Consider the following 42507-nt stretch of genomic DNA (forward strand, 5'->3'; position numbering starts at 1 on the left):
TCAACCATCCTTATGACTTGCGACACGTTTTCCAATCCTTCAATTTCCTTCATGACCTCGCTCTTGATTTTCTGATCGACTTCAATCACCATGAGGGCCATTTGACCTTTTTCTTTCCGGGAAACTTCCATATGTCCAATGTTAATTTCATGATTCGCCAATACTGTCGAAACCGAAGATATGATTCCAAATACATCGTTATGCACGACTAAAATGGCTGGGTTTTCACCCGACAATTTAAGCTTGAACGTATTCAACTCCGTTATTTCTATCGTTCCCCCGCCAATGGAGATCCCAACTAGTTCCAATTCTTTATCTTCGTCGAACAGTCTGATTTTGACTGTATTGGGATGATCCATCACAGTATCTTCGATTGTAAAGGTAACTTCCATACCGGCTTCTTCCGCTATCGTTAAAGAGGCAGGGATTCGTTCATCATCCGTATCGAAATCCAATATCCCGCCTACGACAGCAACATCCGTACCGTGTCCCCTGTATGTTTTTGCAAAAGAACCATATAAAGAAATAATGGCTTTCTTCGGTTGCTTTCCGAATAATGTCCTTGCTACTCTGCCAATTCTGGCAGCTCCTGCTGTATGTGAACTTGAAGGTCCAATCATGACGGGACCGATTATATCGAATGCAGATCTGTATTTCATCGTGTAATGCCCCATTTCTGGCAATCTATTTTTTAACCGTCTTTTAAGGGTGAATGAAGATCAAAAAGCGGCTAATTACTATTTTAAAATATTTTTATCATTCCTGCAATGAAAACCCTTTCATTTCATATCCCATATTAACATATATTACATAACATACCTACCCAAAATATTTATTATTTAACGTGAAATCAATATTTGATTTTTCAGTATATTGGGATAATTAACTTTCAATCATTAAATTTGTAGAAAAGCTTGAAAAAAGCAGCCATCAGGCTGCTTCCCCTTCTATCTCCGATTTAACTCGCCTTTTTCTCATCGATGGATTTAGCAGCACCCCAAATTTCGGATGCCCATTCAGGATGGTCAATGAATGGATTGCGGTTATTTTGCCAGTCATGAATGACATCATTGCGATGGCTCTCGAAATCATCGACTGGATCGAGTTCATTCCATATCAAAAGTGTCGATAGCTTTCCATGAAGCGGCTTCGGATACGTATTGACTGTATCGGATAGTTCAAGATCCAACTCGCCGTCTCCTTCATATCGGACGGCCATGTAAAATAACATCCTTGCTATATCGCCTTTAACATGATCTGGCGGCTCCCATGAATCTGAATCAAACTTACATTCACATCCACTATATGTTTGACCGCCCTCGTCGAAATCAAGGTGGCCCCGTTTACCATTCACTGATACATCAGCGGGACGGAGGTGGTGAAGGTCTGTCCCGGGACCTTTGCTTGTCCCAAAATCACCGTGGGACTTTGCCCAAACATGTTCGCGGTTCCATTGTCCGGTATTGCCCCCATTCGCGTTCTTCGAGATGGATTTTCCAGAGTAAAGCAAGATGACATTCTGTTTATTCACCGGATCTTCATCCGTTTCTTTAAGGGCATTCCACACTTGATCATAAGATAACATCGTATGCCCTTTAATAATCGAGTGCAGAACCGATTTCAATTCAGTTCCCGTTTTTCCTGCCGCCGTTTCGTAATAAGCTTCAAGCGGCTTATCATCCGATACGGTCAGCGTGAAACGGGCAACCGTTTCCGATAGCTGGTCCTCGGCCTTGACTGCGACAAGGTATGTTCCAGCTTCGTTTGCAGGAAGGGATAATGCCTGGCCGGTGACTGTACCGATAGTGGATGAAAAGGTCAGCTTATCTCCATCTGTATCTGAGAAGTGCTCACTCAAATCGATGGTGACCCTGGAACCGGCTTTCACTTCAAGATTTTCCAGTTTTTTCGTTACGACGGGCGGATGATTTTCTTTAGGGTCGAAAGGGGAAGCAATTGCTTCCCCTTTCGAATTGACAAACTTGACATTCGATATGTCGACACCTTCTGTTACCGACCATTTCTGAACGTTTTCAGCGCCCCTGATTTCTTTTACATTGGCGTTGTCAATGATGACTTCCTTCACCGCCATGCCTCCAAAATCAATGATTGCGCCTTCCTTATCCGGTTTTATCGTCACAGATGCATTCTTCAGCCCAAGGCCTTTGAGTACAGCATATGAACCTTTTAACCAGATACCTTCTTCGATGTTGGATGTTTCGTCAAGATCGATCAAAACACTAGGTGAAGCAATCGTAAGTCTTTTTGTTTTAACGTTTGTTACATGATACGTTTTTTCTGGAGCAGGAGGCTCAACACTACCTGATTCAGATAACGAGGTTGAAATCAGTACAGGGTCATGATCGCTTGCCCTTCCATGAACTTCCATGAAGGATGAGTTAATATGGACAATATCGACTTTCGTTGCCGCGGCCATATTATTCGATACAAGGATATGGTCCAGTACTTGTGAATTGCCTTGATATGTGTAAGAATAACGTTTTTCAAAAGGGACTTTCTCGATCATATTGGTTAGATCTTTGCCCTTTAATGTTTTAAGCGGTGCCGAAAATTCAAAATCATTAAAGTCTCCAAGCAAGACGATATTCGCTTTGGCATCCTGTGACTTGATATCACTGACAAACCGATTGACGATGGAGGCAATTTGAAGCCTTTGCGTTTCACTTGAAAGGAAAGGAGGCTGGTTTTTGCCGAATATAGGCTGGTCACCGCCCTTGGAATTAAAATGATTGGCCACCACAACTACGCTTTCGCCTCTAAATTCGAATTGAGCGGCTAAAGGCTTCCTGCTTGAAGTGAAGGCGGGATCGCTAGGCTCGATTCGGCCAGGGTTCAAGGTAAGTTTTCCATCCTTGAAGGCCACGGACTGTGTTGCCGTTCCTTTCGTTCCTTCAGTCAATTTGACACGATCGACATTATATAAAAAGCCTACGCGGATATTCCCGCCGGGTGCCCCGCCATCAAGTTTATCTTCTGGAGCGATATCGATGTATTGATATTGCGGTCCGCCCAGCTCTTTTATTTTGTCGGTTAACTTCTTGGCACTTTGAGCAGAATCCGTTGTCCCGCTATCCGTTGCCCCATCATTATCTTGCATTTCCGTTACGCCGATGATATCGGGTTGTTTAAGATTGGTAATGATGGATTTTGCGATCGTTTCGACTTTAGAATTAGCTGTTTGAGTGGAAAAATTCTCGATATTATAGGAAGCGATCGATAGCTTATCAGCATCCTTCTCTAAGGAGGTCACTTCCCGGGCCGTACCGCCATCCTTTAACGCAGGCAGCTGGGCTTTATCCGTCACTACCCTATAGTTGCTATATCCATAGCTGATGACACCCGTGACCGAACCTTCAAAGAAATCACCCGTTTTCGCTGCAAATGATTCATCATTTATATCCAGGGTAATTCTTTCAGGATTGAAATCCGTTTCCGTTATTTTGACGCCCCCAACTGCAGTCGTTGTTTCCATATTCCCTGGAATCACGACCAATTCACCATAGTCTTGAGGAGCGACCACTTTCGGGTTATATACTTGCACGAGCATTCCTTCCAGACTCTCGTAGAAATCAATGCCGTCTTCGCCCGGATTATAATCTGTCAATCTATCATCATCGATGTTCTCGGACGGCGGAATGACATCTTTTCCGATGACGATCGGTTCTGGCATCGCTGCAGTGCCAAGCTTTTCAATCGTCGTATTGGTCAATTCAGTTGTTGGCAGATCCGTCGTTTTCATTTCAGCGTATCCTTCGATATACCTCTCAGCGACTTTACCTGCCACTTTGACATGATCCCCCGCTTTCAGACCATGTGCTTTGTTGTACACAAGTATTCCCTCGGAAGTCGTTAAGTCCTTATCCGGGTTGGGATCTTGCATATAAAAATTATTCGCATCCTTTACATTAGTGACGACACCTTCCACACCTGAGACGAGTTGATTTTCATATGGTGAAAAATGATTCATCCCCTGAATGTCACGAATCTTCACTTCATTGGTTTTGGTAACGGTATAGGCAAAAGTGAAAACTTCCGATGTCTTGTCGTTGACAGCGATTGCCTTGATGACAGTATCTTTCGTTAAAATGATCGGTTCTGTGTACAAGGCACTTGAAGACGTCGGTGCGGATCCATCCAGCGTATAATGGATTTTCGCTTCTTCCCAGCCAGATTCAAGTGATACTTTTGTATTTTCACTAACCGTACCAGGGAAAATATCCGTGTAAACGGCTGGTTTGTTCACCAGTTCATAATCTTCAATGCCACGCGGCTTCAACTGATACGTGTCATTGAACCTCGATCCGATCCCGGTTACGGAAATGACATCCCCCACTTTAAAGTTCCTCACGAAATCTTCATAACTCGACCCGGTCCGGTTATCATGGCGAACGATAACAGATTTCCCTTCAGTATCTTCCGCCTTGAATTCGAATGTTCCGTATGTTCCCGATGCCGCCAATTCTGTAATGGTCGCTTTTTCAATGGTGACCAGCTCACCTTGTGTTTCCTCATTGACTCCAGTTGCATCAATTTTTTGGATTTCAGGAAGTTCATTCCCGGAAGAAACCACTTCAAGGGAGGTTGGTTGAATTTGCAATTCCTTATTATAAGCGGATACTTGTCCGATTAAAGTAACCTTATCCCCTTGCTTTACATCCTCAGGCCACGAAGAACCATAAACATATAGTCCAGCCGTTTCATCTTGGATATAAAAGCCTTTTCCTCCCCAATAACCAAGCCCCGTGGTGACCACTCCATCGACCTGCACTACATCTTCGGTATTCGTGCGCGCCTCGGCAATGGAGTCCAGAACCTTCACATCAGGCTGTTCAGGAGTTGTTCCTCCATCAGTGATGATCGTGTAATCCGTTGCGGATTTCAGGCCGGGTACTGAAAAGTACTTTTCCAACTTCCCCGTAATCGTCACCTGCGCTTTGAGTAAATCCGGATGTTCGACCAAATTCAATGCCGTTCTGATATTTCCGGCTGGAAGCTGGACAGGCATGATTTTCTTAACATCCGTTTCACCCGGACTATCCGCAATACCTATGTTCGTACTTTCAGTAAAAGGCGATGTTTGCTGATAGCTTGTACCGCTTTTAGCTGTACCGACGATATATCCCTTCACCGTCGCCGCTCCGCTGTTATTATTAATCGCTTCCATTACCGATATTGTCCCTTCCGCTTTTGCAGCGGCTGCATTTGGCAAAACCGTCGACAGCACGATCAGCATGGCAAAGAAAAGCTTGCTTATCCCGTTCTTCTTCAAGATCTCAACCCCTCCAACTTTTTTTCGCAGGCTCAGGAATCATTTGAATACCGCTTAAAGAATGGTTTCGCCATTCACCGTGACACCGCTCATGCTCACGGTCTTACCGTTAAGTCCTGATAAATCCAAATTACCCTCGACCGTAACCTGTGAAAAAGTAAAGTTATCCGGAGGAGTTCCTGTTAATGTAAGATTCCCTTTAACGACTGCATTTTCCAATGAAGCGATATCCGTGATGTCCACAACTACATGACCTTCATGTGTTTTTGGGGCATCAGCCGTTCCGCCAAAGTCTTTGGCCAATACGACAGTCGGGTCTGTATTGCTTCCGGCGACATCCTTGATGCGTCCTTCGATGCTTGGATCGACAGTTTTCAGCCCGCTTACATAATCCCGTAAATTCTCCCAATCAGCGAGTCCGATATCCGTCATCCTTCCTTCTTCATATGCCTTCTTGAAAACGGTGAATCCATCTCCGCCCTTGGCTGTAAAAGCATTGGTCGCCACGACATATTCCTTCGCTGCATCCAATTCGGAATAGGTTCCATCTTGTCCAAGGACTTCAACCTTTGTGACACGATTGCCTGCTTCCTTCGAACTGTCGTAGCTGAATTTCATTCCGGAAACATGCAGGAAGCCGCCATTTTCCTTAGGAGCGAGGCTCACACTATGCTCTAATGCTTCATTGATTTCTGCACCGGTAAGCTTCATCGTCGCTAACGTATTCCCAAACGGTAAAACGGTTAGGATTTCCCCTAAAGTGATCTCACCTTGATCGATGCCAGCGCGGATGCCCCCGCCATTTTGGAAGGCTATGACCGTATCCTTATTGAATTCTTTCGCTTTACTAAGCATTCCATCCGTAATTAAATTGCCCAGTTCCGTTTCATTTTTACGAACACTCGGCTTCGTTACATCTCCTGCATCACGCGGTGTTTCCAAAGCTTTCACAGCTGTTGCACCAGTCTTCGTTTCCTTCAGCTCCTTAATCTTCGAGGAGTATGTTTCGAGCACTTTCGCCGCTTCGGCATCATCCTGTTTTTCAGAAAGCTTAATCAGCTGACCGGCTTGTCCGACAATCTTGCCATCCTTATCGAAATTCACATCGATCGTTCCTAAATAGTCGCTATACTGATACCCTTGAACGATGACAGTCGGCTCTTTCGTTTTCCCTTTATCATCTTTGTCAACAACAACGGGGGCGTCTAACTGCGTATGGCTATGTCCGCCCACGATCACGTCGATGCCCTTGACCTTGGCAGCCAATGTTAAATCATTGTCATAAGCCGCATTGTCATCGTAACCGATATGGGATACGGCAACTATCTTATTGACTCCCATGCCTTTGAACGCCTTGACCGCTTTTTCGGCTTCTTCAAGATAGTTTTCGAATTCTATACTTCCAGGACTTGAAATATCTTTCGTCTCTTCAGTTGTAAGCCCGAAGAACCCTACCTTTTGGCCATCCACTTGTTTTACGATCCCATTGTATATCTTCCCTTGCTCTGGCTTACTTGAAATCAAGTCCGAGAATAGTCCCTTGAACTTATCATCTTTGGAGAAGTCCACATTCGAACTGACAAATGGGAACTGTGCCCCTTTAATGAAGTCAGCCAAAGCTTGATGCCCTTCGGCGCTTGATCCCAAATCAAACTCATGATTCCCGAATGTCATGACGTCATATTTCATTAAATTCATGAAGCGAAGATCGGCTTGCCCTTTGAATTCATTAAAATAGAGAGTTCCCGAGAATACGTCACCAGCATCCACCAAAAGAGCTTGCGGCTTACTCTTACGCACTTCCTTAACAGCCGTTACCCTTTTGGCCACGTTGTCCAAGTGGGCATGCGTATCATTCGTATGCATCAAGGAAAGGGTGATCGCCTTCGCTGGATTTTTCAAGGCCTCTTCAGCGGCAGCGACTTTCTTATCCGCCAATGCCATTTTCGCCAGGAATTCCTTTCGGTCCGACTCCTTGATTCCATTTAGATTAATGGCTGCTTTCGCCTTTTTAGCCGCGTTTATCTGTTCTTTCGTTTTAAGTTCCCCATTGGCAAGGGCTACATAGGCATTGACCCGTTTTGCCACTTCTTTTTTCTTTTCTGCATATACCGCATCATCATACTTACCTTTCACTTCTTTAACATAGGCGTGTATGGCTTTTCCGAGCTTGGATGTATTGCTGACCTTTTTCAACTGCGAAGAAACGGTTTGCATCCGCTTGTCCGCGGTCTTTAAATCACCCTTCTTCACCCAGTAAGCAGCTTTTTCATAGTAGTACGGAACTTTCAGGTCACCGTTCAAAGCTGTTTTGGTCGATTTAGTGAATTTATCGTATAAAAGCTTTTCGATTTTCGCACCGTAAACGGTATCTTTAATATCCTTATCTGCCTTTTTCACGGCTTTATCCAGTGCCTCGTATTGATTCCTGATATCAATTGATTTCTTGGAAAGGATGGCATTCGTAAGTGCGCCAATTGATTTGCCATGTGCAGCTTTTGCTTTCTCAGCCGCTTTATATCCTTTTACATATCCTTCTGAACGAGTGATGTACTTATCATAAGCCTCGATTTCTTTGTATTTGGCATCTTTTTCTTTTTTGCTTAACATTGATTTTTTAATGGTAGAGTTGATGTCTTTTTTTGCTTGTTTTGCAGATTTGATTTGTTTTTCAATAGTGGACACTGAAGCGAGTTTAGAAGTGTAGAAATAGGTATCGAATGGTTTTTTGATGGCGGCCTTGGCCGTTTTGATTTTACTATTCAGGCTAGTGGCAGCATCAGAAGGTGCCGGCGCTACCGCTACGATCGTTGTCGCAGCCATTATGGTAGCTGATGCAATTTTTACGATTTTCTTTTTCCCCATTATAGTTAATCCCCCCATAAGTTATATACTGACATAACATTCTGCTAACTTATCCATAGAATTGACACGTCTTTCCAAAAATTGAATCCCGACAAATTTACTTACCTATACACAAATCCACCCTACTTTTTTCCTCTAAAGATCCGTGTATCTCTTATATTACAGCAAAATAATCCAATTTTAAAACAAATTTACAATACAACATGGAATATTAACAGAATATTTTCATTATACTCACCCCAAAATACCCATTATCGGAAAGATGATATATCGATAAAACGATTGAATGGTAAAATAGTTCTAATTTACCTCGTGACCACTCATGGTCTTTATACCTGATTTGTCCAAAAGCAAAAAAAAAGAGAGATTTAAATCTCTCCCAGACTGTAGACAAATTCGAAGAAAGCCGTTTTTTTCTTTAAAAAAGGTTCCGGTTGTTTTCAGAAATCCACTCCCTTTTCAGCCGACCGTCTGCCAAGCCTCATCAAAGCAAGCGCCTGTGTGGTCTCGGCAAGCCAGTTATTCGGCAGGAGTGTCGCAAATTTCTTCAAGCTAATGTCTCATTTAAAAAAGTAATAAAACATGAATCTCTATCTCAGTCCACCAATATTGCCGTTATATCAACTTCACTTTGCCAAGATATAATAAGCAGAAACAACATTACTCCCTTTTTTTAGGTTGGATAATATAGGATCATGCTTAATCGAGTTATTGCTTCCCCTGAATTATGGTAGGTATGCGGTCTGTCAGCCTTGAATCTGATAGAATCACCATTCCTTACTGTATATTCTTCGTTATTTACACGTACAGTCAGTTCCCCTTCAAAAACAGTTATGTACTCTTCCGTTCCTTCCCTATGCGAATCGGAACTTAGGAATCCACCTTTTTCTATCTCGACTGAATATACTTCAAAGCGCTTCTCATCTTCAAAGGGGAAGTGGGGATAAACTCGATATTTTCCGTTATCTTCAGATAAAGATTGAATTTCACTTTTTAAAATGATTTTTGTATCCGGCTGCGGGCTATTTATCAGTGAAGAAAAAGAAATCTTCAATCCATTGGCTATTTTCCAAATTGTTGTAATCGTAGGGCTCGATCCTCCCCTTTCTATTTGTCCGATCATCGTTTTACTTACTCCAGTTAATTCTGCAACCTTTTCAAGACTTAATTTCTTACTTTCCCTGATGGCTTTTAAATTGTTAGCAATAATAAAATTTATTTCTTCCATAAAAATGCTCCTTATTTACAATATAACGTCGGCATTGTACAATAAAAAGGAAGTCGTTATAATGTCACTTTCGGTCATTATAGCATACAAAGGAGAGTCAACCATGCATTTACTATCTTTTTTGCTATTTGTTTTCGTTACAAGTTTCACTCCAGGTCCAAATAACATCATGGCAATGTTATTTGCGAACAAGTACGGGTTAAAAAAGACGATTAAATTTTGTTTCGGTGTAGGTGCCGGTTTTTTTGTAATCATGTTATTGTGTAGTTATTTTAATGTTTTGCTTGAAAATTTCATACCGAAGATTGAATTTATCATGACTATCCTAGGTGCAATCTATATGCTATATCTGGCCATAAAAATCATTTCAAGTTCAAATAAAGCTAAGGACGATAATGATGACAGGAACAACAGTTTTATAGCGGGCATGCTTTTACAATTCATAAACCCAAAAGGCATTCTATATGGCATCACGGCAATATCGACCTTCATCCTACCTTATCACTCTTCAAATTTCAGCTTACTATTCTTTTCATTATTTCTGGCTTTTGTCGGTTTTATGAGTACGTTCTGTTGGAGTATGTTCGGTTCGGTTTTTCAAACGTTTTTATCAAAGTATAGGAGTCAGTTTAATGTAGTCATGGCTTTGTTATTAGTGTATAGTGCCATTTCGATTCTTGTACACTAAAAGGGTAACGGGTGCGATCCTTCATTAAGAAGGATTGCACCATGCCTCCCTCCCCCTGCATTAAATGTTTAAGCTCCCTTCGAATATGGTCACGGCATGGCCGGAAAGTTTAACTGTGTCTTCCGTTACTTCAACCTTCAGTAGTCCTCCTCTTTCCGATGCCTGATAGGCTATAGTGATACTTTTGTTCAGCTTGCTTTTCCAATATGGCCCCAGACAGCAATGGGCAGAGCCCGTTACATGATCTTCGTCAAGGCCTTGGGCAGGGGAAAAGAAACGTGAAACGAAATCATATTCACTGCTATCCGATTGACTCGTTACAATGACACCCCGAATAGGCAATTGGGCAATGTAATCTATATCCGGCTTTATATTCCTTACGATTTCCTCTGATTGAACTTCGACTAGATAATCCCATTTGTTTTGTCCAACATACACAGGTACAACACCTAAAGCTTTTATCAGTAATTCAGGGGCAGCGATCTCCTGCTCGATTAATGACGGGAACTCCAATTGAACCATTCCATCCACGAATTTTGCAGTGAGAAGTCCGCTTTTCGTCTGATAGACAATTGGTTGATCCCTTGGCACGTATCCTTTAACCCACAAAAAGAAAGAGCTTGCCAGCGTCCCGTGTCCGCAAATCGGGATTTCAACGGAAGGTGTGAACCAACGCAGCTGCCATTCGCCATTATGAAGGTGATTGAATGCAGTGACAGGCATATTAATCTCTTTAGCTATTCGCTGCATCCACTCGCTGTCACTTTCCCCGGTAAGAAGGCAGACAGCAGCAGGATTTCCTTTAAAAGGTTGATCTGTAAACGTATTAATGATGGTTAATTCCAAAAAAAATGCCTCCTTAAATGGATTGTCCGTAATACATTTCCACAAGGAAGAACACATTTCCTTTATGGTAATTACCCATACCTGTTTTTAAGGAGTTCTCTTTATCTCATAAACTGAAAAAGACCACCATATGGCGGTTTTTCTGATTTTTATATTTCTTCATCCATATTCCAAACGATTGTTAACATTGTTATAAAACTGCATTTCGAAATCTAAAAGGTTTTCACTAAAATGGACAGCTTTATAAAAAAAGCTGCCCATCACTATATTAATTATGTGTGATCCACCTTGAAAAAACACCCTACAGTTTCCGTACAATAAATGTATCCCCAAGCAGTTCCCAATTCTGGGGATAAGGATAACCAAGTACCCAATAACTGAGACCCCTTGACCTATAAATCTTCACCAGGTCGAATTTAGCTTTAGCACTGCGTGCGTCCTCAAACCAAACTTCATGTGTGCGTCCCTGATTATCTTTGTACCTATAATAAGGTGATTGGGCTGTCTCGTCATATTTTATTTCTACATTATATTGGACGGCGCGTCTGATGGCTTCCTGCATGTCGAAAGTCTCTGCTTCCTGCCCCTCTTCATGAGGAACAAGCCAGTCCCGTGCATAAATTTGAAATCCTATGAAGATTTTGTTTGTTGGTATAGCCGTTACGGCATAGTCAAGGACACGCTTTATTTCATTAATGGGAGAGATTGCCTGGGGCGGTCCCTTTCGGTAACCCCATTCATATGTCATCAGCACTACGAAGTCGAGCAGCCGTCCGTGAACTGGATAATCATGTGCCTCAACTAATGTTCCCTTTTGATTGGCGCTAGTTTTTGGGGCAAGGGAGGATGACACAAAGTAGCCCTCAGGATGCAATCGATCCACTGCTCTTTGGAGAAAGCGATTGTAGAACTCACGGTCCTCTGGTGCTACACTTTCAAAATCGATATTCAATCCACGGTACCCTTTATTTTTCATCGTTTTTATGACGTTGGTTAATAATTTTTCCACTAAACTTAAATCGGAAAGTAACGTATGTGCAAGCTGTGTTCCCGCTTCCGTGGCGGAAAAATTCGTTATGCACATCATGGGTATGACGCCAGTTGACTGTGCCGCCCGTATCGTCGGGGTGTCATCTATGACTTCTAAGCTGCCATCTTTCCTCATTCTATAACCAAATGGACTTACGTAGGTCAAATCGTAGGCTACTTCACGTACCTGCTCCGCACCGGTTTGCCCGTAAACGTTTGTAAAGCCATTTACATCAATGATGGGTTTTGGTTTCTGGGGAATCCTTATTATCCGTCCGATATGGATATTGGACGGATCTGTAATCCGATTCATCTGCATAATCGCTTGAACTGTCGTTCCATAACGTCTTGCTATATCATAAAGAGTATCTCGTTCCCTTACGGTATGATAAATAACCGGAATGGTTAGTCTCTGCCCTGGATAGATAGCAGAAGGATTTGTGATGCGATTCGATTGCATGATTTCCTGTACCGTAGTTCCAAACTGATTTGCGATTTTATCTAGAGTATCCCCTTGCTGAACCCTGTACTGAAGATAAGGTTCAGGAATCAAAAGTGCTAGGCCAATCACTAGCTTATCTGGATTTTCAAGACCATTGATCCGAACAATTCGGTTGGTACTGACACCATATTGCTGGGAAATTCCCCACAAAGAATCCCCCCTATTCACCACATGGATTTTCACATGCACTGCCCCACTTTCCTTCAAAATATTCCATTCATTTTATTCCCTAGATAGCCCTAATATGTTTTTTTACGTTCAACATTCCAGTATTCTTAGTTTTTTCGCTCTTATTGCGTATAATTTTTGTAACCCAATGTGAGCCCGGATTCTTTACGTAAGAAAAACAAGGGAGTGATTTCAGTAGAGGAAAAGAGGTAAGCAAATCCCCCAAAGACAAGGACATTGCCAAAACCGTACCTATAAAGGTGACCGTGCAGAAACTGATCCATTCTATCAGCACGACAAAGGGATGTTACATGCAAAGCTGGTGATCATTGATGGGGAAATTGCAGAGGTAGGCGCAGCAAACTATGCGAAATACCGGGGAGCAACTTCAAACTTTTATCTTCCTGACTTTCATGCTTAATTTATTTTGGAATCTTCTTAGACCTATTACAATGAGTTGAAGCGTTTTGAGCCCCCTATTTCCACAGCTGAAAATCATTATAGAACGAGAAATTAAAAAAAGAGCGATTGCTAACTAAATGCAGCCGCTCTTTGTATATTATTTATACTTGTTTCAGTTATCTTAAAATGCAGTCATCTAAAGAATTTCCTGCCCTGTTTAAGTCAATGTTAACAGTTTGGCAGAAGTATAATTATACTTCTCGATTGATAAATCAAAAACGGCTCCCGCTTTTAAAAAGACCGTACTTTCAACTATTAAGGTCGGATCTCCTGGCTGCAAGTCCAAAAGCTTGGCATCATCATCATTTAGTTTTTCACACGAAATGATTTTATCTGCAAACCCGATATTCAACTTCAAATCCTCTACTATATATTCATAAATGGAACCATTTGCGATTTCTTTATTTAAGATGGGGATGATGTCTTTATTGAAAAAGGACTCTTCTATTACAATGGGTGCACCATTTAAGTATCTAACCCGTTTGAGGTTATAGATTTTGGTTTTCACCTGGCATTTCATTTGTTTGGCCAACTTTTCATCAGCTTCTATTAATTCTAACTTCAACACTTTACTTTTCATTTCATCATTCGGAAACACTTTGGTCAAGCCGCTCATATCCCTCATCGAAATGCATCCCGGTCTGGAAAATTCCCTTAGGAATATGCCGCTTCCTTGCACTTGATAGATATAACCCTGCTCAACCAATATATTGATTGCTTTTCTAATGGTATTCCTGCTGACATCGAACTTCTTCATCAACTCTTCTTCAGTAGGTAACTTAGTATTTAATGTATATTTTCCTTCTACTATTTCTTTCTCCAGTTGTTCTACGACCATTCTATACTTTACATCCATATTTCCATATACCTTCCTCTATACATAATGATTTAGAACACTACTTTAGACTGAATGATAGGTTTTCTTTACAATAGTTTATTTTATAACGATTGTAAAGAAACCTCTGTTTCTTTCAGACTGTAGACAAATTCGAAGAAAAGCCAGTTTGCCTCCTGTTTTTTATTTTGGCTTTGTTAAAGGATGCTGTTAATCGAAACAATCTGGGTTAATTTGGTAAAATTATTTTAGATTTAATAAAAAAACTGGGGGAAATCTTTTGAAAAAAAACTATTTCACTTTTAGCTTAATATTAATTTTGTCCTTGATAATAATTTCTGGTTGCACTAATTCTAAAGACAGCATAGCTACTATTTCAGTTAATTCCGATTCTGAACATGCGAATACTTTTAAAAAATTAAATTTAGGGGAACTGTATGATTTTGATTTTAAATTAAATAAAGCAGATAAAACTTGGGTAAATGTTTGGATAGAAAGTTATAAAGATGGAAAACAAGAACCTCAACCGTTAGCTGAACTATCTTATGGAAAAAACCCTAACAAAGTGGTGGAAGGAAATTTAGGATTTGGAATAATAAATACTGATGATACTCGTTTAGGTATTCTTTATGCACCCAATGTAACCGCAACCCCACAAAAAATAGACAAAATACATTCTGTTGGTGTGTTTAGCGGATGGGACTATGCCATAGGGGAAGATAAAGTAGAATTAAAATTAGGAGAAACGTATTTATTAGGTGCATACAGAGAATCCAAAGGAAACTCTATAAGGACATATAATTTACAAGACGAAAATGAAGTGAAGAAAATGATAAAGGATGATAGTGTTATATTTTTACTTAAAATTAAAATAGAAGAAAAATGAATAATTTTTGATTATATTACAGCTGAAGATCAAAGCTGTCTTTAAGGCAGCTTCTTCTTTATGCACCCATAGGGTCAGAATCGTTTAGGAATAAAGGATAATCTAATGTTCCAGTTGATTTTCAGAAATCCGCTCCCTTTCCGCCGACTGTCTGCCAAGCCTCCTCGGCGCGAGCGCCTGTGGGGTCCCGGCTATCCAGTTATTCGGCAGGAGTGTCGCATATTTCTTCAATCCAAGAAGGATTACAGGAAAAAACTTAAATGATAAACTAGTCTAAAACATAATGCGGTGTGAGATCAGCCTACAGTTTTTATTAAAAAAAACATTGGAAATCAACGATCAGATTACAAACCCTCAAAAAAAACGTTCCAGTTGATTTCAGAAATCTAAAAAACTATTAAGAAAACCATAGTCTTGTAATCTGGATCGGGATGAGCCACTCCGCCCCCTCCAGACTATAGCCAAATTGGAAGAAAAGTCAGTTTGCCAATAGTTTTTTATTTAAAAAACGTTCCAGTTGATTGGAACGGAGGGTACGAGACTCCTGCGGGAAAAGCGCGTCTAGGGGAGAACCCCGCAGGCGACGCCGAGGAGGCTCCACGACCGCCCGCGGAAAGCGAGTGCCTGGAGTGGAAATCAACGATCAGATTACTAACCCTTAAAAAAAACGTTCCAGTTGATTTCAGAAATCTAAAAACTATTAAGAAAACCATAGTCTTGTAATCTGGATCAGGATGAGCCATTCCGCCCCCTCCAGAATATAGCCAAATTGGAAGAAAAGTCAGTTTGCCAATAGTTTTTTATTTAAAAAACGTTCCAGTTGATTGGAACGGAGGGTACGAGACTCCTGCGGGAAAAGCGCGTCTAGGGGAGACCCCGCAGGCGACGCCGAGGAGGCTCCACGACCGCCCGCGGAAAGCGAGTGCCTGGAGTGGAAATCAACGATCAGATTTACTAACCCTTAAAAAAAAGGTTCCAGTTGATTTCAGAAATCTAAAAAACTATTAAGAAAACCATAGTCTTGTAATCTGGATCGGGATGAGCCATTCCTCCCCCTCCAGACTATAGCCAAATTGGAAGAAAAGTCAGTTTGCCAATAGTTTTTATTTAAAAAACGTTCCAGTTGATTGGAACGGAGGGTGCGAGACTCCTGCGGGAAAAGCGCGTCTAGGGGAGACCCCGCAGGCGCAAGCCGAGGAGGCTCCACGACCGCCCGCGGAAAGCGAGTGCCTGGAGTGGAAATCAACGATCAGATTTACCAACCATGAAAAAAGAGACATCCAATCGATTAACGATAGGATGTCTCCAAATCTATTGAATTTCAACTGTCCCCAGCCATGCAGTTGTTTATAAATCCTTCATTCTCTTTAATGTGTAAACAAAATATTCCCAGTTGTTTATGGTCGAAGGGATGCTTAAGTGTTCTTCAGGTGTATGTACGGAAAACATATCCGGTCCGATTGAAACAGTATCCAACCCTAGTATCTTATCTATGAATACCCCACACTCGATCCCTGCATGCACAGCGATGATTTCAATATCTTCATGATATTTTTCTTTGTATGTCTCTTCAAATAATTTCTTGAGTTTCGAATCAGGATTATAGGGCCATTCCGGATAATCCGCGTCGACCAATAGATTGCACCCAAGCATATCGGCAATCGCCTTCGCTTGCATGACCATATTATATTTGATGCTTTTGACCGAACTTCTGATTTCACTTTCGAATATCATTTCCGCTTCATTCGTTGTAACGACCCCTAGATTCGTGGAACTTTCGACTAACCCTTCTATTCCCATGCTCATTCCTTGAACGCCATGCGGGATTACCAGTAAGGAGGTAATGGCTTTTGTCACCGTCTCTTTGGAAAAAACGGTTGAAGAAATCGTTTCGATCTTTTCAAACCTGATCGATACCTCAGGGTCGGAAGATTGCAGTTCATTTTTAAAAGTATTTTCCCATTGCTGGAGTCTCTCCGTTATCTTCTGAACATCTTCTCCATGAATCAGTACAGTTGCCTCTGCTTCACGAGGAATTGCATTCCCTTTCAGACCGCCGTTCATTTGCTGTATGCAGCAAGGGAAGTCTGTCGTTAATTCATGTAATACTCTGCCCAAAAGTTTATTGGAGTTCCCTCTTTCCTTATGGATGGACATACCGGAGTGTCCGCCCTTCAACCCTTTAATCCTGATGTTATAAGATACAGCATCAACAATAGAAGCCGATTCCCATCCGATTGGCAGGACCTGCCGCACGCGTATTCCTCCTGCAGAGCTGACCAGCAGCTTTCCATCTTCCTCCGAATCGATATTGATCATCATTTTCCCCTTGAAGTGAGCCGGATCCACGGCAAGTGCACCGTTCATTGTCGTTTCTTCTTCAGTCGTTATGATTATTTCAAGGGAGGGATGCGGAATATCATTTGCATCCAATAATGCCAAAGCATACGCAACAGCAATTCCATTATCAGCCCCCAATGTTGTATCCGTCGCATACAACATGTCTCCCACAATCCTTAATTGAAGCGGATCTTTCTCGAAATCATGAAGCGTACCCTTGTTCTTTTCGCAAACCATATCCATATGCCCCTGGATAATGATGGTAGGGGCACTTTCATATCCAATTGTGGCAGGCTTTTTGATGATGACATTCAGCGCTTCATCCTGGATCACCTCCAGGTCCCTATCCTTAGCGAAGTGAACCAGATAGTCACTGATCGCTTTTTCATTAGCCGATCCTCTCGGTATTTTGGAAATGGCTGCAAAATAATGAAACACCGGATGGCTCGATAATTCTTCTAAAGTGCTATACATGAAAAACATCCTTTCATTTAAAATATTTTTACTGCCTCTCATCCTTTTACTTTACCAGAACGGAACACTGCCACCCTCGTGAACAATGGATACAGAACGTACCCCAGATAAACACCAATCATATTCAGGATAAGGTCATCGACATCCAAACTTCCGCGTCGAAAAACGAACTGACAGATTTCGATGCCCGAAATCGAAAGTAATGGATAAAGAAATTTCCTTTTATCGGAGGGCTCTTTCCCTTCCCTGGACAACAAATACAGCCCGAATGGAATGAACAGCCCCACATTGGCGCTAAGGTTATAAAATGACACAAGCCCGTTCATATCGTTCGATAAATATGAAAGAATCGTAGAAAAAGGAAGCAAATTATACGAATATACCTGCCCTTCTGGTCGAAAGAACAGCAAAACCAATAATGATAAACTGTAGCCAAACAATAATGCCTGCCACAAAAGGCGCGGTATTCGGACCGTTTCACCTCGAAAAAAAAGTACCGCAAACGAAACGAAAAGAAGTATACAAAACCAGACAACGATGATCACCAAAGGATTCAAATATAATCGGAGCTGAAGGAAAAAAGGCAAACCGCACAAAAACAATGCTTGCGACAGCAAAAGGGAAAGCATGACCGATTTTAGAGACATACAACTCCCCCTTCTATTTCTTTCCAAATCATTGCATACGCTTATATCCTAGGACAACTTTAAGAACCCGTCAACAAACTGCATTAACCTATCAGCAGAAAACCGTCGAGGGGATGCTTTTTCGAATAAATCAACCGATGGGAAGGATAATTCGGCCTTCCTCCGATAAAACAAAAAAGCCGGTTCCCCAAGTTCCAGGAATCCTGCTTTTTTGTTTAATGATAAGTTCATTTTATAGGGCACGGTACTTTTTTAAACTAATAATATTGATGGTGATAAAAACGGCTGCAAATGCAAGGAGAATGAGAAGATCCAGTAATACCTCATTGATCGTGAAGCCTTTGTACATAATGCCGTTCATGGCATCCGATGCGTAATAGAGAGGCATGATCTTCCCGAATTTTTGCAGCCAGTCTGACATGCCATCCAATGGGAAAATCCCTGTAAAGAAGACTTGCGGCACTATGACCAGCGGAATGAATTGTACCATTTGGAATTCAGATGTCGCGAAACTCGATAGTAATGTACCAAGCGATAATGCAACGAGCGCGACCAGTATATTCGTCAGTAAAACGAGCCAAATCGAGCCAACAAGGACGATATCCAATACATTGACAGCATATAGTACGACAATTATGGTTTGAACGAGAGCAAATAATCCATATCCGATCACATAGCCCGCCACAATTTCGTATCTTTTAATCGGGGTGGCAAGCAGCCGTTCCAATGTACCACTTGTACGCTCTTTCAAAAGCGCGATCCCCGCTATTAAAAATACAAAGAAGAACACGAAAAAGCTGACGAGCATCGGACTGAAAGTATCAAAACCCTTTGTGTTGGCATCCCCGTATACATATTGCTCCTCAATTGAAGGAGTGTTTTTTTCATTCCCTTGCAAAGCCTGCATCATTTGCATTTGAACGGCCTTTGCACGTGACGGTTCGTCGTTCAATAGTGTCAGTTTCATTTTGCCGTTTTCAACATGCAGCCAGCCATCCGAATCATTTTCTATCATTTTTTCCTGTGAAAATTCCTCAGCAGCCGTTACTTGAAAATCCGCTTGTTTCAATGCTTTGACCATGGTTTCATCACTGCCTGTAACAACGAGTTTCAAATCACTTGCTTCTGTATCGAAAATAAAATACATGAGCGTTAAAATGAGCAATGGAGCCAGGAAAAATAAAGCGAGTGTCCTTCGATCCCGTCGCAGCTGCTGGGTAATTCGAGTAACTAGAGAGGCAATTCTCATTTTAGGCCACCCCCAATCCTTAAAAAAACATCATCAAGCGTTTCCGCGGCAAATTGTGTTTTTAAAGCTGCCGGGGTTCCTGTCGCGATGATTTCACCTTCACGCAGCATCGCCAGTTTATCGCATCGTTCCGCTTCATCCATCACATGCGTCGTGATGATGATCGTCTTATGATCTTCTTTTCTTAAACGCTCAAGTTCCTGCCAAATCGATTGCTTCAGCAAAGGGTCTATTCCTACTGTCGGTTCATCCAAAATAAGAATCGCCGGATTTTGGATAAGTGCAACCGCCAATGACAGACGGCGTTTCATTCCCCCGGAATAATGCGCAACCCGAACATTCAAATCATTCGTCAACTGTACGATTTCAGCTGCATATTGAATGCGTTCCCTTCGTTCCTTTTTGGAAAAACGGTAAAGCTTCGCAAAAAATTCGAGATTTGCAGCTCCCGTCAGTTCTGTATATAAAGCATCGGACTGTGCCATATAGCCGACATCCATTAACAGTGCTTCATTTGGCACTTCATGATCCAGAACCGTGACTTTACCCGCATCGGGCTTAATCAATCCGACAATCATTTTAATCAAGGTCGTCTTTCCGCATCCGGATGGACCTAACAAGCCAAAAATTCCGCTTTTTTCAATATTCAGGCTCAATGGCTGAATGACCTTTTTCTGATGAAAACCTTTGGCAATTCCTTCAATGGAAATCGCGTTTTTCAATGTACACACATCCTCCCTCTTTAATTAACACGGTGTTGAGTGTATCATCATTCTAAGGTAGGATTTGGTCTAATACAATCAACACATTTGGAAAAATGTTCAGTGAAGGAGACATTCCATGGCATCGATTCATGAGGATATGGTACAAAAGACGAAGATGCAGATACAACATCATTTTATTGCACTCGTTGAAACAGAAGGATTCTCACATGTATCAGTGAAGAAAATTGCAGAGCGCGCCAACATTAATCGGGGCACATTCTATTTGCATTACACAGATAAATATGAATTGATGGATCACTTACAGCAGGAATTGTTAAATGAACTTCAAACTCGAATTACTGCCATTTTGCCGAAAGAGGCTTTTATGGCTCTTCATCAAAAACAGCTTTACCCGCCCTTCGTAGCGATTTTTCAATTCATCAGTGAACATGCCCACGCTTTGAGGGCCATTCTTGGTGATCAGGGCGATCCTTCTTTTGCAAAAAAAATAAAGCGCGTATTCGGTGAAGTACTATTGGAGCGTTTGATCAGCCAGCATCCAGCAGCTAAAAATGAAGCGTTCCGCAAGTATATGCACGCCTTCCTGACATCGGCGATTTTAGGGGTGATACAGGAGTGGCTGGAGAATCTTGAAGAGCAAACGGTGGAAGAAATGGCGAAAATCCATTTTCAAATCTTGAACTTCATCAGCCAATTGCATACATTCATCCAATGAACGATTCATTAGGCATGTTCCATCAACATGCCTTTAAATCTGATTACATTTTGTCCTCCGCTCCTATATTACCAACGGAATAATACCTGCCCTTAGAGATGCTCATAGCAAAAAAACTCATTTAAAATAAATGAGTTTAAAAGCAAAACAAGATATGGATTTTTCGCTCAGCGTTCCCGGATAGCACACAGGGATTACATAATTGAATACCGCTAATGAATGTTGGATTCAGTTAATTTACCTTAGGGAAAACAATTTTAAAAACGGATTCTTTTTCTTATCCGTTATCCTTAACTCATCCATGATGATTTGATCCTCATGATCGGCTATCCATTTCCTTAGTGCATCTTTATCCTGGCATTGTGTTAAATATGTCTGGCCACCCTTGCCTGTAGCATTAATAACATATCTATTGAACGTCTTCTCCATAATTGCCCGCCTTTTTAATAAAATGTATTGAATTTTTTAAATACGAATGCAATGCTTTTTTTCTTTATCATTTACAAAAGAAACATAATATATATAGTACAAATCTTGATTGGCAATAGCGTGTTCTGCTTGAAAGTATTGAATAAAGTACATCAATGCTGGTTATCATAATCAGATTAATCGAACCTATCATAATGTGCTAACTAATATTTGTCAATACGTTTTTAAAATGTAAATAAACCGTAAATTTTCAGTCTTATTAAAGAAATATTTTTTTACGATTTAGGGGTTTACAACTGCTAAAACATGGGAGTAGAATACGTTTATCAATTTAATGCATTTCGGCCTAAACTCAAGGGAATTGAGTACGGAGGACCCAATCAATGGGGGTTAATTCTGCCTTGCAGAAGGGATGAGATCAGCTCTTTCGCCATCCTACCCGTCAGCTAACTTCGTCGGCTAAAGCGAAGGAGGTCATAAGACCGCCTATTTCGGGAGCTTTTTTGCACGCTTTTTGTGGCAATAAAGCCATTCGATGTTTTCGCAGGTCTTTTTATTATGCCTTTAAAAAGAGGAAAGCAGATTTATGATTAAAATATCATACAGTTTCACACAATTTTTTTATGGGTAGGGATGATCATTTGAAAATGTCAAAAAATTTATTGGATCCGCCAAAAATACTTGTACTCGGCTTTGCCATCCTGATACTTATTGGGGCCTATTTATTAACCCTGCCGATTTCCACTGAAAATGGCAATGGTCTTTCTTTTCTGGATGCTTTATTCACCTCGACTTCCGCTACATGTGTAACAGGACTGGTCGTAGTGGATACAGGAACGACCTTCACCACTTTTGGTGAGTTGGTCATCTTAACACTGATTCAGATAGGCGGTTTAGGGTTTATGTCATTTGCGACATTTTTCTTTTTCCTTTTAGGCAAAAAGATTTCTTTAAAAGGCAGGTTACTCTTGCAGGAGTCCTTAAATAATCTATCCATGGCAGGTGTAGTCAGGTTAGTTAAACGGCTTTTAATTTTCACGGCCATCATTGAGGGCATGGGTGCCCTTATTTTATCGATTCGCTTTTCTTTTGACATGCCAATCGGAAAAGCAATCTATTACGGGGTATTTCATTCCATATCGAATTTCAATAATGCTGGCTTTGATTTAATGGGTGAATTCAAGAGTTTGACCCCTTATGTATCGGATCCCTTCGTAAGCCTTACGGTCGTCTTCCTCATCACGTTTGGGGGAATAGGTTTTATCGTGATGAATGAACTATACGAATATCGGAATATCCATCGTTTATCCATACATACTAAGGTTGTTCTGACGACTAGCTTGGCACTTACGATTGCCGGCGCAATTTTAATCTTTTTATTCGAGTTCGGCAATGCCAAGACATTGCAGCCTTTATCTTTCATGGGTAAAATGCTGTCATCTCTATTTCAATCGGTTTCACCACGGACGGCAGGCTCCAATACGTTGAATATCCCTGATTTAACTCAGCCTACATTACTGCTCATCATTTTCTTGATGTTCGTCGGGGCTTCACCCGGATCGACTGGTGGCGGGATTAAAACGACTACATTGGCAACGCTTGTCGGAACGGTTTGGTCACAGATTAAAGGAAAGGGTGATGTGGTATTATTCCGTCACCGCATCGTGAGTGAAACGATCTTTAAAGCATTATCCGTTACATTCATTGGCGTATTCATGGTTTCAATCATCTCCATTCTGCTGACCATCACTGAAAGCGGAAGTGACTTCTTGATGATTTTATTTGAAGCCACTTCAGCATTTGCCACCGTGGGACTTTCAATGGGTTTGACCCCCGAATTATCACCGGTTGGCCGGATGCTCATCATTTTCACGATGTTTGCAGGCCGTGTGGGTCCTTTGACTTTGGCCTTTGCCATCGCTATGAGGCGCAAACCAGATTCTTTCCGACGTCCAAAAGGAAAAATCATGATTGGTTAATTATAAATGAAGGAGTGTAAAAGATGGGAAAACGACAATATGCCGTGATCGGTCTAGGCAGATTCGGAACCAGTGTGGCCCATAGATTATATACGGCTGGCCAAGAGGTATTGGGTATTGATGTCAACGAGGAAAGAGTCGAGAGTGCGGAGCTGAGCGTTACCCATGCGATCATGGCGGATACGACTGAAGAAGAGACATTGAGGTCAATCGGAATCCGTAATTTCGATTGTGTTATCGTAGCCATTGGAAATGACATGCAATCGAGCATTTTAACTACCTTGCTTTTAAAAGAGCTTGGGGTCGATAAGGTCATTGCCAAAGCACTTAATAAAAATCACGGTCAGGTGCTCACTAAAGTCGGGGCCGACTGGGTCATCTATCCTGAGCGGGATATGGGGGAACGAGTCGCGAATCAGCTCCTTTCCCCTAACATGCTGAACTATATAGAGCTTTCTAAAGAATACAATATCGAGGAAATCATCCTCCCCATGAGCATGAAGGGAAAAAGCCTCAGGGAGCTAGATTTGCGTGCAAAATATAATATCAGCGTCATTGCCATCGTGAGTAATGGAGAAATTATCATAGCACCCTCACCGGAATTGGAAATCCATGAAAAAGATATGCTTTTAGTGGTTGGCAATAAAGAAGATCTAGCCGTCTTTGCCAATATTGAATAATCCAGCCGGTTCCGGCTCTTGCATTGTGGAGCCCGGTACCCATTTTGAATGCAGCATCACTTATCCATGCGAGAAGACCGCCATATGGAGGTCTTCTCTCTGATATTTATAACGAGCACCCCTCTGCCCTGGATATGTATGTATTATTTTATCGTACCGATTGCTTGGGCAAGAGTGGACTTTATCGTCACTTTATCAAAAGGCAGTTGAAGCTTAACGGCAGTTATGGCTATTTCCGGCCGAAGTCCTGAAACGGTTGTTTGAATACCGATCAAATGTAAGGATTCAATCAATTGTGACAGCTGGTGAGCGGATGCACCATCAATTGCATGAACGCCCGATAGGTCAATGAAAAGCCTTGTGACATTTTTTTCAGCGCATTTTTGTAATGTGTTTTCAAGCAAGGACATGCCCCTCGTCGTGTCAATATCGCCTATCAAGGGAAGCAAAGCCGTGTTATCTTTAAGGGAAATGATGGGCGTGCTCAATTCATCGATCGTTGCCTGTTGGGCTTTCATGATTTTATTGGCATATCTATGATTCGCTTCCGTAAACCACTCCATCACTTCACTGAACACCTTCACCACTATCCGATACCAGGAATTTATTTCGTCCTGTGTGTATTTATCTCCATGCAATCCCACAAACTGGTCAATATAATCCAGGTATTGCTCTTGTGTCCGAAAAAACTCCCTCAATATAAAATAGATGGGTGTATTTAAATGCTGCTCATCCTGACCGATATCTTCAATCCAATCACCAAGCCGCTTAAAGAATTCCCTCTCCTCTGTAACAAAGACCTGAAAGAAACGTAAATGGAATTCATTATTTTGCTGCTTAAGTTTTTTAATCACTTTGAGATCGGTTGAGCTATAAACCCCCGCCTTATCGTTTTTATTCAATGTTGCGTACCAATCCTCAGTCAATTGTCCTGCCACACCCAATAAAAAGGAATATAGTTCTTTATTTCTGTGCATAAGTTTCTCCACCTATTTTTTTTATAAAATAGCCTTCCAATTGGTCTCAGTAATCAATAAATCCAATGCAGCTAATTACAGAAATCAGCATTGTCAGGTTATTGAAATATCATCAAAGTAAGCATCGAAGATAACCTCTTCCTTACTTAAAATCTTATGATCTGATGCCCATTGGTCCCCTCTTTCCATATACCTTCCCAGCCGTTTTTGAAACCATACAAACACTGTTTTTCAAAAAAAATCTGCAAGAACCTACATCTATTATTCTGGTAAATCTGCGTTCACCCAAATCACTTTTTTAATTATAGTTTACCATTTTTATATTTCGTTAACAAATCCTCCCTTTTCTTTATAACAAAAAAGGACCTGCTCCCAGATCCTCAGTTCATCACCTTTTCGCCCATCTTATGAGGATTACTTTTTCATAAATAAGGCCGTCCATAAACCTTGCACCCCAAACGTTTCATCCGATTGTTCCATTTTCCTCATTTTACGTATTTCCATCACTTCAAATTCCTTGAAGATCATTCTGAGTTTTTGTTCAGTAAAACCTAATCCGCCTTTAAGGCTTCTTTGCCTATATACCTCCCAATCTGAAATGCCAGCACCACCCAATATGCCGCCTTCGACAAAACAAGTAATCGAATATAATCCGTTAGGCCTTAACGCCTTTTTCACCATCTCCAAATAATTGATCCTTCGATGTGGAGCAATATGATGAAAGCAACCTGAATCATACACGAAGTCATATTGCCCTTGCTCAATATCCAAATCAAATATATTCCTTTGAATGAAGTTCACGTGCACTTTCTTTTCTGCCGCTCGTTCTTTTCCCCATTCCAGTGCAGCCTTCGAAAGATCCACCGCATCAACGGAACAGCCCTTTTGAGCGAGATAAATGGCATTTCTTCCAGGTCCGCACCCAAGCTCAAGCACCTTTCCTGGCCCAATTAACCCACCATCAAAATATGTAACCAAATTCTCATCAGGGACATTTCCGAAAAAGGGAACCCCTTTTTCACGGTCTTCATAAAAACCATTCCAGAATCCAGTTGGCTCACGCAATAACGAGTCCAGCATATTCAATAGATCTTCATAGGTTGTAATCGTCTCCGACAATACCATCACCTCTTCCCCATTGTATCCCACCATTTAATTATACTGGTCTCAGCCTGTGCCTATGTAACAGCTGCATCAAAAATACGTAACATATGGCGTTCAGACACTATTGGACCTTGTTATTAAATAATGTTCACTGGAATTTAAAGGCATCAAAGATGACTTCAAACTACCTTCCGATGGTAAGATCCACACTTACTTAATAACCCAATGAACAGCTCTTTATCCACGTTAGAGAAGACATGGTTTTTATATATGCATGTCAAATATGACATGCTCTTTACAGCGGATCATTAACAGACTATCCGAAGGGAAAAGAGGAGTCAGGATCCTATTTTTTTAGCTTCCAAACAACAAAACCCAGCTCTAAGATGTATCCTGATGTCTTTAAACCCGCGTTGCATCAAGTTACTTTCTATCTCCTTTATGGAATACAGTTTAAAGTCCGTTGTTCGCTCCATCAATTCCATTTTGGATTTATCCATTATTGATAATAGGAGCCTTCCATTCGGTTTTAACACTCGGTATGCTTCACTTAAACCGCGTCCAATATCATCCCAAAAATAAATCGTATGGACGGTGAATACTTTATCAAAGAAGTCATTTTTAAAAGGTAAGCTTTCAATATCGGAAACCTGTATATCCACCACCCCAGCATTCAGATGCTTCCTATTCTTCCTCATTGCTACTTTGACCATCTCTTCTGAAATGTCGACACCGTAATTTTTGCCAAGAATGTTCCTTTGAGCCAATCTGGATAATGTGGAGCCATTTCCGATTCCGACTTCCAGAATGGTATCATTTCCATTACTATCCAATAAGCTAATTGTCCAATCATTTATGGCATGGTTGCCTTTCTCCATATACCTTCCCACCCATTTGGATAGGGGTCCTTTCGGGTTTTTCAATTGACTCCCGATCCACTTCTGAAACATCCCTCATCCACCTTCTATCAAATCCGTTTACTGATGATTATCTTTCTATACATTCCATTCAGCATGATCGGTCGATCTTCTTCAATTTTCATATTCTTATCATGTCTACTGAACAAGTCTTCAAACCGCAAGCCAATATCCGTTCCTAAAAATCTAATGATGGGCCGCAGAAGCTTTTTGGGTAGTGAAAGCACTTCATCTTTAGAAATAAACTTATCGAATAGTATGATTTTCCCCTCGCCTTTTAAAACCCTGATCATCTCCCGAAGGCATTCATTGGCATCAGGTACGACGGAAAGAATCAAACTTCCCACTATATAGTCAAACGATTCATTATCGAATTCCATATGCTGTGCATCCATCTCAATGAAATTTATTGATGTATTTTCATATTTCTCCATCGCTTTTTTTAGCATATCGGCTGACAGGTCTATCGCCGTTATCTCCAGGTCAAGGTTCTTGATCAACTCCAAATCGGCCCCCGTACCTACGCCCACAAACAGAACCTTTGCATGATCTTGAAAATGCATCTCTTCAAATATTCTTTTCCTGGCATCTAAAAAGAGATGCGAATTGAAGATTTTGTCATAAATCGGCGACCAAACCTTATAAATCACTTTATTCCACGAATTATTCAAATCCCCACCCCCTTGCTTATTTTTTCTATAAAGCATTAAAAATCCCTTCCAAGCGGATATTATATCTGGCTAATTAGTAAGATTAATCTCCATGCGGCGCTTCCCTCCCGCTTAAATGCAGACCTTACACCTGAAGAATTCATTTTAAACATATTACCTTGACTGTCATAGTAATATACTATAAGATATACCAAAGGAGGTGAGGATTTGGTTCAACGACAACTATCCTCTGACTTGCTTCGCGGACATGTAGATACGATGATTCTAAAACTCCTGCAAAGTGGCGATAAATATGGTTATGAAATCAGCAAACTGATATATATGGATTCGGATGAACAATATGAAATTAAGGAAGCGACGATGTATTCCAGCTTAAAACGACTGGAAAAGGACGGATGCATCATCTCTTATTGGGGAGATGCCACACAAGGCGGGAGAAGGAAATATTACAAAATCACCCCGATCGGGGAAGACACATATATCCAAAATAAAAATGACTGGGAGCAGGCCAAGCGAATACTTGAGCGCCTCTTGTAAGAAAGGAAGATGGAATGTGATTGAAAAACTGAATGCACATGTTCATAACATTTTTGCCCCGTACAAAAGTGCAAAAACAGCAAAGGAATTGGAAGAAGAACTGCTGCAAAACTTACTGGAAAAATACAATGACCATAGAAGGAATGGTGCCAGTGAGCAGGAAGCGTATAAGCTGACTGTGGATTCGATTGGGGAAGTATCAGAGCTCATGGAATCGCTCAATCTGCAATACAATGTGCTTGAGCAGGCGATAAGCATGGACTATTCCAGGCAACGCTTATTGGATTCCGACTTCCGTTCGGTTTCGGTGCATGATGGAAAATTTAATTCCTGCGATTTAAGCCGTTCTGATTTCAGCCATTCCGACCTGACGAACAGCACATTTAAAAGCACTAACTTAAATAATTGCATCTTTGAAAACGCCAATTTAACCAGTACCTTATTTAAAAGTGCAAATTTAAAAGGAGTAACTTTCAAGAACTGCATTTATAATAAAACCCATTTTAAAGGTTGTAATTTATCTGGTCTTATATTTGATGGGGAAACATTCAAACAAACCATTTTCGAGGGTTCTTCATTGAAAAAGGCATCATTTCGCGATGCCACACTCATCAATGTTCAATTTCGGATGTCCGATTTAAAGAAAATCGACTTTACTGGAGCTTCGATGGATAAACTCACTTACAACTTTTTACATGGAGCTAAGGTTGATCTTAGCGGCGTGACCATCATCTAAAGGAGGCTTTGACTATACCGACAGCGATTGTAGCTATCCACCTCAATCATTTGCGTGACCGTGTTTCTGACTGCGGTCGTTTTAAAAGGAATGAGCATGGGAGATTGATTCAATAAGAACCCTGTGCTAAGACATGAAACGTCTTAGCACAGGGTTTTTATATGCTTATCATTCAACCGCCCATCCTTCTCTGCATGAACCTTTAGACTTCCACTTCAAATTCTTTAACGTAGATAGCATTCCCGGTGATTTCTATATCGTATATGTCATGGTTTTTGGTAGCCGTAACGCGAACTCTGCCATCCTTCCCGATTTCATGTCCCTGTTCGATTAGCAGGTACACCTCATCTTCAAGATCATTCTTTATGTATTTTGCATAATAAGCGCCCATTACACCTGAAGCCGTCCCCGTAACAGGGTCTTCAAGCGTACCTGAAAATGGCGAGGAAAAATGCCGGGCATGCATATGGGCATCACTATCATACGTTTCCAGGCAAAAGGGATGAACAGAAGCTCTTGGCATTTCCTTTAATAATTGCGGAAACAGTTTATTGTTCGCTTTCATCTTTTTGAATGAATCGCGTTCTTTTACCGGAACCAGTAAAGTCCATAAGCCTGTACTTCCATAAACAATAGGTAATTCATTTTCCAGATCTTCTATATCAAGGCCCAGGGAACTGGCCAAGCTGCCCTTATCTCCGCTAAACGCCTCAAACTGTGGCGCGGCCTGCTTCATCGTAATGTAAACCTCTTGATCCGCGGTCGTATGGATCTTGATTGGCAATATTCCCGCTCCTGTTTCAATCATCAGCTCATCTTTATCCAATAACCCCCTGGTCTTCAGTGCATGGATGGTAGCCATTGTCGCGTGTCCGCAAAGATTCATTTCATGTCCTGGTGTAAAATAACGGATTCTAAGATCCGCAATATCGGACTCCATGGGAAATGAGGTTTCATTGAAACCCACCTTCAGAGCTATATCCTGCATTTCCTTTTCCGTCAGTCCATCCGCATCTAAAACCACACCTGCCGGATTTCCTTTATTCGGTTTACTACTGAACGCATCGTAATGAAAAACCCTTACCATTTTCAAATCTAACATCTCCTATTAAACGAATGGTGCTTCTCTTTTAATAGTAATTCTATATCTCCATCAAGATCCCTTTTTCGTCCTATACTCAGTGAAACGCCCATTGATTTTATTTTCTGACTATTGTACAATTACTCAAATTCATCTAATTGTAAAATTCCATGAAGGGAAGGAGTACGTTATTGGTTCTGTTCCAAAGAGAGCTGGTGCTTTGCTGAAAGCCAGTGTCCAGAATATAACCGAAAATCACCCCCGAGAAGTAAAGCCGAATCTTCAGTAAGCTTTACCGGTTTCCCCCGTTATATGGGACGACGTACTATTGTGCGTTTGTAAAGGGCAGTAATGTGCTCTCGAAGCATTTTATGAAACAAGAGTGGTACCGCGAGTTCAAATCTCGTCTCTTAATGAGACGGGATTTTTTGTTTTTATCATAATCAATCAAAATAACGGAAAAGCAGGTGCAGGAATAATGCAGACGCTATTATTTGTAACAGATTTATACTATGAAGCAAAAGGAAGAAATTATTATGAGGAGGATTTGTTCCTTACTTCGAAGCTTAGAGAAGATTTTCAGTTAGTACTTTGCCATCCTGAAGACATTGAAACGTTTGAAAAGAATTTTGACCTAATCGTATTTCGAAATGCCGGTCCAGTCGCGAATTTTAAAGATAAGTATCTAGCATTCCGAAACAGAGTGGCAGCTGGTTATTTGAATACGTACAATTCATTTGTTGGAAAGGCTGATATGAACGGGAAGGAATACTTAATTGAACTGACGAATGCTCAATTCCCTGTCATTCCGACCATCGATACACTTGAATCCTTAAATAAACTTCCTGATGTGGAAACGTATATAGTCAAGCCAAAAGATGGAGCGGATTCCATAGGTTTGGAATTTGCCACGAAAGAAGAATTGGGAGATAAAATGGATTCAGAATCAAAGAACACATTGGTGCAGCCATTTATCAACTTTGAGTATGAAGTATCTTTTTATTTTATCGATACGGAATTTCAGTATGCCCTTTATGCGCCTGACAAAGAGAAAAGATGGGAATTAAAAGAATATATACCTACTGAAGCAGACCTGGCCTTTGCTAAACGATTTATTGAATGGAACAATCTTGATTGGGGAATCCAGCGCGTTGATGCCTGCCGGAATGAACAAGGTGAACTTTTATTAGTAGAACTGGAAGATCTAAACCCCTATCTTTCCCTGTTGGAATTAACCGATGAAACACGTCAGAATTTTGTAAAAGCCATGAAAAAATCAATCCAGAAAGCACTTCAGGCTTAGTATAAAGTGCGAGGTAGGCCGAATAACTGCGGACCATGATTATAAAATAACCTGGAAGTTGCAGTTGATTTCAGAAATCCATTGAGTTTTTCATTTCATATAACACAGTAAAAATCATGTAGGATATCTTCCAATAAAAAAAACTGCAGGCAAACTCGTATTTCTTAGAGTTTGTCTACAGTTTGAAACGACTTTTAATCTATCCGTACCTTTAATTCATTTGCGATTTATGCCATTTCCACGCACTTTCAATGATTTCTTCCAAATCTATCGATGCTTTCCATCCAAGCTCTTCATATATCTTATTAGCCGAAGCAACCAGGCGTGCTGGATCTCCAGGGCGACGGTCTGCATACTCTATGGTCGGTTTCACACCCGTGACTTTTTCGCAAGTGTCGATTACATCCTTAACAGAAAATCCTTTTCCATTTCCAAGATTGTAGATGGCCGTATCCTTCTTCCCGGATAATAGGGCTTGAAGCGCGATTATATGGGCTTGAGCTAAATCCGTTACATGGATATAATCACGGATGCAAGTGCCATCTTCTGTGTCATAGTCCGTACCAAACACGGAAATCTTCTCACGTTGACCTAATAAATGCTGTAAAATAATCGGAATCAGGTGTGTTTCCGGATCATGGCTTTCACCGATTTCTGCCGATGCATGTGCTCCGGCCGCATTAAAGTAACGCAAGACGACATAATGAAGTCCATATGCTTTTGCGAAGTCTCCTAAGATCTGCTCTACCATCAATTTGGAGCGGCCATATGGATTAATCGGATTGGTTGGCTGATCCTCATCAATCATATCAACATTCGGTATCCCGTAAGTAGCTGCCGTTGATGAAAAAATGAAATTCTTAACATCATGCTTGAGCATGGTATTCAACAATGTAAGAGTTGCACCTACATTATTATCATAGTATTTATAAGGATCTTGGACAGACTCCCCAACCAAGCTATTTGCAGCAAAGTGCATAACAGCTTTAATGGGATACTTAAGGAATATATCATTCAAGACCGCCTCGTCCCCTAAATTTCCTTCCACCAAGATGGCCTTCGAATCGACCAGCGAACGAAAACCGGTTGAGAGATTATCCAGAATGACAACCTCTTCAGTATTCACTAACTCTTTTACAAGATGACTTCCAATATATCCTGCACCGCCAACGACCAAAATCATATAGAATTTCCCCTTTTACTTTAAGCTTAAATGAATTCTTGCCAATTTTCGCAACCTATATATGCCATTAGTGTGAGAGACTCCTCTAATTTTAGGAACCTCCCTCATTTTATAAGCATTTATTGAAAGTTTCCATGGCCAATCCATTATATTGGGTGTAATCAAACTTCGCTAGTTTAGGATTATCATTACTAACCATGGTAGATAAGCCCTTTTCCAATCCATCTATGCTATTTTCGACAAGTAAACCATATTTACCGTTTTCCAAAACGGTTCGGTTAGCCACTATATCAGTAGCCATGATTTTCATTCCTAAAGTCATTGCCTCCAATAAAACCATAGGCTGCCCTTCATAATGTGAAGAAAGAACGAAGCAGTCACATTTTTCCATGAACGAAAATGGATTTTCTAGCTGGCCCAAAAGATGAATGGAATGATTTAAGTCCAGCTCATCAATGATTGCCTGCAAATCTTCCTTTAAAGGTCCTTGTCCTAAAATATACAGTTTACTATTTTTGTGTTTTTCATGAAAGCCTGCGAATGCACGAATCAAATTATCTTGACCTTTTTCAGGTGATAATCTTCCCATATTGACAAAGTTAAAATCATTTTTATCAGGATATGGAACGAATTGATTATTCACTTCCAATCCATGTACCTCTTGTATGCTTAACGCCTGTTTATCGATCCAGCCTATAGATATCCCATCCAATAATATATGGGCATAAGTACCAAGTTGAGTAACCGCTTCTTTATCGAATTCCACGATCCGGCCATTGAAGCTTGGCCCATTTTCCAAGACCATGGCATCTTGCAGCCCATAAGGCTTATCCCAAATATTATAATCGCCCAAGTTAATTTCGGCAGTGCCTCGCACTTCCCGTTCTTTTAACAGGATTGGCTCTTCTATGACTTCGAATGCCCCCGTATTTAACCAGCCTATTTTCTTATTATCGATTTCGAAAAGGTAATAGCCGCCTTTGTTGGTTCTGTTATACTTTATGATTCTGACGATTTGCCCTTCATAATCGATTGCCTTGCTCACTTTCTTAGCCTTATAGTTCGGATAAGCCTTCGTCCAGATCGTATGGTCTTCCGGATTAGTTATTTTTCCGTACTTCTGATTACCCGTGTTTATTTCCTTCAGCGTCCTATTCTCAATCTTATCAATGAACTTTTTATTGTTTTTATAGTTTCTGGATATTATATACTTTCTTTTCATCATGATTTGCAGCTTGTCATTTAAACTCATATCTTCATTGATTGTACAATGTTCAAGCATGGATAAAGCCGAATTATCTATCCAGCCTATTATTTTATCTTTTACAGATATTCTGCTATAAATCGAATGCTGAGTTTTTGCTTCCTTATCGACGTTTACAATGATCCCTTTAAAATCATGACTGCCAGAAATTTTGTACGTTCCTTCAACCTTATACGGCAACGACCAAATATAATTCGATCGAGGTCTTACTAACCTTGCAATCTTATCCACTTCTTTTTCATAAATGATGCTGTCTGGCAACAGATCCACAGCTTTTTCACTAATCCAGCCAATGATTTGATTGTTATGGCTGAATTTGTAAAAAATGTTCTGATCAGCATAGGCCTTTCTCGAAATCGCGATTTCAGCACCTTCAAATCGTTCTTCCAGTGGAAATTGGGCGGCATTCGAAATTCCCGGAAGGGTATTCCAAACATGATTATCCATAACATCCTTTAATATCGCCCTTGCTTTGAAGTTTTCTGTGATCAATGCCTTTTCATCATTTTCGATAACTTCAGATTCATTTGGCTCGATTTGAAGGATTTTATCCGGGTTGATTGAATTCATTACATAATCAAATTTATTGTAGTCTGCATACTCCGATAGATTCTTACGGTTTAATTCCATCGTTCCCTCAGAAACACTTACCAGTTTATCAAATCGATTGTATACCGAAAAAATCCCTCTTAGATTAATACGGTGAGGTCTCTTTCCATTAATGATGCGCTCACTATCAGAAAGCAAATCATTATGCATATAACAAACTTTCTTTTTTGCATCTGCCGCAAGCAGATATTTAGCCCAATAATGGCTATAACCGCTAAAATCGATCACAAAATCAAACTTCGTTTTACCGAATAAACGTGCATGCTCTCTAATATAGGCATTTTCCGGGTAAAGCTTCTTCCCTAAGAACCCTCTTTCCCCTCTGTTATGGATGAATTTATCTTTGTAGACTTCCAAAAATTTATACACAGGCAAGCCAGGTTTGAATAGAAAACGCACATTCTTATTAACCTTGCCCATATTTTTCAAAACCTCGTGCGAGTGAGGAGTGGCAGTAAAACAGCTGACATCATATTTATCATAATCAATATTATTCATTAAGTTAAGGAAAGAGGATGTAATTCCGTTATCCCTCAATCCACCTGGATAAATTAATATTTTTTCCTTTACGGAATCAAGGCCAGTAATTGTGTTCAGTTGTTTCGTAGACTTATTGAAAATATTCTTGACTATTCTCTCTGTTACTTTTCCATCCTCATGGTTCGTGAATTTTTCCTGCATTTTTTTATATTTATCGGAATATCTCAATTTCACATTTTTAATATCTTTTATGGCCAGTGCCAATTCTTTTGAGTTAAAAAGCATCGGTCCCGGGAGTTCATCATTTTGGAGATATTGACCCCTTTGCTCAGCATAAACGTCCGTATCCCATGTGTAGAATAGAATTGGCTTGTCCGTAACAAGGTAATCAAAGAAGATGCTGGAATAGTCCGTGATAAGCAAATCGACTGCAGCAAGCAATTCATTTGTATCCACATGGTCAGGTATTAGTCGATCCTTGATTTCCGAATGCTTGGCAGCTTCTTTATATAGAAATGGATGCACCTTAATGAATAGGTTATATCGTTCACCGATTTGGCTTTGTAAATCATTAATATCTGCAATGATTTGCAGAAGATCGTTATCTACTTTGGCCAGATTCGTCCCCTTCCAAGTCGGGGCATATAAAATATTTTCCTTAGCATCACTGATTTTCAAACCTAGAGTTCTTAGATAATCCTTATACTCCCCCGGATTCGTGTTCAGCGTCAAATCGATCCTCGGATATCCTTCTTCTATAATTTCACCTTTATACAATCCATTTAACTTATAGCTATGTGTAAATATGTTGGTAGTATGGGCATTAGGGCTCAAAATGAAATCCGCACTTAAAAAGTTCCTAACGACGTTTTGAGAGACCGAAGGGTTACCGGGTATATCAAAGCCCATATTCTTAAGGGGCGTTCCATGCCAGGTATTGATGTAAATTTGGTCGCTTTTAGGGATGAAGAAAGACTGGAATGTGGAGTTATTGATTAAATACTCACTTGTTGCCAACCATTTTAAATATTCCTTTGAATTACGTTGAACAAATTGAACATTCGGCATATCCTTATACTTCGTTATTACACCTGAGAGGACACTGAAATCCTGGATGGACCAAATGTGCATAAAATCTTGATAGTCTTGATTTTCCAGCATATATTTAAACATCGCGTATGGACTGTCAGTCATACTGTTTCCATCACGACTCTCATATAGGATTGTGTTTTTTTGCACGCTTAATTTCTCATAATACTTTGCATATGTATTTACACGCTGATGATTTTCCTTCATTAGGAAATTGGCGATAGGCTGTTTAAGGAAATCGACTTTTCTTTTTATTACCTTCTTATTCACTAAATAAGCATCCCCTTTTATCGATTTATATTCACCATTCAAAATTATGTTTGCCGTTCATTAACCCAAAATAACAACTATGAATGATCAATAGTTGGAGATTTTTTTAATGATTACTCTATTAAATTAAAAGTTTATGAATGGGCAGTAAAAGTTTATTTGTCCACTGCCTTGTGCAGTTCGAGGATATTTTCCATTACTTTTATGATATCGTCCCTTAAATCAGGACGTTGCAGGGCAAATTCAATGGTCGTTTTCACAAAACCATCAACAACACCTACATCAAAGCGTTTTCCTTCAAAATCGTAAGCGAAGACTTTTTGGATTTCATTCAGTTTTTGGATGGCATCCGTTAACTGGATTTCACCGCCGGCTCCTGTTTCCTGCTTGGCCAGGAAATCGAATATTTCCGGAGTCAGGATGTATCTTCCCATGATGGCTAAATTGGATGGTGCCGTTCCTTGTTTTGGTTTTTCGACGAAACGGTTCACTTCGTACCTTCTGCCTTCTTGCGTAAGCGGGTCAATGATGCCGTATCTATGTGTTTCGTTCTCATTTACCGGCTGCACTCCAATGATGGACGAACCTGTCGCATCATATTCGTTGATTAATTGACGTAGGGAGGGCACATCGCTTTCCACGATATCATCTCCTAAAAGGACGGCAAAAGGCTCATCACCTATAAAATTACGTGCACACCAAACAGCATGTCCGAGGCCCCTCGGTTCTTTTTGCCTAATGTAGTGGATATTAGCTAAATTGGATGGGTATTGCACCTTCTCCAATAAATCGAATTTACCTTTATCCCTCAAATTATTCTCTAGTTCGTAAGCATTATCAAAATGATCTTCTATCGCTCGTTTATTCTTTCCTGTGACAATGATTATATCTTCGATTCCCGCTTTCACGGCTTCTTCTATAATATATTGAATAGTTGGTTTGTCGACTATTGGCAGCATTTCTTTAGGCATTGCCTTCGTTGCGGGCAAAAATCTAGTTCCCAATCCCGCTGCAGGTATAATGGCCTTTTTAACTTTTTTCATTCTTTGTAACTCCTTCATATTAAAATAAATCTACAAAAAACACCAAATTTTTCTGAATCATCCTTTTTATAGTAACATAGACTCGTTTTTTGTAAATATATTAACAGAAAAAATACCCTTCTTTTGTAAATGTACCCATAATTAAAACTTCCATCCAATGCAATATCCCGCTTTCTTTTTGAAAATAAAGCCATTCCCCGATATTTCAGGAAAATACCTTATTTTTTTCACTATACGACTAATAGGTCCAAGGGCCTGATTATTTAGCTCCACTTATCATTTCATTCGTTTTTAAGACAACTACATTTGGAGGTTTTAAAAGATATCCAATATTAGTGCACCTGTCTGATTACCATTCAGCACCACATATTCGCCATCTTTATTTTTAACGGCGATACTGGGTCGTCTGCATCCGGACCTGTTGCGATCAACAGGTCTGCCTATAATCCGGCCATTTCAACGTAAAAAAATGGACGTCACCACAAGGAGCGACGTCCACTAAATTATTCAGCTTCGGCAACAACGGTAAAGCGCTGGTTGATGTGCTGCGGATTTTCAATTTCATCAAGTACTGCAATGGCAAAATCGGCATAACTTACATAGCTTTCACCCTTTGAGTTTACAAGAAGATTGTCTTTACCCAGTGTATACCCACCTGTTCTATTTCCTTGCGGATCAAAGAAGGCAGAAGGACTGATGAACGTCCATTGGATGCCAGTGGCATTTTGTAGATCGCCAAGGTTCTTGGATTGATTATAGGCTGTTGCAAAGTATTCTTTAGGGAACTCAGGCGTATCCAGTACACGAATCGTTTTTGCCTCGTCAACGAAAAGGCTTCCAGCTCCGCCAACAACGATCAGTTTAGTTTGAGGAGCGCCTTTCATTGCCTCAATCAAGATTTTTCCTGCCTCGACATGCAGATGTTCTTTCCCTGGAGCAGCGCCAAATGCATTCACTACCACATCGAATCCTTTAATATCTTCTGCTTTCAGATCAAATACGTCTTTTTCCAGTACGGATACTCCTTGAATTTGGACTTTAGCTTGATCCCTGACAATAGCCGTAACATCATGTCCCCTAGTCAATGCTTCCTTTAAAATCAGACTTCCAGCTTTTCCGCTCGCACCAATAATACCGATTTTCATTTTAAATTCCTCCTATATATTGTTTTTGAAACTTTAATTGTAACTTAATTACTTACATGTAATAATATAAGTTACAGGTTCCGTTTTGTCAACTTTATTATTTAGAAGTGTGGAGATGATATATTGCAATTTCCGGAGATATATCCTGATTTTTCGTCGATATATCGCAGTTTCCGGAGATAGATCCTGATTTTTCGTAGATATATTGCAATTTTCGGAGATAGATCCTGGTTTTTCGTCGATATATTGCAGTTTTTCGGAGATATATCCTGATTTTTCGTCGAGATATCGCAATTTCCGGAGATATATCCGAGTTTCGTCGATATATCGCAGTTTCCGGAGATATATCCTGGTTTTTCGTCGATATATTGCAATTTTCGGAGATATATCCTGGTTTTTCGTCGAGATATTGCAGTTTCCGGAGATATATCCGAGTTTCGTCGAAATATTGCAATTTCCGGAGATATATCCTGATTTTTCGTCGAGATATTGCAATTTTCGGAGATATATCCTGGTTTTTCGTCGATATATTGCAATTTCCGGAGATATATCCTGATTTTTCGTCGAGATATATATAAAAAAGCACCATTCCTTTTAGAATGGTGCGCTTAAATTACATCTTGTTTTTCTTTTTCATTAGCAGTCCCATGCAGATAGTGATGAGAGTAAAAGCGATAAAGGCCAAAAACGGGATCGTGATGAATCCTAGCCAATTTATATACTCACCTGAGCAAGGAACACCGCTTTGACACATTTCGAAATGCTTTAGTGCTGGGATTTTTTGCAGACTATAGTGATACCCTGACACCAACATGCCCAAAATCGATAATGGGAGGATGTATCGGTAAATTTTCAGGTCTTGCTCATAAAAGGCACGGCCCAATAAAATAACGAGCGGGTACATCAAGATCCTTTGATACCAACAAAAGGTACAGGGTACATAATGGAGAATCTCACTAAAATAGAGACTTCCAGCAGTGGCGATGATTGATAGGATCCAAGAAAATAATAGTGGCTTGTTCATCACTATTTCTCCTTCGCTGCATCATCGACCATTTTCTCTAAATCATCAATTGTATTTCCTTCAAACTTCTTGCCATTGACAAATAAGGAAGGAGTTCCGGTAACGCCCAATTCGTCGGCCAAATCCATATCTTTGTTCCATTGGTCCTCGGAATTACCGGCTTTAAAGGAGGAAACGACCTTTTTCACATCTTTGTCATTTGCGATTTCTTTCAATGTTTCTTCTAAGAATTTGTCCGTAAACACATCTTCCTTTTCATATTTCAGGTCCTCTGGCTGCTTATCGTACAGAAGCTCATGGAATTTCCAAAAAGTATCATTTCCTAATTCCTGATAAACACTTTCCGCAAATTTAGCGGATCTTGTTGAATCGACGTTAATGAACGAATAATTCATGAAATAAAATTGCGCTTTTCCTGTATCAATCAATTCACTTTGTATAGAAGGAAAGAATTGCTCCTCGAATGTCTTACATACTGGACATTTATAATCACCAAATTCCACTATTTGGACAGGTGCTGATTTTTCACCCAAATAAGGCTGTGATTTATAGTCGATTTCATTAACGGCTGTATCATCTTCGTCCTTCCCATTTGCCAAAAATATAAAGCCAATAATGATTACAGCAATTAACCCTACCATCCAAAATGTGAATGCTGAAGATTGTTTTGGATTACCCTTTGTTTTATTAGCCATCATATACCTCCATCACTTGTAGTTGTGTCGATTTCCTTCTCCAGCCATAGCGGCCGATTTCGGTTCCCCCTTCCTGTTGCTTTCACCTGTAACTGATTCATTTACACGTTATAATATAAGTTTCACCATGCTGGTTTGTCAATTACACATACTTTTAATTTTTGCCTTTGCAGAAACGGCGTTACTTGACAAGGATACGGTTAATGGATAAATATTATTCTTGCAGGCCATTATAACTTGTAACCACTTGAATTACATGTTAAATAATTTATACTATATAAGAATAGAGATTTTAAAGGAGAGAAAAAAGAGATGTCCATCAGTACCCGCTTTTCCGTAGGAATCCACATATTATCTCTTTTAGAAATAAACAAAGAAGGCGTTAACACTTCTGATTTTATTGCAAAAAGTGTAAACACCAACCCAGCCTTAATCAGGAAAATCACCGGCATGCTGAAGAATGCAGGTTTAGTGAACGTTCGTCCGGGTATCGCCGGAGCAACATTGGCCAAGGAATTATCGGATATCACTTTGCTTGATGTTTATCAGGCTGTCAACGTTGCCTCCGATAAAGAATTATTTGGAATCCATGAAAATCCTAATCCAGCATGCACTGTTGGAAGAAATATACAAGACACAATAGAACCCATCTTTTCAGTAGCGGAACTTGCCTTGGAAAAGGCATTGGGAGTGGTAACGATCGAGGATGTCGTTAGGGGTATTCTGGAAAAGGATAAAACTTAATAGCAAAAAAAACACATGAGTCGCACTCATGTGTTTTTTGCCGTTTCCTTATTTATACTTAGGAACTTCAATCGTCAATTTATAGGAATCTAGTAAACTATACAAATTATAAATCTGTTTCACTTGTTTTGTTGCCCAGCCAATATCAGTTGCATACTGGTGTGAAGCATATCCATATTTCTCTGCGGCTGTAGGATTCCATCTCATTTTGTAAAGCGTGTCCTGTCCAGCAGAGATATATCCTTTGGCGATGAATTCAGCACCGCCTATGATGGCCGCCTCCGGAGTGAACCAGCCTGCATTATAGGCGTATTGAGCGCCGCTGCTTAGCGCCGTTCCGTCAAATGCTCCCACTCCATACATATTATAGACCGTTTTCCCGTTAACCTTTACGCCAGTCGCTAACGGAGAAGTGCCATTCCCGGTCTCCAGCAAAGCATGTGAAATCAGGTAGATTTCATTGACCCCATATCTCTCCCCTGCCGCAGTGAAGGTTGCAGCTTGGCCTTGTAGAATCCCTTTACCTGAAAGGATTCTATTATTCACTTCAGAAACGTTCATGTTGGTGACTTGAGAGAGCTTGACGAATTGGAATGATTTGACTGGATCATTCACAAAATTATTTGGGTTAAGATTATATTCTATATCTTCCGGACTGGCATTTACCCATGTCTTGTTATAGTCCACCTCATACCAATAGTATCCGTCAGAGCCCTTTACTTTTGATTTAATATTCAATGATTGATTATTGCTGACAGGACCGACTACCCAATAATTAGATCCAGCTCCGCCCCTGACACGCCATCCGGTTCCTTTAACCGTACCTTTTGTAGAATTGATTAAAGTTACTCCATCTTCGCGTATGTAAGTTTTATAATTTTTATCCGTTTGACCATTTACGGCCATTTGAATTTCAACCATCTTTTCCATCGTAAGATTATACTCTTTATCGATCCTGATTATCGATCCATTCGAACTTCCTGGACCTTCCGGTGCTTTGACCGTTAAATATTGCGTACTGACATATCCCGTTTTTCCATTGGCCGTGACTCTTGACCAGCCATTAGATTCTGAATACACCGTTACGGCCGTATTGTTTACAAGCTTGGCTATAATTGAAGCGGAAGCTGATGCTTGTGACCGCATATTCAGACTGGAGCCATCATTCACATTTACATATTTAACTAACGTGTTTTCTTCCCCGTCCGGATTCAGCCCCGGTAAAGAACCAGGCTTCGTTGCTGATAGATATTGCGTACTGACATAACCTTCCCCGCCATACGCTTTAACTTTTGACCAGCCATTTGATTCCGAGATGACTTCTACCTCTACACCCCTTGCCAATTTCACAATGATGGAAGCACTTTCTGACGGCTTATTCCGCATATTCAGTGAACCCGAGCTGACATTTACATATTTCGTTGTCGTTTTTTCAGGTATGGATGGTTTGGTGTCCATTTCAGGCTTTGTCGTTGAAAGAAATTTAGTACTGACATACCCATCTTTCCCATTGGCCTTGATTTTCGCCCAACCTTTGGATTCCGAATAGACCGTCACTTCCGTTCCTTTTGACAGCTTTGCGACTATGCTCGCGCTTT

34 protein-coding genes, 1 riboswitch and 1 other annotated feature are annotated in these 42507 nt (G+C 40.5%); of the genes, 10 read left to right on the plus strand and 24 right to left on the minus strand.

Translation table 11 applies throughout. The features are described from left to right. The 4 genes from sdaAB to ACFX4I_RS23095 all read right to left on the minus strand — a co-directional run. Positions 1-659: L-serine ammonia-lyase, iron-sulfur-dependent subunit beta (gene sdaAB, locus ACFX4I_RS23080; RefSeq protein ID WP_377423272.1), on the minus strand; the 659-nt coding region annotated here is incomplete at its 3' end. Between the two features lie 299 nt (positions 660-958). Next, on the minus strand, positions 959-5290 hold the full coding sequence (locus tag ACFX4I_RS23085; RefSeq protein ID WP_377423275.1) for an endonuclease: 4332 nt from the start codon (positions 5288-5290) through the stop codon (positions 959-961). Between the two features lie 54 nt (positions 5291-5344). After that, positions 5345-8155, minus strand: a complete 2811-nt coding sequence (locus ACFX4I_RS23090; RefSeq protein ID WP_377423277.1) for a bifunctional metallophosphatase/5'-nucleotidase — start codon at positions 8153-8155, stop codon at positions 5345-5347. 673 nt (positions 8156-8828) lie between these two features. Next, on the minus strand, positions 8829-9383 hold the full coding sequence (locus tag ACFX4I_RS23095; protein ID WP_377423279.1) for a helix-turn-helix domain-containing protein: 555 nt from the start codon (positions 9381-9383) through the stop codon (positions 8829-8831). Between the two features lie 103 nt (positions 9384-9486). On the opposite strand from ACFX4I_RS23095, the gene ACFX4I_RS23100 reads away from it, so the two are divergent. Then, entirely contained in the window at positions 9487-10071 is a 585-nt protein-coding gene (locus ACFX4I_RS23100) for a LysE family transporter (protein ID WP_230303756.1), read from the plus strand. 60 nt (positions 10072-10131) lie between these two features. On the opposite strand, the gene ACFX4I_RS23105 is transcribed toward ACFX4I_RS23100, so the two are convergent. Beyond that, the gene (locus tag ACFX4I_RS23105; protein WP_377423281.1) at positions 10132-10917 is read right to left on the minus strand and encodes a PhzF family phenazine biosynthesis protein; all 786 of its coding nucleotides are present in this window, start codon (positions 10915-10917) and stop codon (positions 10132-10134) included. Positions 10918-11218: 301 nt separating this feature from the next. Then, a complete protein-coding gene (locus ACFX4I_RS23110; protein ID WP_377423283.1) occupies positions 11219-12631 on the minus strand; it encodes a glycoside hydrolase family 18 protein in 1413 nt (470 codons plus the stop codon). Positions 12632-12920: 289 nt separating this feature from the next. Between ACFX4I_RS23110 and ACFX4I_RS23115 the strand changes: the two genes are divergently transcribed. After that, positions 12921-13037 carry a hypothetical protein gene (locus ACFX4I_RS23115; RefSeq protein WP_377423285.1) on the plus strand — a complete coding sequence of 39 codons (117 nt, stop codon included), beginning with the start codon at positions 12921-12923 and terminating at the stop codon, positions 13035-13037. A gap of 198 nt (positions 13038-13235) precedes the next feature. On the opposite strand, the gene ACFX4I_RS23120 is transcribed toward ACFX4I_RS23115, so the two are convergent. Beyond that, a complete protein-coding gene (locus tag ACFX4I_RS23120) occupies positions 13236-13934 on the minus strand; it encodes a GntR family transcriptional regulator (RefSeq protein WP_377423287.1) in 699 nt (232 codons plus the stop codon). Between the two features lie 259 nt (positions 13935-14193). Between ACFX4I_RS23120 and ACFX4I_RS23125 the strand changes: the two genes are divergently transcribed. Further along, positions 14194-14799: a hypothetical protein gene (locus tag ACFX4I_RS23125; protein WP_283932231.1), complete on the plus strand. Its 606-nt coding sequence runs from the start codon at positions 14194-14196 to the stop codon at positions 14797-14799. A gap of 1347 nt (positions 14800-16146) precedes the next feature. Here ACFX4I_RS23125 and ACFX4I_RS23130 read toward each other — a convergent pair. From ACFX4I_RS23130 to ACFX4I_RS23145, 4 genes are all read right to left on the minus strand, one after another. Then, positions 16147-17613 (minus strand): aminoacyl-histidine dipeptidase, encoded by a 1467-nt coding sequence (locus ACFX4I_RS23130; RefSeq protein ID WP_377423289.1) that lies wholly within the window; start codon positions 17611-17613, stop codon positions 16147-16149. A 38-nt stretch (positions 17614-17651) separates the two neighbouring features. Next, on the minus strand, positions 17652-18260 hold the full coding sequence (locus tag ACFX4I_RS23135) for a VanZ family protein (protein WP_283932232.1): 609 nt from the start codon (positions 18258-18260) through the stop codon (positions 17652-17654). A 232-nt stretch (positions 18261-18492) separates the two neighbouring features. Then, the gene (locus tag ACFX4I_RS23140) at positions 18493-19509 is read right to left on the minus strand and encodes an ABC transporter permease (protein WP_309519770.1); all 1017 of its coding nucleotides are present in this window, start codon (positions 19507-19509) and stop codon (positions 18493-18495) included. Then, entirely contained in the window at positions 19506-20231 is a 726-nt protein-coding gene (locus ACFX4I_RS23145; protein ID WP_230303333.1) for an ABC transporter ATP-binding protein, read from the minus strand. Before ACFX4I_RS23145 ends, ACFX4I_RS23140 begins: the two co-directional genes overlap by 4 nt. Before the next feature lie 118 nt (positions 20232-20349). On the opposite strand from ACFX4I_RS23145, the gene ACFX4I_RS23150 reads away from it, so the two are divergent. Next, positions 20350-20949 carry a TetR/AcrR family transcriptional regulator gene (locus ACFX4I_RS23150; RefSeq protein ID WP_377423293.1) on the plus strand — a complete coding sequence of 200 codons (600 nt, stop codon included), beginning with the start codon at positions 20350-20352 and terminating at the stop codon, positions 20947-20949. Between the two features lie 237 nt (positions 20950-21186). On the opposite strand, the gene ACFX4I_RS23155 is transcribed toward ACFX4I_RS23150, so the two are convergent. Continuing rightward, positions 21187-21378: a hypothetical protein gene (locus ACFX4I_RS23155; protein WP_076370632.1), complete on the minus strand. Its 192-nt coding sequence runs from the start codon at positions 21376-21378 to the stop codon at positions 21187-21189. 333 nt (positions 21379-21711) lie between these two features. Continuing rightward, positions 21712-21854, plus strand: a riboswitch (cyclic di-AMP (ydaO/yuaA leader). Positions 21855-22025: 171 nt separating this feature from the next. Here ACFX4I_RS23155 and ACFX4I_RS23160 point away from each other — a divergent pair. Both ACFX4I_RS23160 and ACFX4I_RS23165 read left to right on the plus strand, forming a co-directional pair. After that, positions 22026-23357: a TrkH family potassium uptake protein gene (locus ACFX4I_RS23160; protein ID WP_230303331.1), complete on the plus strand. Its 1332-nt coding sequence runs from the start codon at positions 22026-22028 to the stop codon at positions 23355-23357. Between the two features lie 23 nt (positions 23358-23380). Further along, positions 23381-24037, plus strand: a complete 657-nt coding sequence (locus ACFX4I_RS23165; RefSeq protein WP_283932237.1) for a potassium channel family protein — start codon at positions 23381-23383, stop codon at positions 24035-24037. Between the two features lie 143 nt (positions 24038-24180). Here ACFX4I_RS23165 and ACFX4I_RS23170 read toward each other — a convergent pair whose 3' ends face one another. From ACFX4I_RS23170 to ACFX4I_RS23185, 4 genes are all read right to left on the minus strand, one after another. Next, positions 24181-25014, minus strand: coding sequence for an STAS domain-containing protein (locus ACFX4I_RS23170; RefSeq protein WP_377423297.1), 834 nt, complete (start codon positions 25012-25014; stop codon positions 24181-24183). A 414-nt stretch (positions 25015-25428) separates the two neighbouring features. Then, a complete protein-coding gene (locus tag ACFX4I_RS23175; protein ID WP_377423315.1) occupies positions 25429-26133 on the minus strand; it encodes a class I SAM-dependent methyltransferase in 705 nt (234 codons plus the stop codon). Positions 26134-26456: 323 nt separating this feature from the next. Next, a complete protein-coding gene (locus tag ACFX4I_RS23180; protein ID WP_283932239.1) occupies positions 26457-27068 on the minus strand; it encodes a class I SAM-dependent methyltransferase in 612 nt (203 codons plus the stop codon). Between the two features lie 17 nt (positions 27069-27085). Next, complete coding sequence (locus ACFX4I_RS23185) at positions 27086-27706, minus strand: class I SAM-dependent methyltransferase (protein WP_377423299.1); 621 nt, start codon at positions 27704-27706, stop codon at positions 27086-27088. Positions 27707-27964: 258 nt separating this feature from the next. On the opposite strand from ACFX4I_RS23185, the gene ACFX4I_RS23190 reads away from it, so the two are divergent. After that, the gene (locus ACFX4I_RS23190) at positions 27965-28243 is read left to right on the plus strand and encodes a PadR family transcriptional regulator (protein WP_370662603.1); all 279 of its coding nucleotides are present in this window, start codon (positions 27965-27967) and stop codon (positions 28241-28243) included. A 16-nt stretch (positions 28244-28259) separates the two neighbouring features. Continuing rightward, a complete protein-coding gene (locus ACFX4I_RS23195; RefSeq protein WP_230303326.1) occupies positions 28260-28979 on the plus strand; it encodes a pentapeptide repeat-containing protein in 720 nt (239 codons plus the stop codon). Between the two features lie 202 nt (positions 28980-29181). On the opposite strand, the gene ACFX4I_RS23200 is transcribed toward ACFX4I_RS23195, so the two are convergent. Then, the gene (locus ACFX4I_RS23200) at positions 29182-30072 is read right to left on the minus strand and encodes a PhzF family phenazine biosynthesis protein (protein ID WP_377423301.1); all 891 of its coding nucleotides are present in this window, start codon (positions 30070-30072) and stop codon (positions 29182-29184) included. Between the two features lie 149 nt (positions 30073-30221). Next, positions 30222-30474, plus strand: a binding site (T-box leader). A 64-nt stretch (positions 30475-30538) separates the two neighbouring features. On the opposite strand from ACFX4I_RS23200, the gene ACFX4I_RS23205 reads away from it, so the two are divergent. Then, positions 30539-31363, plus strand: coding sequence for an ATP-grasp domain-containing protein (locus tag ACFX4I_RS23205; protein ID WP_377423304.1), 825 nt, complete (start codon positions 30539-30541; stop codon positions 31361-31363). A 211-nt stretch (positions 31364-31574) separates the two neighbouring features. On the opposite strand, the gene galE is transcribed toward ACFX4I_RS23205, so the two are convergent. The 6 genes from galE to ACFX4I_RS23235 form a co-directional block, all read right to left on the minus strand. Further along, on the minus strand, positions 31575-32546 hold the full coding sequence (gene galE, locus ACFX4I_RS23210; protein WP_283932243.1) for a UDP-glucose 4-epimerase GalE: 972 nt from the start codon (positions 32544-32546) through the stop codon (positions 31575-31577). Positions 32547-32655: 109 nt separating this feature from the next. After that, complete coding sequence (locus ACFX4I_RS23215) at positions 32656-36258, minus strand: CDP-glycerol glycerophosphotransferase family protein (protein ID WP_377423306.1); 3603 nt, start codon at positions 36256-36258, stop codon at positions 32656-32658. 155 nt (positions 36259-36413) lie between these two features. Beyond that, positions 36414-37301 (minus strand): UTP--glucose-1-phosphate uridylyltransferase GalU, encoded by an 888-nt coding sequence (gene galU / locus ACFX4I_RS23220; RefSeq protein ID WP_230303321.1) that lies wholly within the window; start codon positions 37299-37301, stop codon positions 36414-36416. A 503-nt stretch (positions 37302-37804) separates the two neighbouring features. Beyond that, a complete protein-coding gene (locus ACFX4I_RS23225; RefSeq protein WP_377423309.1) occupies positions 37805-38446 on the minus strand; it encodes an NAD(P)-dependent oxidoreductase in 642 nt (213 codons plus the stop codon). Between the two features lie 613 nt (positions 38447-39059). Beyond that, on the minus strand, positions 39060-39470 hold the full coding sequence (locus ACFX4I_RS23230) for a disulfide oxidoreductase (protein ID WP_230303319.1): 411 nt from the start codon (positions 39468-39470) through the stop codon (positions 39060-39062). A gap of 2 nt (positions 39471-39472) precedes the next feature. After that, positions 39473-40165 carry a DsbA family protein gene (locus ACFX4I_RS23235; RefSeq protein ID WP_377423311.1) on the minus strand — a complete coding sequence of 231 codons (693 nt, stop codon included), beginning with the start codon at positions 40163-40165 and terminating at the stop codon, positions 39473-39475. A gap of 312 nt (positions 40166-40477) precedes the next feature. On the opposite strand from ACFX4I_RS23235, the gene ACFX4I_RS23240 reads away from it, so the two are divergent. After that, positions 40478-40909, plus strand: a complete 432-nt coding sequence (locus ACFX4I_RS23240; protein WP_098373022.1) for an Rrf2 family transcriptional regulator — start codon at positions 40478-40480, stop codon at positions 40907-40909. A gap of 48 nt (positions 40910-40957) precedes the next feature. Here the strand turns inward: ACFX4I_RS23240 and ACFX4I_RS23245 are convergent. Then, positions 40958-42507: SH3 domain-containing protein (locus ACFX4I_RS23245; protein WP_377423313.1), on the minus strand; the 1550-nt coding region annotated here is incomplete at its 5' end.

The sequence above is a fragment of the Peribacillus sp. YIM B13472 genome (assembly GCF_042788005.1).
GTDB lineage: Bacteria > Bacillota > Bacilli > Bacillales > DSM-1321 > Peribacillus > Peribacillus simplex_E.

Coding starts and splice junctions, on each gene's coding strand:
- ACFX4I_RS23090 (WP_377423277.1), bottom strand. CDS start 8,155: ATGGGGAAAAAGAAAATCGTAAAAATTGCATCAGCTACCATAATGGCT.
- ACFX4I_RS23095 (WP_377423279.1), bottom strand. CDS start 9,383: ATGGAAGAAATAAATTTTATTATTGCTAACAATTTAAAAGCCATCAGG.
- ACFX4I_RS23100 (WP_230303756.1), top strand. CDS start 9,487: ATGCATTTACTATCTTTTTTGCTATTTGTTTTCGTTACAAGTTTCACT.
- ACFX4I_RS23115 (WP_377423285.1), top strand. CDS start 12,921: ATGTTACATGCAAAGCTGGTGATCATTGATGGGGAAATTGCAGAGGTA.
- ACFX4I_RS23120 (WP_377423287.1), bottom strand. CDS start 13,934: ATGGATGTAAAGTATAGAATGGTCGTAGAACAACTGGAGAAAGAAATA.
- ACFX4I_RS23130 (WP_377423289.1), bottom strand. CDS start 17,613: ATGTATAGCACTTTAGAAGAATTATCGAGCCATCCGGTGTTTCATTAT.
- ACFX4I_RS23135 (WP_283932232.1), bottom strand. CDS start 18,260: ATGTCTCTAAAATCGGTCATGCTTTCCCTTTTGCTGTCGCAAGCATTG.
- ACFX4I_RS23140 (WP_309519770.1), bottom strand. CDS start 19,509: ATGAGAATTGCCTCTCTAGTTACTCGAATTACCCAGCAGCTGCGACGG.
- ACFX4I_RS23150 (WP_377423293.1), top strand. CDS start 20,350: ATGGCATCGATTCATGAGGATATGGTACAAAAGACGAAGATGCAGATA.
- ACFX4I_RS23155 (WP_076370632.1), bottom strand. CDS start 21,378: ATGGAGAAGACGTTCAATAGATATGTTATTAATGCTACAGGCAAGGGT.
- ACFX4I_RS23160 (WP_230303331.1), top strand. CDS start 22,026: ATGTCAAAAAATTTATTGGATCCGCCAAAAATACTTGTACTCGGCTTT.
- ACFX4I_RS23165 (WP_283932237.1), top strand. CDS start 23,381: ATGGGAAAACGACAATATGCCGTGATCGGTCTAGGCAGATTCGGAACC.
- ACFX4I_RS23170 (WP_377423297.1), bottom strand. CDS start 25,014: ATGCACAGAAATAAAGAACTATATTCCTTTTTATTGGGTGTGGCAGGA.
- ACFX4I_RS23180 (WP_283932239.1), bottom strand. CDS start 27,068: ATGTTTCAGAAGTGGATCGGGAGTCAATTGAAAAACCCGAAAGGACCC.
- ACFX4I_RS23190 (WP_370662603.1), top strand. CDS start 27,965: ATGATTCTAAAACTCCTGCAAAGTGGCGATAAATATGGTTATGAAATC.
- ACFX4I_RS23205 (WP_377423304.1), top strand. CDS start 30,539: ATGCAGACGCTATTATTTGTAACAGATTTATACTATGAAGCAAAAGGA.
- galE (WP_283932243.1), bottom strand. CDS start 32,546: ATGATTTTGGTCGTTGGCGGTGCAGGATATATTGGAAGTCATCTTGTA.
- galU (WP_230303321.1), bottom strand. CDS start 37,301: ATGAAAAAAGTTAAAAAGGCCATTATACCTGCAGCGGGATTGGGAACT.
- ACFX4I_RS23225 (WP_377423309.1), bottom strand. CDS start 38,446: ATGAAAATCGGTATTATTGGTGCGAGCGGAAAAGCTGGAAGTCTGATT.
- ACFX4I_RS23230 (WP_230303319.1), bottom strand. CDS start 39,470: ATGAACAAGCCACTATTATTTTCTTGGATCCTATCAATCATCGCCACT.
- ACFX4I_RS23235 (WP_377423311.1), bottom strand. CDS start 40,165: ATGGCTAATAAAACAAAGGGTAATCCAAAACAATCTTCAGCATTCACA.
- ACFX4I_RS23240 (WP_098373022.1), top strand. CDS start 40,478: ATGTCCATCAGTACCCGCTTTTCCGTAGGAATCCACATATTATCTCTT.